General features: G+C 29.7%; 46 protein-coding genes and 1 other annotated feature (1 of these 47 cut by a window edge). Of the genes, 39 read left to right on the forward strand and 7 right to left on the reverse strand.

Annotated features, from left to right (window positions below):
* On the forward strand, positions 1 to 836 hold an 836-nt coding region (locus OCV55_RS05340; RefSeq protein WP_267309825.1), incomplete at its 5' end, for a tyrosine-type recombinase/integrase.
* 73 nt (positions 837 to 909) lie between these two features.
* On the opposite strand, the gene OCV55_RS05345 is transcribed toward OCV55_RS05340, so the two are convergent.
* Complete coding sequence (locus tag OCV55_RS05345; protein ID WP_147580021.1) at positions 910 to 1794, reverse strand: MurR/RpiR family transcriptional regulator; 885 nt, start codon at positions 1792 to 1794, stop codon at positions 910 to 912.
* 159 nt (positions 1795 to 1953) lie between these two features.
* Here OCV55_RS05345 and OCV55_RS05350 point away from each other — a divergent pair, with 159 nt between their 5' ends.
* The 8 genes from OCV55_RS05350 to OCV55_RS05385 all read left to right on the forward strand — a co-directional run bounded on the left by OCV55_RS05350 (position 1954) and on the right by OCV55_RS05385 (position 9280).
* Positions 1954 to 3366 (forward strand): glycoside hydrolase family 1 protein, encoded by a 1413-nt coding sequence (locus OCV55_RS05350; protein ID WP_032091338.1) that lies wholly within the window; start codon positions 1954 to 1956, stop codon positions 3364 to 3366.
* 230 nt (positions 3367 to 3596) lie between these two features.
* On the forward strand, positions 3597 to 4358 hold the full coding sequence (locus OCV55_RS05355) for an Rpn family recombination-promoting nuclease/putative transposase (protein WP_147580022.1): 762 nt from the start codon (positions 3597 to 3599) through the stop codon (positions 4356 to 4358).
* On the forward strand, positions 4292 to 4504 hold the full coding sequence (locus OCV55_RS05360; protein ID WP_267309826.1) for a DUF4351 domain-containing protein: 213 nt from the start codon (positions 4292 to 4294) through the stop codon (positions 4502 to 4504). The genes OCV55_RS05355 and OCV55_RS05360 overlap by 67 nt, the downstream gene beginning before the upstream one ends.
* 372 nt (positions 4505 to 4876) lie before the next feature.
* Positions 4877 to 5386, forward strand: coding sequence for a nitroreductase family protein (locus OCV55_RS05365; protein ID WP_032091336.1), 510 nt, complete (start codon positions 4877 to 4879; stop codon positions 5384 to 5386).
* A 555-nt stretch (positions 5387 to 5941) separates the two neighbouring features.
* Positions 5942 to 6415, forward strand: a complete 474-nt coding sequence (locus OCV55_RS05370) for an LURP-one-related/scramblase family protein (protein WP_032091335.1) — start codon at positions 5942 to 5944, stop codon at positions 6413 to 6415.
* Positions 6416 to 6534: 119 nt separating this feature from the next.
* The gene (htpG, locus tag OCV55_RS05375; RefSeq protein ID WP_022001736.1) at positions 6535 to 8424 is read left to right on the forward strand and encodes a molecular chaperone HtpG; all 1890 of its coding nucleotides are present in this window, start codon (positions 6535 to 6537) and stop codon (positions 8422 to 8424) included.
* A gap of 53 nt (positions 8425 to 8477) precedes the next feature.
* The gene (locus OCV55_RS05380) at positions 8478 to 9014 is read left to right on the forward strand and encodes a nitroreductase family protein (protein WP_147580024.1); all 537 of its coding nucleotides are present in this window, start codon (positions 8478 to 8480) and stop codon (positions 9012 to 9014) included.
* Positions 9014 to 9280, forward strand: a complete 267-nt coding sequence (locus OCV55_RS05385; protein ID WP_032091332.1) for a hypothetical protein — start codon at positions 9014 to 9016, stop codon at positions 9278 to 9280. The genes OCV55_RS05380 and OCV55_RS05385 overlap by 1 nt, the downstream gene beginning before the upstream one ends.
* Positions 9281 to 9308: 28 nt before the next feature.
* On the opposite strand, the gene OCV55_RS05390 is transcribed toward OCV55_RS05385, so the two are convergent.
* The 3 genes from OCV55_RS05390 to OCV55_RS05400 all read right to left on the reverse strand — a co-directional run bounded on the left by OCV55_RS05390 (position 9309) and on the right by OCV55_RS05400 (position 13068).
* The gene (locus tag OCV55_RS05390; RefSeq protein WP_147580025.1) at positions 9309 to 10313 is read right to left on the reverse strand and encodes a DUF2812 domain-containing protein; all 1005 of its coding nucleotides are present in this window, start codon (positions 10311 to 10313) and stop codon (positions 9309 to 9311) included.
* Positions 10314 to 10367: 54 nt separating this feature from the next.
* A complete protein-coding gene (locus tag OCV55_RS05395) occupies positions 10368 to 12041 on the reverse strand; it encodes a Na/Pi cotransporter family protein (protein ID WP_147580026.1) in 1674 nt (557 codons plus the stop codon).
* Between the two features lie 79 nt (positions 12042 to 12120).
* The gene (locus OCV55_RS05400; RefSeq protein WP_147580027.1) at positions 12121 to 13068 is read right to left on the reverse strand and encodes a Na/Pi cotransporter family protein; all 948 of its coding nucleotides are present in this window, start codon (positions 13066 to 13068) and stop codon (positions 12121 to 12123) included.
* Positions 13069 to 13162: 94 nt separating this feature from the next.
* On the opposite strand from OCV55_RS05400, the gene OCV55_RS05405 reads away from it, so the two are divergent.
* From OCV55_RS05405 to OCV55_RS05435, 7 genes are all read left to right on the forward strand, one after another.
* A complete protein-coding gene (locus OCV55_RS05405; RefSeq protein ID WP_032091329.1) occupies positions 13163 to 14902 on the forward strand; it encodes an ABC transporter ATP-binding protein in 1740 nt (579 codons plus the stop codon).
* A 1-nt stretch (position 14903) separates the two neighbouring features.
* Positions 14904 to 15668, forward strand: a complete 765-nt coding sequence (locus OCV55_RS05410) for an HAD-IIB family hydrolase (RefSeq protein WP_147580028.1) — start codon at positions 14904 to 14906, stop codon at positions 15666 to 15668.
* Between the two features lie 33 nt (positions 15669 to 15701).
* Positions 15702 to 15956 (forward strand): hypothetical protein, encoded by a 255-nt coding sequence (locus OCV55_RS05415; protein ID WP_032091327.1) that lies wholly within the window; start codon positions 15702 to 15704, stop codon positions 15954 to 15956.
* Positions 15957 to 16006: 50 nt separating this feature from the next.
* Positions 16007 to 16211: a binding site (T-box leader), on the forward strand.
* Positions 16212 to 16258: 47 nt separating this feature from the next.
* Positions 16259 to 17023, forward strand: a complete 765-nt coding sequence (locus OCV55_RS05420; protein WP_119364331.1) for a transporter substrate-binding domain-containing protein — start codon at positions 16259 to 16261, stop codon at positions 17021 to 17023.
* Between the two features lie 25 nt (positions 17024 to 17048).
* Positions 17049 to 17732: an amino acid ABC transporter permease gene (locus OCV55_RS05425; protein WP_147580029.1), complete on the forward strand. Its 684-nt coding sequence runs from the start codon at positions 17049 to 17051 to the stop codon at positions 17730 to 17732.
* Positions 17725 to 18450, forward strand: coding sequence for an amino acid ABC transporter ATP-binding protein (locus OCV55_RS05430; protein WP_022001747.1), 726 nt, complete (start codon positions 17725 to 17727; stop codon positions 18448 to 18450). The genes OCV55_RS05425 and OCV55_RS05430 overlap by 8 nt, the downstream gene beginning before the upstream one ends.
* On the forward strand, positions 18450 to 19562 hold the full coding sequence (locus OCV55_RS05435; protein WP_147580030.1) for an aminotransferase class I/II-fold pyridoxal phosphate-dependent enzyme: 1113 nt from the start codon (positions 18450 to 18452) through the stop codon (positions 19560 to 19562). The genes OCV55_RS05430 and OCV55_RS05435 overlap by 1 nt, the downstream gene beginning before the upstream one ends.
* On the opposite strand, the gene OCV55_RS05440 is transcribed toward OCV55_RS05435, so the two are convergent.
* Positions 19554 to 20855 (reverse strand): oligosaccharide flippase family protein, encoded by a 1302-nt coding sequence (locus OCV55_RS05440; RefSeq protein ID WP_119363236.1) that lies wholly within the window; start codon positions 20853 to 20855, stop codon positions 19554 to 19556. The genes OCV55_RS05435 and OCV55_RS05440 overlap by 9 nt on opposite strands.
* Before the next feature lie 60 nt (positions 20856 to 20915).
* On the opposite strand from OCV55_RS05440, the gene OCV55_RS05445 reads away from it, so the two are divergent.
* The 4 genes from OCV55_RS05445 to OCV55_RS05460 are packed head-to-tail and all read left to right on the forward strand — an operon-like array spanning position 20916 to position 25713.
* Entirely contained in the window at positions 20916 to 21206 is a 291-nt protein-coding gene (locus tag OCV55_RS05445; RefSeq protein WP_117347017.1) for a post-transcriptional regulator, read from the forward strand.
* Positions 21207 to 21240: 34 nt separating this feature from the next.
* The gene (recJ, locus tag OCV55_RS05450) at positions 21241 to 22869 is read left to right on the forward strand and encodes a single-stranded-DNA-specific exonuclease RecJ (RefSeq protein ID WP_147580031.1); all 1629 of its coding nucleotides are present in this window, start codon (positions 21241 to 21243) and stop codon (positions 22867 to 22869) included.
* A 51-nt stretch (positions 22870 to 22920) separates the two neighbouring features.
* Complete coding sequence (locus OCV55_RS05455; protein ID WP_022001752.1) at positions 22921 to 23439, forward strand: adenine phosphoribosyltransferase; 519 nt, start codon at positions 22921 to 22923, stop codon at positions 23437 to 23439.
* A 45-nt stretch (positions 23440 to 23484) separates the two neighbouring features.
* Positions 23485 to 25713: a RelA/SpoT family protein gene (locus OCV55_RS05460; RefSeq protein ID WP_032091321.1), complete on the forward strand. Its 2229-nt coding sequence runs from the start codon at positions 23485 to 23487 to the stop codon at positions 25711 to 25713.
* A gap of 330 nt (positions 25714 to 26043) precedes the next feature.
* On the opposite strand, the gene asnA is transcribed toward OCV55_RS05460, so the two are convergent.
* Positions 26044 to 27051, reverse strand: coding sequence for an aspartate--ammonia ligase (gene asnA, locus OCV55_RS05465; protein WP_147580032.1), 1008 nt, complete (start codon positions 27049 to 27051; stop codon positions 26044 to 26046).
* A 167-nt stretch (positions 27052 to 27218) separates the two neighbouring features.
* On the opposite strand from asnA, the gene proB reads away from it, so the two are divergent.
* From proB to OCV55_RS05505, 8 genes are all read left to right on the forward strand, one after another.
* The gene (gene proB / locus OCV55_RS05470; RefSeq protein ID WP_032091319.1) at positions 27219 to 28340 is read left to right on the forward strand and encodes a glutamate 5-kinase; all 1122 of its coding nucleotides are present in this window, start codon (positions 27219 to 27221) and stop codon (positions 28338 to 28340) included.
* Positions 28341 to 28344: 4 nt separating this feature from the next.
* The gene (locus OCV55_RS05475) at positions 28345 to 29574 is read left to right on the forward strand and encodes a glutamate-5-semialdehyde dehydrogenase (protein WP_147580033.1); all 1230 of its coding nucleotides are present in this window, start codon (positions 28345 to 28347) and stop codon (positions 29572 to 29574) included.
* A 107-nt stretch (positions 29575 to 29681) separates the two neighbouring features.
* The gene (locus OCV55_RS05480) at positions 29682 to 30146 is read left to right on the forward strand and encodes a MarR family winged helix-turn-helix transcriptional regulator (protein WP_032091317.1); all 465 of its coding nucleotides are present in this window, start codon (positions 29682 to 29684) and stop codon (positions 30144 to 30146) included.
* Positions 30133 to 32355, forward strand: coding sequence for an ABC transporter ATP-binding protein (locus OCV55_RS05485; protein ID WP_147580034.1), 2223 nt, complete (start codon positions 30133 to 30135; stop codon positions 32353 to 32355). Before OCV55_RS05480 ends, OCV55_RS05485 begins: the two co-directional genes overlap by 14 nt.
* Positions 32348 to 34198 carry an ABC transporter ATP-binding protein gene (locus OCV55_RS05490; RefSeq protein ID WP_147580035.1) on the forward strand — a complete coding sequence of 617 codons (1851 nt, stop codon included), beginning with the start codon at positions 32348 to 32350 and terminating at the stop codon, positions 34196 to 34198. Before OCV55_RS05485 ends, OCV55_RS05490 begins: the two co-directional genes overlap by 8 nt.
* 76 nt (positions 34199 to 34274) lie before the next feature.
* Complete coding sequence (locus OCV55_RS05495) at positions 34275 to 34991, forward strand: GntR family transcriptional regulator (protein WP_227391855.1); 717 nt, start codon at positions 34275 to 34277, stop codon at positions 34989 to 34991.
* 60 nt (positions 34992 to 35051) lie between these two features.
* Entirely contained in the window at positions 35052 to 35510 is a 459-nt protein-coding gene (locus OCV55_RS05500; RefSeq protein WP_022001761.1) for a COG2426 family protein, read from the forward strand.
* A gap of 39 nt (positions 35511 to 35549) precedes the next feature.
* Complete coding sequence (locus OCV55_RS05505) at positions 35550 to 36590, forward strand: molybdopterin-binding protein (protein ID WP_119363246.1); 1041 nt, start codon at positions 35550 to 35552, stop codon at positions 36588 to 36590.
* On the opposite strand, the gene OCV55_RS05510 is transcribed toward OCV55_RS05505, so the two are convergent.
* Positions 36553 to 37434 carry a LysR family transcriptional regulator gene (locus OCV55_RS05510; RefSeq protein WP_032091312.1) on the reverse strand — a complete coding sequence of 294 codons (882 nt, stop codon included), beginning with the start codon at positions 37432 to 37434 and terminating at the stop codon, positions 36553 to 36555. The genes OCV55_RS05505 and OCV55_RS05510 overlap by 38 nt on opposite strands.
* A 110-nt stretch (positions 37435 to 37544) precedes the next feature.
* On the opposite strand from OCV55_RS05510, the gene OCV55_RS05515 reads away from it, so the two are divergent.
* The 11 genes from OCV55_RS05515 to OCV55_RS05565 all read left to right on the forward strand — a co-directional run.
* A complete protein-coding gene (locus OCV55_RS05515) occupies positions 37545 to 38822 on the forward strand; it encodes an adenylosuccinate synthase (protein WP_032091311.1) in 1278 nt (425 codons plus the stop codon).
* Positions 38823 to 38837: 15 nt separating this feature from the next.
* Positions 38838 to 40385, forward strand: a complete 1548-nt coding sequence (guaA, locus tag OCV55_RS05520; RefSeq protein WP_147580037.1) for a glutamine-hydrolyzing GMP synthase — start codon at positions 38838 to 38840, stop codon at positions 40383 to 40385.
* A gap of 72 nt (positions 40386 to 40457) precedes the next feature.
* Complete coding sequence (locus tag OCV55_RS05525; protein ID WP_147580038.1) at positions 40458 to 41471, forward strand: LacI family DNA-binding transcriptional regulator; 1014 nt, start codon at positions 40458 to 40460, stop codon at positions 41469 to 41471.
* Between the two features lie 441 nt (positions 41472 to 41912).
* The gene (locus tag OCV55_RS05530; protein WP_147580039.1) at positions 41913 to 43559 is read left to right on the forward strand and encodes a helix-turn-helix domain-containing protein; all 1647 of its coding nucleotides are present in this window, start codon (positions 41913 to 41915) and stop codon (positions 43557 to 43559) included.
* A 174-nt stretch (positions 43560 to 43733) separates the two neighbouring features.
* Complete coding sequence (gene lepB, locus OCV55_RS05535; protein WP_147580040.1) at positions 43734 to 44282, forward strand: signal peptidase I; 549 nt, start codon at positions 43734 to 43736, stop codon at positions 44280 to 44282.
* 46 nt (positions 44283 to 44328) lie between these two features.
* Complete coding sequence (locus OCV55_RS05540; RefSeq protein WP_147580041.1) at positions 44329 to 45471, forward strand: DUF7601 domain-containing protein; 1143 nt, start codon at positions 44329 to 44331, stop codon at positions 45469 to 45471.
* 76 nt (positions 45472 to 45547) lie between these two features.
* Positions 45548 to 46420 (forward strand): class B sortase, encoded by an 873-nt coding sequence (gene srtB, locus OCV55_RS05545; protein ID WP_147580042.1) that lies wholly within the window; start codon positions 45548 to 45550, stop codon positions 46418 to 46420.
* A 13-nt stretch (positions 46421 to 46433) separates the two neighbouring features.
* On the forward strand, positions 46434 to 47096 hold the full coding sequence (locus tag OCV55_RS05550) for an FctA domain-containing protein (protein ID WP_147580043.1): 663 nt from the start codon (positions 46434 to 46436) through the stop codon (positions 47094 to 47096).
* The gene (locus tag OCV55_RS05555) at positions 47096 to 49849 is read left to right on the forward strand and encodes a DUF7601 domain-containing protein (RefSeq protein ID WP_147580044.1); all 2754 of its coding nucleotides are present in this window, start codon (positions 47096 to 47098) and stop codon (positions 49847 to 49849) included. The genes OCV55_RS05550 and OCV55_RS05555 overlap by 1 nt, the downstream gene beginning before the upstream one ends.
* Before the next feature lie 35 nt (positions 49850 to 49884).
* Positions 49885 to 51288, forward strand: coding sequence for an Rrf2 family transcriptional regulator (locus tag OCV55_RS05560; RefSeq protein ID WP_147580045.1), 1404 nt, complete (start codon positions 49885 to 49887; stop codon positions 51286 to 51288).
* 303 nt (positions 51289 to 51591) lie between these two features.
* Positions 51592 to 57671: the 5' portion of a Cna B-type domain-containing protein gene (locus OCV55_RS05565; protein WP_147580046.1), read on the forward strand. The gene runs 1663 nt beyond the window's last position; the window shows 6080 of its 7743 coding nt (coding positions 1–6080); the start codon lies at positions 51592 to 51594; its stop codon lies beyond the right edge, outside the window.

Raw genomic sequence — 57671 nt, forward strand, 5'->3', positions numbered from 1 at the left:
ATTTCTTCTTTCCAATGTTCAAGCGTCACCGCAACACTTATACTTTCTTCCACATGTGTATGTTTGAATTAGAACAATTAAATATAGAAATAATCAAACAATACTTGATGAAACTCATTAATAAAGGATTGTCATCAAGTATTGTACAAAGTATTAAGAATGTCTTAAAAGCAATCTATATCACCTATGAAGATCAATATGGTTTAAACCATATTGATTTTTCATTAGTTAAAATAGAACAAGATAAAAAAGAAAATGAATATCTAACAGATAAACAATTTAATCAATTACATCAATACTGTATGAAAGAAAAGAATGATATATGTTTAAGTATCTTACTTGCTATGGATACAGGTATGATGATAGGAGAAATGTGTGCTTTAAAAGTAAGTGATATAGATTTAGATAAACAATTGATTCATATAAGTAAAAGAACACAAAGGATTAAAAATGATGAAGAGGGATCTAAAACTGTTTATGATATTTATGAAGTTGAATGGCCTATTTTAAGAGATATTACAATTCCAAAGGAGTTGTTTTTTTATTTACAAGAATATTTAGATTGTGTTGATAAAGATTGCTATTTAACTTCTTGTCAAGATGTAGTGAGTGATTTTACTAAGTTACAAAGAGGTTTAGATCGTATAGGACATATTTTAGGTTTTAAGACGACTTTTAAGGATTTAAGGAATATGTATAAGGAAAGATGTTTAAGAAGTTGTATGGATATACATATTGTTATGGAGTTATTAGGTGTTCAATCTATGAAACTATCTCTTCCAGAAAATTATAAAAGTTCTGATGAAGAAAAGAAAAAACAAATAAACAAATTATAGCCAATGGAAAGACCATTGGCTATTTTTGTATTTTAATTTTATGTTAATTATAGAGAATTAAAGATAGTGTGCTTTAATCGATAATATCATTAACTGGGCTATGAAGAGGATGACGAACGTCATTTTCTTTATCATAGCTTATTTTATTTTGGATGTTTGTTTGATAATCTTTTTTGAATAAACAAGAAAAGATCACATTTAAAATATATTCAATTGATGTTTGTGATGCAAAAGGGGCAATCTTGGTAAAAATCTTTTCACGTGATCCAATATTTAAAATATAGTTAGCATAATGAGAAAGACGATTGTCACCAATTGAAGTTAAAATAATGATAGGTGTTTTCTTTTCTTTTAATATTTTTGCTATTTTAATAAGTTCATTGGTTTCACCTGAATAAGAAATAATCATTGCTATTTTGTTTTCATTGGAATTATAAGACATAAAGACTTGTTCTCCAGCAAGCATTTTGAGATTAACGTTTCTTTGTATTCGCATCATTTTATGTTGGAAAGACATAGCTGCAAGTAATGAATTTCCTGTTCCATAAATATCAATATCTTTGTTTTGATCAAGTAGTTCAACTATTTGATGAAGTTGTTCAAAATCAATCAATTGGATGGTTTCCGCGATGACTTCTTGATTTAAACTAGCTAGTTTATAAGCAATCATGGAATCATTATCTTCTTCATTAAAGGGAAAATTAACATCTATACGATCTGTATGAGCTAAATCAAATTGTAATTCAGCAGAATATTTGATTTTAAAATCACCATAGCCTTCTAATCCTAATTTATGGCAAAGTCTTACAATCGTGGCTGGAGAAGTATAGGTTTTTTTAGCAAGTTCTTTAATTGAAAGATTTAAAACTTTTTCTCCCTCGTTTAATATATAATGGGCGATTTCTTTTTCTGAATGGGAGAAATCAAGCTCAAATTCTAGTTGTGTCATTATACTCATTTTATATCACCATTTATAGTATAACATGAAACAAAGTTTCATGAAATGGCTTTTATTTAAATTAAATATGAAACATTATAAAAAGGAAAGTTGAAGATATTTACTTTCGAGATGAGATGATTAAAATGTTATGTGGATATAAAAGAAGGAGAACATTTTATGGAAAGAAAATTACCAAAAGATTTTTATTGGGGTGGATCAGTTTCATCATTCCAAACAGAAGGACATAGAAATGAAGGAGGAAAAGGTTTATGTGTTTATGATGTAAGACCTATGAATCCTGAATTTTCTGATTGGAACGATGCTATTGATGAATATACTCGTTATGATGAAGATATTGCATTAATGAAAGGTATGGGATTCAACTTTTATCGTTTCTCTATTTGTTGGTCTCGTATTATTCCTAATGGAACATTAGATGAACCAGTTAATGAAGAAGGAGTTAAATTCTATAGTGATTTAATTGATAAGTTATTAGCTGCTGGTATCGAACCAATGATTACATTAGTTCATTTTGATATGCCTTATCATTTAGTAAAAGAATATAATGGGTTTGCATCTCGTTATGTTGTAGATTGTTTTGAAAGATATGCTAAAGTTTGTATTGAAAGATTTGGAGATCGTGTTAAACATTGGATGTCATTCAATGAACAAAACTTACACAGTATGATGTTACGTGTATCTAATGCTGAAGTTATTCCTGAAGGCGTTAGTTATCCAAAACACTTATATCAAGTAAACCACAATGTTATGATGGCTCACTGTAAAGCTGTTCGTGCTTTAAGACAAATGCAACCAGATGCTAAATTCTGTGGAATGGGTGCTATTACTAATATTTATGCTTATGAAAATAGTCCAGAAAATAATTTCTTTGCTACTAAAGGATATAATTTATTAAATGGTTTCTTAGTTGATACATTTGCTCAAGGTAAATATCCTGATTATTGGAATGCTTATCTTGAAAACAGAGGATGGATGCCTACTTTTGAAGAAGGTGACGAAGAATTATTAAAATATACTGTTGATTATATTGCTTTCTCTTATTATCGTTCAAACACTGTTAAAACAGGTGAATTTGATTATGAAAGACCAGCTCATGAATGTGTAAATGAAAAACAAATTAAAAATCCTCATTGTGAAGCAAATGAATGGGATTGGGAAATCGATCCAGTTGGATTTAGATGGACATTAAATGATTTACATCATAGAACAGGTCTTCCAGTATTCGTTCTTGAAAATGGTATTGGTTGGCGTGAAGATATGAGTCAAGAAGAAGTAGATCAAATGTTAGCTGAAGGTCGTACAATTGAAGATGATTATCGTATTAATTATCATAGAGATCATATCAAAGAAATGGAAAATGCAATCTTTGAAGATGGTGTAGATTGTTTAGGATATATTACTTGGGGACCAATTGATATTCTAGCAAGTATGTGTAACATGGATAAACGTTATGGATTTGTTTATGTAAATAGAACAAATAAAGATTTAAGAGATATGAAACGTATTCCTAAAAAATCATATCAATGGATCAAAAAAGCATTCGAATCAAACGGTGCTGATTTAGACTAATAATATGTATTTTAGCCTGTTGACAAAATAATTTGTTGACAGGCTTTTATTGTATAAGAAACAATTATTTTTTGGATAATCCGTCCATTAAAAGAAGAAAAAAGGAAAGATAAAATAATAAAAAAGGGAATATTTTTGAATTAAATTTGAGACAAAATAGAGAAGGATATATGATACAATTTATTTGTAACAAATCTAGATAAGTTACCTCAAATCAATAAGAAAGCAGGTTGATCCTAACAAATAACTTAACACCTGCTAGTGCCTGTCGTTCCTTCTTCAGTAATGATACCTATTTTGCTTCTTTTTCTAATGCCACCTTGTTTGATGGAAAACAGGTCATTCATCCTGAAAGACGTGTTCGTTATGAAAATAATATGTCACTTATTATTGATGATACAAAGAGTACAGAAGATAAAAAAAGAAGAAGAGATATTGTCGTAAAAACGGATATTAATGGTGTCTATTGTCTTCTTAGTATTGAACGTCAAAGTACGATTGATAAGAATATGGTGATGCGATATGGCAATTATGAAATGATGGAATATTTAAAACAGTTAAAGAACAAAAAGAATAAAAGACTGGGTCCACAGTTTACGATTGTCTTTTATACAGAGCCAAAGAAATGGAATACCCTTTTAAAATTAAGTGATTACTTTGATATACCAGAAGAATTAAAGAAATACTTCAATGACTGGAAAATTATTTTAGTAGATGTCAAAGAAATAGATACAAGTAAAATCAAAGATGAACAAACAAGATATTTTCTAGAAGCTATCCAAGAGATGTATAAAGGAAACTTTGAAGGATTACATCGAAGAATAAAGATGAATAGAGATAACTTTATTTATGCAGCCATCATTACAGGAAGCCTAGATTTAATTAGAGACTTACCAGAAGGAATATGTGTGAGGGAATGGAAAGAATGGCAGAAGGATTTAGAAATGAAGGTAGAAATGAAGGAAAACTTGAAGAAAAGAGAAGTACGCTAAAAAAGCAATTAGAAATCAAACTAGGAACTATTTCAAATAATCTAGAATTACAACTAACAAGTGCAACATTAGAAAAACTGAATATATTAACACGTAATATATTTAATATTACAAATGAAGAGGACGTTTTAAGAATTATTAATTAATAAGTTAATATCTAAGCAAGAAAAAGCAAGTCAAATAAAATGGCTTGCTTTGACTGTTGAAAAAATAAAAATCAACAGTTTTTTCTTTTGTTAAGTTGAAATATATACTATTATATATGTCGTGGATGACTTCGTTCCAATTACGTAAAATTTGAAGCTCCACGGCTTTTTATATAGAAATTAAATCAATAAAAAGTAAGAACATGATAAGAAGTCAAAGAATAGGGTATGAAAGAGGAAAAATTTCTTAAAGTTATTTAATAAACTTTTTTCTATAGAAAACATCAAGTATTTGAGAATTTTTCTTTACAACATTATGCTCAAATATTTAATATATTTATTAGAAAAGAAAAAAAGATAGGAGATAATATTATGGAATTTAAAGATGTTATTCAAAACCGATATTCATGTAAAGACTTTTCTACACAACAAATAGAAAAAGAAAAATTAACGGAAATATTAGAAGCAGGAAGAGTTGCTCCAACGGCTAAAAACTTGCAAGAACAAAAAATCTATGTTGTTCAATCAAAAGAATATTTAGATAAAATAGATGCATGTACACCTTGTCGTTATCATGCACCTACTGTTTTAGTTGTAGCTTATGATAAAAACAATGTTTTTGATTATCCAGGTAATGAAAGAAATTCAGGAATTGAAGATGCTACCATTGTAGCCACCCATTTAATGTTGGCTGCTTATAATGCAGGAATTGATAGTTGTTGGATCAATTTCTTTAATCCTCAAGAAATGAAAAAAGCTTTAGATTTACCTGAAAATGAAGAAGTTGTTATGATGTTGGATTTAGGATATGGAAATCAAAAAGAACCACTTCCTAATCATCATTTAAAAAAAGAATTGGCTGAAACAGTTAAATACTTATAATTTTTATAACAAAATAATCTTTGCTTGTTTTGTTATTTTTTTGTTACAATTAGGGTAAGAGGTGAGCTAGATGAAGCTGTTATTTAAACAACAACCATCTTTTATTTTTCGCTTTTATGTAACAAATCAAAATAATGAATGGTTATATATTATAAAAAAATGGCAATTATGTATCAACTTTATATATATGATGCTCATGAAAATATTGTTGCTAAGATTGAAGAAGATCCTAAATCAGCTGTTTTTTTATTTATAAAAATGAGGAATATATTTGTGCTGTAGAAAAAGGGTTTTCTTATTTTATTCCTTATTTTTTAGTGGATTATCGAAAATGGAATGTTGGTGGAGAATATGTTGAATATAATTATGAAATAAAAGATGAAAATGATTATCTTATTGGAAGAATTGAAAAAAGATCATAAAATATTTTAGATACATATGATATTTCAGTTGATTTAAAGGAAGATATTTTAGATTTCGTCATTTTAACAACCGTAATAGATATTGAAAAATCAAGAAGAAATAGACATTATTAAAATAATTGGAGGGAATCTTATGAAACTATTATTTAAACAGCGTATTTTTTCATGGCTAGACAGTTATGATATATATGATGAAAAGGGGGAAACTGTCTATACAGTGAAAGGACAACTCAGTTTTGGACATAAACTTTTTATTTATAATAAGTATGGTGAACATATTGGTACGATCAAAGAAGAAATATTAACGTTTTTACCACGTTTTGCTTTATATGAAAATGATGAATATATTGGTAAAATTACCAAAGAGTTTACTTTCTTTAAACCTAAATTTATTTTAGATTATAAAGATTGGCAAATAGAAGGAAATTTTTGGGAATGGGATTATCAGATCGTGGATTATTCAGGAAATATTATTGGTTTAATTAATAAAGAAATCTTTCATATGAGTGATACATATTCTTTAACAATAGAACATGACGAAGATGCCTTTTATGTTTTGATGATTGTTCTTGCGATAGATGCTCAAAAATGTAGTCAAAATAAATGATTGTAAGTCAATCATTTTATTTTCTTAAAAAATTAGCACTCTGTGCTTGACTATGCTAAAACAAAGTAATATACTATCTTTAGCATTTAAATAACGGGAGTGCTAAAGGAGGATATATTATGGCAGAAAAAAAACAATTTAAAGCAGAATCGAAAAGATTATTAGACTTAATGATTAATTCTATATATACACATAAGGAAATCTTTTTAAGAGAATTGATTTCTAATGCAAGTGATGCAACAGATAAACTTTATTATAAAGCATTAACAGAAAATATTTCTGAAATCAATAAAAGTGATCTTACAATTGATTTAGCTTTTGATAAAGAAAATAGAACATTGACTGTTACTGATCATGGTATTGGAATGAATAAAGAAGAACTAGAAGAACATTTAGGTACGATTGCTAATAGTGGTTCTTTCAAATTTAAAAATGAAACTGAAAGTGATGATATTGATATCATCGGACAATTTGGAGTTGGTTTCTATTCAGCATTTATGGTTGCTAAAAAAGTAGAAGTTTCTTCAAGAGCTTATGGTAGTGATCAAGGATATACATGGGTATCTGAAGCAAGTGATGGTTATGAAATCTTTGAAACAGATAACTTACCAACAGGAACAACAATTAAACTTTATTTAAAAGATAATACAGAAGAAGAAAATTATGATGATTATTTAGATCAATATCATATCGAATCTTTAGTTAAAAAATATTCTGATTATGTACATTATCCAATTAAAATGGATGTGACAACATCTAAGAAAAAAGAAGATAGTGATGAATATGAAGATGTTGTTGAAAATAAAACATTAAATTCAATGGTTCCTTTATGGAAAAGAAATAAAAAAGATATTAAAGATGAAGAATATAATGAATTCTATAAAGATAAATTCAATGATTTCTCTGATCCAATGAAAGTCATTCATACATCTGTAGAAGGAAATGTTTCTTATGATGCATTATTGTTTATTCCAAGTCAACCACCAATGAATTTCTATTCAAATGATTATGAAAAAGGATTACAACTTTATAGTCGAGGTGTCTTTATCATGGATAAAGCAAGTGATTTAATTCCAGAACACTTTAGATTTGTTAAAGGGTTAGTTGATTCACAAGATTTATCATTAAATATTTCAAGAGAAATGTTACAACATGACCGTCAATTAAAAGTCATCGCTGATCGTATTGAAAAGAAAATCCAAAGTGAACTTACAAATATGTTGAAAAAAGATCGTGAAACATATGAAAAATTCTTTAAAAACTTTGGTTTACAATTAAAATTTGGTATTTATCAAAGCTATGGAATGTTAAAAGATAAATTACAAGATTTACTTTTATTCTACTCTGGTAAAGAAGAAAAAATGATTACTTTAAAAGAATATGTTGAAAACATGAAAGAAGGACAAACAGAAATTTACTTTGCAAGTGGTGAAACAAAAGAAAAGATTTCTCATTTACCACAAGTAGAAGCTGTTAGAGATCGTGACTTTGATGTTTTATACATGATGGATAATGTTGATGAATTCATGATTCAAATGATGAGAGATTATGATTCTAAAGCTTTCAAAAACGTTGCTCAAGGTGATTTAAACTTAGATAGTGAAGAAGAAAAGAAAGAATTAGAAAAAATCAATGAAGATAATAAATCATTATTAGAATCATTAAAAGAAGCTTTAAAAGATAAAGTAGTGGATGTTAAAGTATCAAATAGATTAAAATCTCATCCAGTATGTTTAGTATCTGATCAAGGTGTATCTTTTGAAATGGAAAAAGTATTAAATGCAATGCCTGATGGTCAAGATGTTAAAGCAGGTAGAATTCTTGAAATCAATCCAAATCATGATATTTTCAAGGCAATTCAAAATGTTTATCAAAATAATGCAGATAAGATCAATGATTATGCTTCATTGTTATTCGATCAAGCATTATTGATTGAAGGATTATCTATTGAAGATCCAGTGGCTTTTTCAAATAAGATTTGTGAGCTTATGATTGAATTAAATAAGTAAGGCTATCATTCGATAGCCTTTTCTTTTATAATAAAAGCAGGAGAGTGAAAATTATGGAGTTACAAAATGTTTTACAACAAAGAAGAAGTATTCGTAAATATAAACAACAACCTGTAGAAAAAGAAAAAATTGAAGAAATGATTCAAGCAGCTATCTATTCAGAAAGTTGGAAAAATAGTCAAACCTCACGATATCATGTTATTCAATCAAAAGAAATGTTGGAACAATTTAAGAAAAAATGTTTACCTGAATTTAATCAAAAAAATATAGCTGATGCACCTGTTTTAATTGTGACAACATTTGTTAAAGATCGTGCAGGTTTTCAAAGAAACGGAAGTCCTGACAACGAATTACAAAATGGTTGGGGTGTTTATGATTGTGGACTAGCTAATCAAAACTTAATTCTTAAAGCAACTGAACTTGGTTTAGGAACACTTGTTATGGGAATCAGAGATGAAAGAGCGATTCGTGAACTTTTAGAAATACCTGTACAAGAAACGATTGTTTCTGTCATAGGTGTGGGTTATCCAAATATTGAACCAAGTATGCCAAAAAGAAAAACAATAGAAGAAGTGAGTACGTTTTATTAATGAAGAAATTACTGTATAAAATTTGCAAACCACATCATAAATATAAAATCAATTTGGTTGATGTTTTATTGCTTATTGAACCGGTGGTGATGAATACATCTTATTTTATGGTTGGAAGAATCTTTTTGCTTATGGCGTTAGTTCTTAACTATTTAGCACACTATCTTTGTCATGATGATTATAGCGAATTTGAAAGACGTGTCCTTGTTTCAACAATGATTATTATTGCTTTACTTCTTATCTATCTTATTATTACAGGTAAATAAAAAATCCACTTTGGGGTGGATTTTTTGTTTATTTATAAAACTCAATAATATTTTGATAATCATTTTTTAAACTAAAGTTTGCAGAAACAAAATAGAAATGATTTTCTTTTTTATACAGTAAAGTATCATACGATGTATCAAGTTTAAAGAGATAAGTGTTTTTATCGATTTTAATAACAGGAACATCATCATACGTTTTTAAATAACGTTTAAAGAAAGTGTTTGTTTTGTCAGTTGATTTAAAACAATAATCTTTACTATACATGAGATCACCTTGGTTGTTTTCTTCAAAATAAGAAGTAGATTCAACAATAAAACTTTTAGTATATTTGTAGTTTGGATATTTTTTTAAATTTGTTTCTTTATCAAATGTTTGCAAGGTTAAAATATTTTGATTTAAAGGAATATCTTTTCTATCAGTAACATCTAAAATACATCCAAGTATAGCCACTACACAAGTAACTATAGTCATAGCGTAGAAGATATGTTTAATAATCTTTCCAAAGCTTTTTTGACAGGCTAAAACAATTTTATAAAGGCAACGAATAAGAATTGTCGCAAATAGAAGAAGAGGTAAGTAATGAATTAAAATACTTCCATTTGTAAGAAATTCTTGAATCTGATTTTTTTGTAAAACAAGCTGTGCGACAAAAAAAGAAAAGAAAATCCATAAAACAAAATAAGTGGTTGCAGAGATTTTACGAGTACTTAAGTATTCATCAATTGCTTTTTGTCTTTCTTTAGGTAAAGCACGTTTATTATCTGTTGTAAAAATAATAAATTTTCCTATTTTACCATAATAATCAAACATTTGTTTTTCATATTCATTAATAAAATCATGTAATGCTTTTCTTTTAGGGGTTGCTGGTTTTTTGATTAGTAAATCTACATGGAAGTAGTAGTGTTTCTCATTTTTTTCAAAACGGCTGATTTTACCTAAAGAAGTAGGATTGTAACCTTGTTTAGATAACTCATTCAAGGTGTTTTCTAATTGTTTATATTCAGTTATATCATAATCTAATAATTTATACATATGTGACTCCTTTGACTGTTACATCATAACAAAAATAGTCATGGAAATCCATGACTATTGATTAAATGCAGAATCAACTTCATAATCAGGTTTGAAGTTTTCTTCTTCTAACATATAAGATTCAGCAATGTTTTGGCAATGATCACCAATACGCTCTAAGTTGGATAAGATATCAACGTATGTAGAATTGACAATAACTGATTTTTCAGTTTTATTAGTAACACGTTGAATATGTCTTTGTTTTGCTTTTTTATTATAATAATCTAAATTACTTTCATGATCATCAACATAAATAATATCATCTAAATCATGTTTATCAAAAGCCATCATTGCATGATTCAACATTTCAATATCCATATTGATCATGGCGATAATGTCATCTTTAGCTTCTGATGAAAAATCATCTTTTTCATCATAAACAGCTTCAAAGAATTGAGTTAAGTTAATACATAAATCACCGACACGTTCTAGATCTTTAATTGATTTCATATCAGCAAAATATTCTTTTGAATCATGATCGTTTAATTGTTCATGTGAAATAAGTAATAAATATTCAGCAATCTTTTTATCTAATAAGTTGATTGCATTTTCTAATTCTTCGACTGCTTCTTTAGCAGTAGAACTTTTAGAAATAAAATATTCTCTAACATTTTCACAAGCTTCAACAGTAATAGTTCCCATTTCTAAAATCTTGTTTTTAGCGATAGCTAAAGCATGAGAAGGGAACAATTGAACCACATGAGGATCTAATTCTGATAAATCCATTTGTAATTCTTTTGAATGATTTGGAATAATTTTTTTAATAATAACAACAATCTTATTAATAAATGGAAAGAACAAGATGGTTGTTACTATGTTAAAGATACCATGAGCTACTGCAAGTTGTAATTCAGGAGACATTGTACTTACTGAATTAATATATTGAATCAACATGGTAAATGGTGATAAAACAATCATAAATAGAACAGAACCAATGACGTTAAATAAAACGTGGAAGAATGCTGCTCTTTTAGCGGGAATAGATCCACCAATAGAGGCAAGAACAGCTGTAATTGTCGTTCCAATATTTGATCCAAATAAAAATGGTAAAGCAATATTTAAACCAATAGCACCGGCACCATACATTTGTTGAACAATTGCAATCGTTGCAGCTGATGATTGAATTGCACATGTAAGAATTGTTCCACCAAGTAAACCAAGCCAAGGGCTCTTCATTAAAAATTCGGTAATTTGTGTAAATTCTGGAACTTCAGAAATCATTGATAAATTGTTTCCCATTAAATCAAGTCCATAGAATAAACAACCAAATCCAAAAATAATTTGTGATAAATATTTTGTTTTTTTGTTTTTAGAAAACATTGAAACAAACGCACCAATAATAATGAAATAAACCGCATATTTAGAAATCTTTAAACCAACTAAAACAGAAGTAATAACTGTTCCAATATTGGCCCCCATAATAATTCCTACTGCTTGATTTAAATTCATCAAACCAGAACGAATCAATCCAATTGTAAGGGCTGTTGTTCCTGAACTTGATTGAATTAAACACGTAACTAAAGCCCCAATTAAAATTCCTTTTACAGGACTTGAGGTGTATTTATCAATAATGTCCTTTAATTTATCTCCGGCATAACTTTTTAAACCATCACCCATATAATCGATACCAAATAAAAATAAACCAAGCCCTGCCAGAATTAAAGGCCAGTTGATATCTGCTAATGTCATAAAATCACACTCCTATACATCTCATTTTAAAGGAATGTTAATTTTGTGTAAAGATTATGTTAAGTTTCTTTACAAAACCTTAACAATTCTTTTTGAAACAACTTTCAATCAATGCAATTATATGCTTATAAAAAGGAAAAATAAGGAGTGTAGTAACAATATTGAAGAAGCCATGAATAAAAGCGAGTTGCAGACGAGGTGAAATAGGAATATAAAAGTGAAATGTTAAAAAAAGATGATAAAAAGGAGTCAGGAAAATCATGAAAAAAGTTGTTCCAATTACATTAAATAAAAAATGAAAGAAGGCAGCTTTTTTGGCAGAAAAATTGGTTTTAAGGGCAGAAAGAAAAGCGGTAATGGTTGTACCGATATTACAACCTAAGATATAAGGAATAGAAACATAAAGGGAAATGGCTTTTAAATGATACATTTGTTGGACAATAGCAATTATCGCACTTGATGATTGAATAAGAGCAGTGGTGATGGCTCCACCAAGCATGGCTAAAATAGGATGATTTGTAAAAAGTGTTACTAATTTCATAAATTCAGGAAGTTTAGTAATAGCTTCAAGATGCATTGACATAAGTTCTAATCCATAAAATAAACAGCCAAGCCCAAAAAGAATTTGTGCAAGGCCTTTTATTTTAGGATGATTAGAAAATAATAAACAAAAAGCACCAATAATTAAAAAGAAAGAAGCATATTGAAAAAGATCAAAACCTACAATAAAAGCGGTTATGGTTGTGCCAATATTGGCTCCCATAATAATCCCAATACTTTGTGAAAAGGTCATGAGATTTGCATTAATTAAACTGACGGTTAAAGCAGTTGTGGCAGAACTTGATTGAATAATACAAGTTATAAAACAACCAATTAGAATAGCCTTAAAAGTAGAAGAAGTACATTTAGCAAGAAGATTTTTTAAACGGGTTGGTGAAAGTTCTTGTAAAGAAAGAGAAAGATAGTCGATACCAAATAAAAAAAGTGCCAGACCGATTAGAATAGAAGTCCAAGAAACGTGGTTCATGAAAAAGCCTCCTTTTTCATATTTTAAAAATAATCATTTTTAACTAGAAAAAATAATCATTCTTTGTAAAAATATATGAAGGAGGTGTTTTAATATGAAAGGAAGATGGAAGAAATTTTTATCTTATTATACAAACTATAAGGTTTTGTTTTTTAAAGATATGTTTTGTGCGATGATTTCAGCAGCCATTACACTCGTTTATCCTATGCTAACACGCTATATTACAGGGACGATTTTAAATCAACCAAAGATTGATTATTCTAAGATTTATTTATTAGGACTTTTTATGCTTTGTTTGATTGTTGTTGAATATTTTTGTAATTATTTTATAGGTTATCTAGGACATGTCATGGGTGTCTATATGGAAAGAGATTTACGTAATGAGTTATTTAGTCATTATCAAAAATTATCTTTTCGCTTTTATGATGAACAAAACACAGGACAATTGATGTCACGTCTAACGAATGATTTATTTTCTTTAACTGAACTTTATCATCATGGACCAGAAGATATTGTCATTTCAATTATTAAGTTTATAGGGGCCTTTATTTTACTTTCCTATATTAATGTCAAACTGACTTTAATTTTATTTGCAATCTTACCATTTATGTTTTTATTTGCTTGGTATTATAATAAAAAGATGAAAAAAGCTTTTAAAAGAAATAAAGAGAGAATTGGTGATATCAATGAACGTATTGAAGACAATTTATCAGGAATTCGTGTTGTTAAAAGTTTTGCGAATGAAGATCAAGAGTTAGAACGTTTTGATAAACAAAATGGACATTATGTAAGTGCTAAGAAAAATAGTTATTATTATATGGGAAGATACAATGCAGGACTTACTTCTTTTACAAGTTTAATTACAGTATCGGTTATCTTTTTTGGAACCTTATTTATTTCTTATGGAAGTATTAATGTTGCAGATTTAATTGCCTTTTTACTTTATGTCACGAACTTAATAGATCCTGTAAAAAAACTTTTAAACTTTACTGAACAATTTCAAGAAGGTGTTACTGGTTTTGAACGTTTTATGGAAATATTAGAAATTGAACCAGATATTCAAGATACAAAAAATGCAGTTGTATTACAACATGTTGAAGGGAATGTCATGTTTGATCATGTTTCATTTCGCTATAATGAACAAACACCTTATGTGTTAAATAATATTAACTTGGATGTAAAACCAGGAGAGTATATTGCTTTTGTTGGTTCATCAGGAGTTGGTAAAACAACGATTTGTTCTTTGATTCCTCGTTTTTACGAAGCAACGAAAGGAAATGTCTTGATTGATGGAATTAATGTCAAAGAGATAAAACAACAATCTTTAAGAGAAAATATTGGCATTGTTCAACAAGATGTTTATTTATTTACTGGAACGATTATGGATAATATTCGTTATGGAAATTTAGAAGCGAGTGATGAAGAAGTCATTGAAGCCGCTAAAAAAGCTAATGCTCATGATTTTATTATGGAATTAGAAGAAGGTTACGATACGGATTGTGGACAACGTGGGGTCAAACTTTCAGGTGGACAAAAACAACGTATCTCGATTGCACGTGTTTTCTTAAAGAATCCACCAATTCTTATTTTTGATGAAGCAACAAGTGCATTAGATAATGAAAGTGAAAGTATTGTACAAGAATCTTTAGAAAAATTATCTCAAGATCGTACAACTTTCGTTATTGCGCATCGTTTATCAACGATTAAAAATGCTAAACATATTTGTGTTTTAACAGAAAATGGCATCGAAGAACAAGGAAACCATGAAGAGTTGATGAAATTAAATGGAAATTATGCAAGATTGTATAATATGCAATTTAAAGGAGAAAAGTAACATGGAAAGAAAATATATTTTTTTTGATATTGATGGAACACTTTTAGATGATAATCCGGGAGGAAAGATTTTAGAAAGCACATATCGTACGTTAGATAAGTTAAAAGAAAATGGGCATTTTGTTGCTATTGCGACAGGAAGAGCACAATATATGGCGATGGATGCGGCTAAAGAAGCCCATATTGATTGTTTAGTAACAGATGGGGGAAATGGTATTACTTTACATAATGAACTTCAATATATTAAACCGATAGATTTTGTTCAAGCCAATCGTGTCATTGATCAATGTATTGAACATCATTTACCATTTGCAGTTGCTTTAGGAAATGAAGCTGTTTTGTATACGAATCAAAGTGATCAAAAAGATCAAAAACTTCCGGTAAAATTAGTTGTTGATGAAAGTATAGACTTTCATCAAGTAAAGGAAATTTATAAAGTATTTATTGAATGTGGTGAACAAGAAGAAAAATTATTGGATTTAGGAACTTTGGAATATATGCGTTATTTTAAAGGACAAATCATCATCGAACCAGCAGATAAATATAAAGGTATTTTAGAAATGGTTCATTTATTAAAGGGAAATGAAAAGGATATTGTGGTCTTTGGGGATGGCTTAAATGATATTTCTATGATTGACCAAGCTCCTTTAGGTATTGCTATGGGTAACGCAATCGATGAAGTCAAAGCAGTCGCAAATTTTATAACCAAAAGAAATGATGATGACGGTATTGAATATGCTTGTCGTTATTTTGGCTGGATTGATTAAACAAAATAGGCTATACTAAAGATGGGTGAGATTATGGAACTAATTAAAGATTTTTTAATCATTATTGGTATTTTTGTATGTATGTCTTTAGGTATTTTCTTTTTACTTCATAGTGGTGATGCCAAAAAGAAAACCAAACAAACAATTCAAGATACAAGAGACAGTATTCAAGAAGCAAATCAACAACTCGATGATGTTTTAGAACAATTACAAGAAATGAATGCTCCTTTAGAAAAAGCGATGAAGGCAGTACGTTCTTTCAATGATAAAGTTTTATCAAAAAAATAATCGAGGAATGTTGACAAAGCTTAAATATTATCTATAATACAGGTATATAAATAAACTCAATGAAAAAGAGAGTAGTTTTATTGGATATGTTAGAGAGCCTATGTTGGTGGAAATTAGGTATTGAAAATAAAATGAAGCGCACTTTGGAGAGGGTTATCTGAATACATAGGATAACAAGCTAACCAGCTTTAACGGTGAGGTGGATATGTTTATCATATCAACAAGAGTGGTACCGCGGAATCTTTCGTCTCTTAGCAATCGCTAGGAGACGTTTTTTATTGGGTAGAAAAGGGGAAAAGAATATGAAAAAAGTATTAAAATTAATGTTAGCACTTGTGATGACTTGTGCTATTGCTGGATGTTCATCAAGCAGTAAAAATGATGCCGATGTGACAATTACAATTGGGACATCACCTGATTATGCACCTTATGAATCATTAAACAAAAAAGGTGAAATCGTTGGTTTTGACGTAGATATGGCCAAATTATTTGAAGGTTATTTATCTGATATGGAAGGTAAAACTTATTCTTTAGAATTCAAACAAATGGATTTTGATAACATTGTTACTCAAATTCAAGGGGATCAAATTGATTTAGGTATTTCTGGTTTTACTTATAGTGAAGATAGAGTTGTTGAATGGTCTGATCCATATTTAGGAACTCAACAAGTTGCTGTTGTACCAAATGGTTCTTCAATTACTTCAAATGATCAATTAGTTGGTAAAAAATTAGCTGCTCAAACTGGAGCTACTGGTGAACAAGCTGCCAAAGAAGTTGAAAATGCTGATGTTGTTTCAATGAAAAACGTACAAGATATTTTCAATGGTTTAGCAAGCAATCAATATGATGCAGCAATCGTTGACTTAGGTGTTGCTAAACAATATGTATCTAGTGGAAACTTTACACAATTAAATGGTTCATTAATGGATGAAAAGAACTATGTTATCGCTAAAAAAGGTAATACAAAAATGATCAAATTAATGAATAAATGTATTAAAAAATTCGTAGCTTCAAAAGATTACGATAAATTATGTAAAAAATATGATTTATCACCATTAGAAAAATAAAAAATTATAGAAAAGGGGTATAGAAATGTTTGTAGCTTTTTCAAAAGTGTTTACTCCTGAAAACTTACTTTACTTTGCTAAGGGTGCAGTAGTATCACTTTTACTCGCTGCTGTATCCCTTTTATTTGGTATTGTTTTTGGGATTTTAGGATCTTCAGCAAAAAGATCTAAATATAAAATTTTTAGAATTATTGGAAATGTGTATGTTGAAGTCATTCGTGGAACACCAATGTTACTTCAAATCTTGATTTTATTCTCAGTTATTCCATCTATTTATACAGCGTTTACAGGAAATGTTTTAAGAATTAATGTCTTTTTAATTGGTGCTGTTGCTATGTCTATTAACAGTGGGGCTTATTCGACAGAACTTATTCGTAGTGGAATCAACGGGGTTGATAAAGGACAATGGGAAGCTTGTGAAACTTTAGGGCTTTCTTATAAACAAACAATGAGACTTGTTATTTTACCACAAGCCTTCAAAAGAATTATTCCACCAATGATCAGTGAATTTATTACATTGATTAAAGATTCTTCATTGATCAGTTGTATTGGTGCCGTTGAATTATTAAAATCAGCTCAAGTAGTGGGGGCACAATATTATGATGTTATGTCACCTTATTGTATTGTTGCAGTTTATTATTTAATTATGACAATTAGTATTTCTTATTTAGGTAGATATGTAGAAAAGAGGTTAGCTGAAAGTGATTAAAGTTGAACATATATCAAAACAATTTAAAAAAGTAAAAGCAGTTGATGATGTTTCTCTTGAAGTAAAAAAAGGAGAAATTGTGTGTTTAATTGGACCTTCTGGTTCAGGTAAGAGTACAGTTTTAAGATGTATTCATGGTTTAGAAGTACCAGAAACAGGACATGTATACCTTAATGGGGAAGTTTTAGATCCAAAGAAATCTAATTATCAAGAATTAAGAAATAAAATGGGATTTGTTTTCCAACATTTCAATTTATTTCCACATATGACAGTCTTAGAAAACTTAACACTTTCACTTACAAAAGTACGTCACATGGAGGAAGAAAAAGCCAATGAAATAGCTTGTAACTATCTTACAAGAGTTGGCTTATTAGATAAAAAAGACGAATATCCAAATAAACTTTCAGGTGGACAAAAACAAAGGGTAGCGATTGCGAGAAGCTTATGTACAAGCCCTGAAATCATGCTTTTTGATGAACCAACAAGTGCCTTAGATCCAGAAATGGTTATTGAAGTATTAGAAGTTATGCAACAACTTGCTAAAGAAGGAATGACAATGATTGTTGTTACTCATGAAATGGGCTTTGCTAAAACAGTTGCTGATCGTGTTATTTTCTTAGAAAATGGTAAAATCGTTGAAGAAAATGATGCAAAAGCTTTCTATGAAAATCCTAAAACTGAACGTGCTCAAGATTTCTTAAAGAAGGTTATGCACTAGTGAAACTACAACGTTTTGAAGTAGAGTCTTATATGACTTTGCATGAAAATAACTGTCGCTATAACTTGGCAGATACAGTTGCTAAATCTTTAACTTTAAAGGAATTATTAGCGTATGATAAAAAAGATTCATTAGAGGATTTAATGAATCTTTCTTTAGATTATGGTGCTATTGAAGGTTCTCATGAATTAAAAAAAGGTATTTTAAGTTTATATCAAAGTGGTGATGATGAAGAAATTGCTATTTGTCATGGTGGTGTCAATGCCAATGAACTTGTTTTAATGACATTACTTTCAACAAATGATCATATTTTATCATTTTTACCAACGTATCAACAACTTTATAGTTTTCCTGAATCTTTAGGGGTAGAAGTTGATTTTATTCATTTAAAAGAAGAAAATGAATGGAAAATTAATTTTGAAGAATTAGAAAAAAATATTAGAGAAAATACAAAAATGATTTGTTTGAATTTACCAAACAATCCTACAGGAACAACTTTAGATCATGAAGAAATGCATCAACTGATTCAAATATGTAAAAAACATGATCTCTATGTTCTTGTTGATGAAATCTATCGAGGACTTTATCAAGAAGAATCCATTAGTGATCTTTATGAAAAAGGAATAGCAACCTCAGGACTTTCTAAAGTTTTATCAACTCCTGGACTTCGTATTGGTTGGATCAAAACAAAAGATAAAGAACTTATTCGTTTAATCAATGAAAGACGTGATTATTCAATTATTAGTAGTGGACCAATCAATGATTATTTAGGGGCACTTACTTTAAAATATAGTAAAGAGATTTTAAAAAGAAATCGTGAGATTTTAGAAGAAAATAAGTGTTACTTGAAAGAATGGTTAAAAGCTCATCCTCATCTTTCTTGTGTTATTCCAAAATATGGAACAGTTTGTTTCCTAAAATATGATTACAAAATAGATTCAAATACTTTCTGTGAAAAGTTACAAGAAGAAACAGGGGTCTTCTTTGTACCGGGATGTTGTTTTGATGTGGAAAATCACCTACGTTTTGGACTTGCAAATGATTCACAAATTGTCAAAGAAGGATTAGAAGTATTTTCAAATTGGTTAAAAAAATTAGACACTTCAAGATAAAGAAGTGTCTTTTATTATTTTAAAACAATAAATTGCACTTAAAGTTAAGGTTGTAATCAATCCTGTAAATAAACTAATCAAAATAGCGTTAACATAAAGATAATGAGATAAAGTATAAGTTAAGATAATTTCTAAAGTACATTCAATCATAGAGATGATAAACATCACTTTATTTTTATTTTTAGCTTGTAAAATTGTAGAAAGGGGTGTTTGTAAATAAAATAGTAAAAAAGGAAAAGACATGTATTTTAATTGTTGATAGCCACTTGTTGTATTGTAAAGAATCATAAGGGATCGTTTTGGAAAAAAATAGAAAATTAAAGTAAAAGGAAGACCAATAAGAAAACAAATAAGTAAAGCATAAAGAAGATGTAAAAAAGTATTACTTTTATGATAATAAAGATCATCTGTAGCAATAGGCAAATAGAGGCGATAGATGATCGTACAAAAAAAAGTAGGCGTGACAAGCATCGAGACGACATAGCCAGAAAGGATGGCATATTGGTCTTGGATAAAGTTTTGAGTTAAACCAAGTCGAGTTAAAACATGAATTAAAAGAATGGGCTCTAAAAAATTCATAAAACAATGGTAAAGTCGTGAACCTGTTAAAGGCAAAGAAATGTTTAAAAGATCTTTCATAATCAAGTTTTGCTTATTTATGTTTTTTAAAGGAGTAAAAGAATATCTTTTACGACTTAAAAGAAGTAGATAGATAATTGACATCAATTCACCAAAACTCATTGATAAATAAGCGATTGTTACTAAAAAAGGTAAGGATGAACTTAAAGGAGTTTTTAAAAATAAATAGGTAAATAATAAACGTGAAGTTTCTTCGACAATTTGGCTTTTAGCAATGACATAGACATGCCCTTTGGCTAAATAATAGTTTTTAATAATACCACTGATAGCAATCAATGGAATAAAAATTAAAAAGGATAAAATGGGATAAAGAGTATAATCGTTTTTTAATAAAGAATGAGCAATGAAAGGACTTAAAATAAAAAGGGTTCCACAAATAACAATGACAGAAAAAAAGGATAGAATAATTGCTGTAATAATGACTTTGTAGTTTTTATATTTTGGATGTAATATAAGACGAAAAACAGCAGAAGGAATCCCAACCTGTCCAAGTGTTAAACACAAAGAAAGTGTTGGCATAATGACAAGATATAATGACATGGCTTCTAAAGGAAGAAGCCTGGAAAGCAACATTCTATTTAAAATACTAAATATTTTAGAGATAGTTGAACTAGCAGAAAGAATAATGAATGAATTGATAAGTTTTCTTTTCATAAAAGACTTCCTTTATGTCGAATTTTCATCTATAATAGACGAAGTGGGAGTTGGTTTATCGTGAATGAAAAACTGGATTATAAATTTGGTAAATATGATTTAGATTTTCTAATCAAATTAAAAGCTCATGAGTTTCGTAAGCAAAAAATAGATAATATATCCGAAAAAGAAATAAGAAATTATTTATTCAATATTAAATGGAAATCTCAAAAGAGTCTACCAATGTGTGATATTATTGATGATGTAATGAATTTACAATTTTCGGAAATTTTTGATTATTTAAGTATACAAGCAGTTAAAGAAGCAAGTACACTCGATTTAGCAGCATTTCAAGAATTCATTTCAAAATAGTTGGTAACAACTATTTTTTATTTAAGGAGATTTTATGAACTGGGATATAAAAGAAATACATAACTATAATGAATATATGCAAAAGTATTCAATACATTCTTTACTTGCAAAGATTTTTGCACAAAGAGAATATAATGAACAAGATGTTCAAGGACATACTTCAAAAAGATTGATTTATCATGATTTTTCATTGTTTTTAGATGCGGATTTAGTTTTAGATCGTATACAAGAAGCTTTGGAAAATGATGAAAAAATATGTATTTATGGAGATTATGATTGTGATGGAATCTTGTCAACAGCCATTCTTGTTCAAGCTTTTTTAGAATTAGGGAAAAAAGTAGGGTATCATATTCCTAATCGTTTTGAAGATGGTTATGGACTAAATAAAGAAAGAGTTCAACAAATGTATGAAAAAGGATATTCTTTGTTAATTACAGTAGATAATGGTATTAAAGCGTATGAAGCTATTAATTTAGCTAATGAACTTGGTATTGATGTTATTGTTATTGATCATCATGATTATGACGAATTGCCGGATGCATGTGCAATCATTCATACAAAAATGTCACCGGATTATCCATTTAAAGAAATATGTGGAGGTTTTTTAGCGTATAAACTTGCCAGTAGTTTGCTTGGAAAACATGATAAATATTTATTTTCTTTAGCAGCTATTACGACGATTTCAGATATGATGCCTTTAGTTGATGAGAATAAATCGCTTGTTTCGCGAGGTCTGCAATTTATGAATGAAGGAAAATATCTTCAATTAGAACTTTTAATTGGTGAAAATCAAAAATATAATACAACAACTTTAGGTTTTAATATTGCACCTAAAATCAATTCCTTTGGAAGACTACCAGAACTTGTTAATCCAAATCATTTAGTACGTTATTTTTTAAAGGATGTCAATCAAAAATTTGCAATCCAAATTTCTCAATACGCTAAAAAAATCAATAGTAAAAGACAATCTCTTACAAATGAACAATATAAAAATATTTTAGAAAATAGTCAAAAAGATGAATTTTTATATAGCTATAATCAAGAAGTTCATGAAGGAATTGTAGGCTTAATTGCTGGTAAGTATACTCATGAATTTCAAAAGCCAAGTTTTGTTATGAAATATGATGAAAAAAATGAAGTGTATCGAGGAAGTGCCAGAAGTATTGAAAGTATTCCTTTAAATCAAATCTTTGATGATTTAAAAGATTATTTTGTACAATATGGTGGACATGCTTTAGCGGGTGGTTTTCAAGTAGCAAAAGATGAAGTGTTAACTTTAAAAGAAGCATTGCATACCTACTTAACAACACATACTTTTTCTAATGAAAAAGTTCTTGAAGGAATTCAAATTGAATTAAATGAGCTTACTTTACCAGCTGTTAAAGAATTAGAATTGTTAGAGCCGTATGGTCAATATAATGAAGAAATGAAATTTGTTTTAAAAGATATTACGAATTTTACCAGTCGTGTATTATCTGATGGGAAACATTTACGTTTCGATATTCCTTTAAATAAAGGGAATTTACAAGCACTTTATTTTAATTGTTCGAAAGAAATTGAGCAATTACAACAAAAAAAGACAATTTCTTTAATAGGGACTTTAAAAATTAATAAATATTTAAATACAGAATCAATAAATATGATTATAGAGGATATGAAATAGTTTCCTTGATAATAAAAGTTTGTTATAATAGAAATAGGAGGAGTACATAAAATGGACTTTAAAAAATATATTGAAGATATTAAAGATTTTCCTGAAGAAGGAATTATCTTTAGAGATGTAACACCTTTATTAAAAGATAAAGAAGCTTATAAAGAATCAATTGATACATTCGCTAAATGGATCGATGGACTTGGAGTTCAAGTAGATGTTGTTGCTGGTCCTGAAGCAAGAGGCTTTTTATTTGGATGTCCTGTTGCTTACAAAGTAAATGCAGGTTTTGTACCTGTTAGAAAACCAGGAAAATTACCAAGAGAAACAGTTTCAGCAAGTTATGATTTAGAATATGGAAAAAATGAAGTTCATATTCATGCTGATAGTATCAAACCTGGTGAAAATGTTGTTATTATTGATGATTTACTTGCTACAGGTGGAACAGTTGAAGCAACTATTCAACTTGTTGAACAACTTGGTGGTAAAGTTGTAGGAATTGCCTTTTTAATTGAACTCGAAGCTCTAAAAGGTAGAGAAAAATTAAAAGACTATAATGTCTATTCAGTATTAACTTATTAAATAAAAGAGAGGAAACTCTCTTTTATCATATGAGGGGGTTATAATATGAAAGAGTTTAAAAAAGCTGGAGATAAAGTCACTATAGAAGATGTCTATGAATCATGTAGACGCTATATTACCAATGAAGATGATATGAAGCTTATTAAAAAAGCTTATGATTATATCATGGTTAAACACGAAGGACAAAAACGTAAAAGTGGAGAACCTTATACAATTCATTTGATTTGGGTTGCTTATATTTTATCAACATTACAAACAGGACCACTTACCATTACAGCGGGTCTTTTACACGATGTCATGGAAGATTGTGATGTATCACGTGAAGAAATGGTGAAAGAATTTGGAGAAGAAGTAACGACCCTTGTTGAAGGTGTTACGAAGATTTCTAAAATGCCATTTAAAGATGAAGCAGATGTATATGCTGAAAATCATCGTAAAATCTATATTGCGATGGCTAAAGATATACGTGTTATCTTGATCAAATTTGCCGATCGTTTACACAATATGCGTACATTACAATTCATGCCCCCAGAAAAACAAAAACGTATTTCTCGAGAAACTTTAGAAGTCTACACACCGATTGCTCATCGTTTAGGGTTGAGCGATATTAAAACAGAATTGGAAGATCTTTCTTTATCTTATTTAGATCCAATTGCTTATCATGATATTGCGCGACTTCTTCAAACAAAACAAGATGAGCGAAAAGAATCTGTGGCGAAGATGATGGAAGAAGTTGAAAACTTATTAAAGGAAAATCATTATCAATATCGTATTTTAGGTCGTGCGAAATCTATCTATAGTATTTATAAGAAGATGTTTAAAAAACATAAACGTTTTGATGAGCTTTATGATCTTTATGCACTCCGTATTATTTTACAAAATAAACTTGATTGTTATAGTGTTTTAGGATTGATTCATGATCATTATCGTCCAATTCCAGGACGTTTTAAAGATTACATTGCTATGCCTAAACCAAATATGTATCAATCACTTCATACTTCTGTTATTGGCGAAGATGGTAATACTTTTGAAATCCAAATTCGTACTGAAGAAATGGATGAGCTTGCTGAACTTGGGGTTGCTGCTCATTGGCGTTATAAAGAAGGCAAAGGTTATTCTGCCAAAGCAGAACAAAAAGAAATTGGAGAAAAACTTCAATGGTTACGAGAATTTATTTCTTTGTCAGATGATATCAAAGATGGCGATGCCAAAGAATATTATGACTCCATTTCTCGTGATATTTTTGAAGCCAATGTTTATGTCTTAACGCCACAAGGAAAAATTGTTGAACTTCCTAACGGTTCAACACCAGTTGATTTTGCTTATCGTATTCATACAGAAGTAGGACATCATACAGTTGGTGCGATTGTCAATAATGTCATGGTGCCTATTGATACAAAATTAAATACAGGAGATGTTTGTGAAATCAAAACCAACAAACAATCCGCTGGACCAAGTGAAGATTGGTTGAAATTTGTAAGAACCGCAGGAGCTCGTAATAAAATTCGTACTTTCCTCGCTAAAAAAGAAGCTGAAACTAAGAAAGATACGATTGAAGATGGTAAGAAAATCTTAAAAGATGAAATCAAAAAACGTGGACTTGATGAAAAGAAATTCTTGGATCCAGAAACTTATAAAACATATTTAGGTGCTTTTGGAGCAAGAAGTTTAGATGATATTTTCTATTTTATTGGAAAGAAAAATCTTTCAGTAGCAACGCTTTTAGAAAAAGTAAATCCAAAGAAAACAGGTTTCTTTGATAACTTATCTAAAATCTTACAAAGAAATAATGAACAAAGAGAAAAATTAGAAAAAACGACATCTAATAATGGAGTTGTTGTTAAAGGTGTTTCAGGATTAAAGATTCAACTTTCTAAATGTTGTAATCCAATTCCTGGAGATCAAATTACTGGTTATGTTTCTCAAGGACAAGGAATCAAAGTTCATCGTGTGGATTGTCCAAATATTAAACAAAAAGAAATTCAAAGCCGTTTAATTGATGTTTATTGGGATTTTGCATCACTTTCTAATTTGAAATTTGATGCTGATTTACAAATTGATGGCTTAGATCGTACAAATTTATTAAATGATATTATTACGGTTTTAGGACAAATGAAAATCAATATTTTAAATATTCATGCGGATGCATCAGATGATGGTAGAGCTTTAATTAAATTAAAGATTGGTGTTGATGATGCTGAACATTTAAATCGTGCAATTGCTAATCTAGAACGTATTCAAGGAATCTATGAAATTAAAAGAGTTATTCATTAGAATTATAGTTTGAAACTATAATTCTTTTTTTGAAGAAAAACTACGAAAGACGAAAAAAATTTAAGAATCCGTAATACAATAAACAAGTTGTTGATGGTTTTAAACAAGAAATAAAAGAAGAAACAAAGAGTATATTTTTTAAAGAAAATGGTAAGAAATTTAAAAAATATTTCTTTTGGTTTATACTGTTACTGTTTTGTTGCTGACATTATTACTAAAATAGTTATTTGCTTTCTTTGTTTTAGGGTTGCTTATTTTTGTAGAAACCCTTTATTATGTATCAATTATCTATTTATACATTAAAAAAATCTATCTAAGCGATAGATTTTTTTATAATAAATGAATATTATTCTTTTCACATTCATCAATCATTTCTTGTGGCCAAATACTTGCTTGAACTTCACCGATATGAGCACGGTTTAAAAGTAACATACAAAGTCTTGATTGACCAATACCGCCACCAATTGTGTAAGGTAATTCTTTATTGATGATAGCTCGATGATATGGAAGATTTAAACGATCTTCACAGTTTTCTTTTTTGAGTTGTTCTACTAAAGAATCTTCATCCACACGGATACCCATTGATGAGATTTCTAAGGCACATTGTAATGGTTCGTACCAGAATAACAAGTCACCATTTAGTTTCCAATCATCATAGTCTGGTGCACGTCCATCATGTTTTTGCCCGCTTTGTAAAACATTACCGATTTGCATAACAAAGACACATCCAAATTCTTTACAAATTTTATTTTCTCTTTCTTTAGCTGCTAAATCAGGATATTGATTTTCTAATTCTTGTGCAGTAATGAAATGGACACGATCTGGTAAACGATTAACAACATGAGGGTATTTATACCAAACTTCATGTTCCATATGTTTAATGACTTTAAAAATCTTTTTAACATGATTTTTTAATGTTGTAATATTGCGATCTTCTTTTTCGATGACACGTTCCCAATCCCATTGATCAACATAGTAAGAATGTAGGTTATCAACTTCTTCATCTTTTCTAATAGCGTTCATATTTGTATAAAGTCCTTCACGAACACCAAAACCATATTTTTTAAGTGCCATTCTTTTCCATTTAGCAAGAGAATGAACGATTTCGATATCATCATTTTCAAAACAATTAATTTGAAAAGAAACAGGTTTTTCAACACCGTTTAAGTTGTCATTTAAACCACTGCTTTTTTGCACAAAAAGAGGTGCTGAAATTCTTTCTAACATTAAAGCTCTTCCAAATTCTTTTTGAAATGTATCTCTTATGTATTTAATTGCTTCTTGTGTTTGTCTTAAAGATAACACAGGATCATAGTTTTCTGGAATAATGAGATTCATTTTAATTTTCCCCCTTAATAATATGTTCTATTTTATCATTTATCTAGATATATGAAAGATAATAATAAAAAATTATTATAGCTATAAAAGCGTTTCAAATGTATTCATTTGTTGTCAATTGCCTTTCTTTTCTGTATAATAAGAAAAAATGAAAAGTAGGTGTAAACATGAGAAATTTAGAACATGTCAAACATGTTATTATAAAAATTGGTTCGACTTCTTTGTGTAATGAAGATGGACAACTAGATAAAGAAAGAATTTTAAAACTCATCCAACAAATAGCTATTTTAAAACGTAAAGGGTTAAAAGTAACACTTGTTTCATCAGGAGCGATTTCTTCAGGAATGGGTGTTTTAAATTTAAGTGAAAAACCTAAAGAAATTTCTAAAAAACAAGCACTTGCGGCTATTGGACAAGCACATTTGATGCAAATTTATGAAGATTTATTTTCATTGTTCCATTTAAAATGTGCACAGATTTTATTAAATCATGATGATTTTGATCATCGTAAACGTTTGATGAATTTAAGCTATGCTTTATCTTCTATTTTAGATTATGATGTGATTCCTATTATTAATGAAAATGATACATTAGCGGTAGATGAAATCAAAGTAGGAGATAATGATACATTATCTGCCTTACTATTACCTATTGTGGATGCACAATTACTTGTTTTAGTTTCAGATATTGATGGACTTTATAATGATAATCCTCATACCAATTCCAATGCAAAATTATTAAGTGATATTGAACTTGTGGATGATAAAATTATGAACTTTGCGAAAGATTCAAGTAGTCAATTTGGTACAGGTGGGATGGTGACAAAATTACGTGCTGCAAAAATCGTTAATGATTATGGAGGAGATATGGCCATCGTTAATGGCAACAATGAAACAGCTCTTATTGATTTATTAGAAGGAAAACAAATTGGCACATATTTTAGTGGAAAAGCGGGGCGTACTTTAAGTGCTAGAGATCATTGGATCATGTATCGTAGTTCTCCTAAGGGAAAAGTCATTGTTGATGATGGTGCATGTGAGGCTTTAAAAACACATACAAGTTTACTACCTAAAGGAATCAAAGAAGTTGAAGGTTCATTTATGCAAGGTAGTGTCATTGATGTTCTTTCTTTTAAAGGACACTTAATAGCAAGAGGTATTACGAATTATTCAAGTGATGAGTTAAAATTGATTAAAGATCATCATAGTAATGAAATAGAAAGTATTTTACATTATAAAGATTATGATGAAGTGATTCATGCGGATAATCTAGTCATTAATAAGGGGTGAAATTATGATTAGGGAACAACTTAAAGAAGCTAAAAAAGCATGTCGTTTTATGCAAAATGTTAAACCAGAAGTAAAAAATAAAGCTTTAAAAAATATTTCTGAGGCATTAATTCAAAAAAGTGAATTGATTATTCAAGAAAATCAAAAAGATATTGCAGAAGCTAAAAATAATGGTATTAAAGAATCAATGGTTGATCGTTTATTATTAAATAAAGAACGTATTGAAGCGATGGCAAAAGATATTTTAAAAGTAATTGATCTACAAGATCCTATTGGAACTCTTGTAAGAGAAATTAAAAGACCCAATGGTTTAGTGATTCAACAAATCAAAATTCCGTTAGGAGTGATTGGGGTAATTTATGAATCAAGACCTAACGTAACAGTAGATATTGCCAGTTTATGTATTAAAACAAACAATGTTTGTGTTTTAAAAGGTGGTAAAGAAGCCATTCATTCAAATCGCATCTTAGTTCAAATTATAAATGAGGCTATTCAAGATGTTTTACCAGCACATACGGTTACTCTTATTGAAACAAAAAAACGTGAAGAAACTTTAGATTTAATTCAAGCCCATGATTATGTAGATGTCATTATTCCTCGTGGAAGTGCAGGGCTTATTCAATATGTTGTTAAAAATGCAACTGTTCCAGTAATTGAAACAGGAGCAGGAATTTGTCATCTTTATGTTGATCAAGAAGCCAATCTTGATATGGCTTTAGAAATTGCAAAAAATGCAAAGATCCAAAGACCATCTGTATGTAATGCAATTGAAACGATTCTTGTTCATCAAAAAGTAGCACCAGAATTCTTACCAAAACTTCAAGAAATATTTAAAAATGTACAAATCTATGGTGATGAAAAAACAAGAAAAATCATAGATTGTCTAGAAGCTACTGAAAAAAATTATGCTACAGAATATGATGATTATATTTGTAATATAAAAGTTGTAGATGATATTGAAGAAGCGATTGAACATATTTATAACTATTCAACAAAACATTCAGAATCGATTATTACCGAAAATAAAGAAACAGCAAAATATTTCATGGAGTCTTTAGATTCGGCTTGTGTTTATCATAATGCTTCTACACGTTTTAGTGATGGTGGAGAGTTTGGTTTTGGGGCAGAAGTTGGTATTTCTACACAAAAACTTCATGCTAGAGGCCCACTTGGTTTACAGGAAATTACTTCTACAAAATATATGATTTATGGAAATGGTCAAGTAAGGAGCTAAGCTCCTTCTTTTTTTATAGAAAATTAATTAGTGTACTAATTATATTGACATTAGTTAGTGCACTAATTATAATATTTAGTATACTAACTAATAAAAGGAGGCATCTTATGGATCCATTGGAATTTGAGGATATTAAAGAGATCTTTCTACAATTTAAATCTCTCCATAAAAATATTCATGAGTTCACAAGTAAAAAAAGTAATATACAAAGCTTATCAGCTGATCAATGTTATTTGTTAGGTCTGATTGATCATTTTGGTCATCCTAATCAAAAAATTCTTGCAGAACGTTTAAAAATTACACCAGCTACATTATCAGTAAGATTACAACGTTTAGAAAAGGCGGGTTTTATTGAAAAAATTGTAAGTAAGCAAGATAAAAGAAATATTACTTTGCATATTACAGAAAAAGGAAATAAAGAAATTGAAAGTTGTAAAGATGGTATTAAAATGTTTACAACACGTTTGTTTGATGGAATAAATAAAGAAGATTTAGATAGAATGAAAACGTATTGTCAAATCTTTGAAAAGAATATTCGTTTAATGAAGGAGGAGTTAGATGTTCAAGATTAAAGGATATTTAAAGAAATTCTGGTATTTAATTCTTGCTTGTATTTGTTTATTGTTTGTACAAGCACAAACAGAATTAACTTTACCAGATTATATGAGTGATATTGTTTCAGTGGGAATTCAAGCAGGGGGATTTGCTTCACCTGTTTCAGATGTTTTAACGGAAGAAACTTATCAACATTTATTATTGTTTGTTGATCAAAAGGATCAAAAAACAGTAAAAAAAGATTATAAAAAAGTTAGTAAAGTCAATCAAGATATCATTGATACATTTCCTAAGGCTAAAGGGAAAACAGTTTATCAATTGAAAGATTTATCAAGTGATGAAGAAAGTGAATTAGAAGATATTTTAATGAAACCGATGTTAATTATTACTTCGCTTGATAGTATGGATACTTCTAGTAAAGAGTATCAAGAAAAATTTGGACAATTACCTCCAAATATGAGTGTTTATGATGCGATTTCTTTTATGGATGAAAGTCAAAAATCAAAGATGTTTGAAGACATGGATACAAGAATAGATACAATGGGTGAAAGTACTTTAAAAATTGCAGCCGGTAATGGTGTTAAAGCTGAATATAAAAAATTAGGTGCTGACATTGACAAAGTACAAACCGATTATATTTTTAAAACAGGTTTAAAGATGTTAGGAATTGCTTTACTTGGAACAGTGGCTGCAATTTCAGTTGCTTTCTTTGCAACAAAAGTTGGTGCTGGTGTAGCGCGTGCTTTAAGAAAAGATGTTTTTGAAAAAGTAGAAAGCTTTTCTAACGAAGAATTTAATCATTTTTCAACAGCGTCACTTATTACACGTACAACAAATGATATTACTCAAGTACAAATGGTGACAATGATGCTTTTACGTATTGTATGTTTTGCACCAATTATTGGTATTGGAGCTTTAATTAAAGTTTTAAAAGAATCACCATCAATGACATGGATCATTGCAGTTGTTATTCTTGTTATTTTTGGTGTGATGGCGGTTGCGTTTGCAGTTGTTATGCCAAAATTCAAAATTATTCAAAATTTAATTGACTGTTTAAATCTCACAATGCGTGAAAATTTATCAGGAATGCTTGTTATTCGTGCTTTTGGTAATGAAAAACATAGTGAAGATCGTTTTGATAAAGCCAACAAAGATGTTACAAATTTAAACTTATTTGTTAATAGATCAATGGCTTCTATTATGCCAATTATGATGTTTATCTTTAATGTCGTTACTTTAGTAATTGTCTATTATGGTTCTAAACAAATCGATTTAGGTAATTTAGCAATTGGACAAATGATGGCCTTTATGCAATATGCAATGCAAATTATTATGGCCTTTTTAATGATTGCAATGATTGCTATTATGTTACCTCGAGCTAGTGTTGCTGCTAATCGTGTTTATGAAATCATTGAAACTAAGCCAACGATTCAAGATCCAACAAATCCAGTTGCTTTAGATGAAAGTAAAAAAGGACTTGTTGAATTTAATCATGTTTCATTTGCTTATCCAGGGGCAAGTGAACCGGTTTTAAAAGATATTGATTTTGTTGCTAAACCTGGACAAACAACAGCCTTTATTGGCTCTACTGGTTCAGGAAAATCAACACTTATTAATTTAGTACCTCGTTTTTATGAAGTCAGTGAAGGAAGTATTAAGGTTGCAGGGGTTGATGTTCGTGAGATGACACAACATGAATTACGTGATCGTATTGGACTTGTTCCTCAAAAAGGAAACTTATTTTCTGGAACAATTCGTTCTAATTTAAAATATGGTGCACCAGAGGCAACAGATGAAGAATTAGAAGAAGTGATTCGAGTTGCTCAAGCAAAAGAATTTATTGATCAAAAAGAAGAACGTTTTGATATGGAAATTTCACAAGGTGGAACAAACGTTTCTGGTGGTCAAAAACAAAGACTTGCGATTGCTCGTGCTATTGCAAAAAATCCAGATATTTATATTTTTGATGATAGTTTTTCAGCACTTGATTTCAAAACAGATGCTAAACTTCGTCAAGAATTAAATCAACTTGTTAAAAAGACAAAAAGTACAGTTTTACTAGTAGGACAACGTATTGCTTCTATTATGGATGCAGACCAAATCATTGTCCTTGATGAAGGAAGAATTGTTGGTAAAGGAACACATGGTGAACTAATGAAATCATGTCAGGTTTATCAAGAAATTGCCTATTCTCAATTATCTAAGGAGGAACTAAGTCATGAGTAATGAAAGAAGAAGACAAGGGCCTCGTGGACCAATGGGTCGAGGAATGAGAGGTAATGGTGAAAAAGCCAAGAATTTTAAAGGAACATTAAAGAAATTATTTGTTTATTTAAAACCTTATTATTTTAAATTAGCTGTTGTTATTATTTTTGCAGTTGGGTCAACAGTATTTACGATTGTAGGACCAAAGATCCTAGCAAAAGCAACAGATAAATTATCTGAAGGAATTATGGCCAAGGTAACAAATACCGGTGGAATTGATTTTGATTATATTGGTATGATCTGTTTGATTCTTGTTGGTTTCTATCTTGTCAGTGCACTCTTTAGTTTTATTCAAGGATTTATTACATCTTCGATTTCACAAAAAGTTGCTTATGATTTAAGAAGCTCTTTATCTAAGAAGATGTCAAGAATGCCTTTAAGTTATTTTGATAAACATTCTAGTGGAGATACTTTAAGTAGGGTAACCAATGATATTGATACAATTGCACAATCACTCAATCAAAGTTTATCGCAAGTGATTACATCTTCTGTTACAGTTGTAGGAATCTTTATTATGATGCTTACCATCTCTGTAAAGATGACATTGATTGCTGTACTTGTTTTACCACTTTCCATGTTACTTATTATGTTTGTTATGAAACATTCTCAAAAGTATTTTAGCAGACAACAAAAAAGCTTAGGAGATGTTAATGGTCATATTGAAGAAATGTATGGTGCTCATGATGTTGTCAAAGCATTTAATGGGGAAGAAGATTCTGTTAAAACTTTTAATGAATATAATGATGCGCTTTATGATTCAGCATGGAAATCTCAATTTTTATCAGGTTTAATGCAACCATTAAGTAACTTTGTAGGAAACTTAGGATATGTAAGTGTTTGTTTATTAGGTGGTTTTTTAGCAGGGGGTAATACGATTACGATTGGTGATATTCAAGCCTTTATCCAATATGTACGCCAATTCAATCAGCCAATTGCCCAACTTGCTCAAACAATGAATATGTTACAAAGTACAGCTGCCGCTGCGGAACGTGTTTTTGAATTCTTAGAGGAAGAAGAATTAGAACCTGAAACAGTTAAAATTGAAACAGATGAAGTTGAAAAATTACATGGTTCAGTTACTTTCAATCAAGTAAACTTCGGTTATCTTCCAGAAAAAACAATTATTCATGATTTCAATATGCATGTTCATGCTGGACAAACAGTCGCTATTGTTGGTCCAACAGGAGCAGGAAAAACAACGATTGTTAAATTGTTGATGCGCTTTTATGAATTAAATAAAGGTTCAATTATGATCGATGGTCATGATATTAAAGATTTTTCAAGACATGATTTAAGAAGTTTGTTTGGAATGGTTTTACAAGATACATGGCTTTTTAATGGAACAATTAAGGAAAACTTGATGTATGGTAAATTAGATGCCAGTGATGAAGAAGTAAAAAATGCCTGTGAAATGGCGTATGTAGATCATTTTGTCAATACCTTAGAAGATGGTTATGATACGGTTCTTGATGAAGAAACATCAAATATTTCACAAGGACAAAAACAATTATTAACGATTGCTAGAGCGTTTCTAAAAGATCCTAAAATTCTTATTTTAGATGAAGCAACTTCTTCAGTTGATACACGTACAGAAGTGCTTATTCAAAAAGGTATGGAAAAATTAATGGAAGGACGTACAAGTTTTGTTATTGCACACCGTCTATCAACGATTCGTGATGCTAATACAATCATTGTCATGAAGGATGGCGACATTGTAGAAATTGGTAATCATGATGAATTGTTAGAAAAAGGTGGATTCTATGCCTCACTTTATCAATCACAATTTGAAGGTAGCGAAATTTAGAAGCAAAGAAATTTGCTTCTTTTTCTTTTCAAAACATGTTTATATATGGTATAGTACAAGCCGAGGGGATGATGTTATGGTGAAAAGAAAACCACAATATGTCAAAATTAAAGAATATATTATTCAAAATATTGAAGATGAAAAATATAATGAAAATGAACAAATTGAAAGTGAACATGCTTTGTGTGAACTTTTTGGTGTTACCCGAATGACAGTGCGCCAAGCTTTAACAGAGTTAATCAATGAAAACATAATCTATTCTGTTCCTAAAGTTGGCTCATTTGTTTGTAAAAAATCCAGATTTAAAAGTTTTGATGGATTAAACAGTGTTACAGAAGACTGTGCTAAGAAAAAAGAAGATTGTACAAGTCATGTTGTTTTAAATGAACTTGAAGAAGCTACAGATTTAATGAAAAAAGAAATGGCTTTAGAAGATAATAAAGTATGGCACGTTAAACGTGTAAGACTTGTAAACGGAGAGCCTTTATGTTTTGAAGATGATTACTGTAATTATGATTTAACAGGAGATATTCCTTTAGAAGTATCCAGTACATCTTTATTTAATCATTTTGAAAATGATCTCAATTTACATATTGCTTTTTCCGATCAACAAATTGATGCGGTTTTAGCGGGTGAAGAACTAGGAAAATATTTACAAGTTGATCCGGTGACACCTTTGCTTAGAGTTTTATCGATTACATGCTTACATAATGGTAAATGTATTGAATATGGGTATACTTATTATCGTGTAGACAAGTATACTTTTAACCAAGTTGCATATCGTAGAAAATAAAAGGATGTTGTCAAATCCGTTTGGTTTGTTATAATGAGAATGTTAAAAAGGAGATTTTAGATGAATTATTTATATATTGCATTAATATCAATGGTACCTTTAATTGAACTTAGAGGAGCAATTCCTGTTTCTCAAGGATTAGGATTACCAATTATTCCATCTTATATTGTTTGTATTCTTGCTAATATGGTACCTGTACCTTTTATTTATTTATTTGCTAGAAAGGTTTTAGTATGGGGTTGTGATAAACCAGTTATTGGTAAATTTTTCACTTGGTGTTTAGACAAAGGTGAAAGAGGTGGAAAGAAACTTCAAGAAAAAGTAGGAAGAAGTACTTTTGTTGCTTTATTATTATTTGTAGGAATTCCACTTCCAGGGACAGGTGCATGGACAGGAACACTTGCAGCTAGTATTTTAGATATGGATTTTAAATCAACAACGATTGCCGTTATGCTAGGAGTTTTACTTGCTGGTGTAATTATGATGGTGGTTAGCTTTTTAGGATTTTCATTAATTTAGAAGTATCTTTATACTTCTTTTTTTGTAAGGAGGACGTGTATGAACGTAGAAATTATTAATGTTGGAACAGAATTGTTACTTGGAGAAATTGTCAATACCAATGCAACCTATTTACAAAAAATGTGTAAAGAATTAGGTTTTAATGTTTTCTTTCAAACAGTGGTGGGAGATAATCCCCAAAGATTTTTAGATTGTTTAGATATCGCTTTTAATAGAGGGTGCGATTGTGTTATTACCACAGGAGGATTAGGACCTACTGAAGATGATCTTACGAAAGAATTATCAGCAAAATATTTAGGATTAGAAATGATTTTTGATGAAGATGAAGCGAAGAAAGTCAATGATAAATGTTGCTTTGTAACACAACTTGATAAAGTTAGTGATAATAACTTTAAACAAGCTTACTTTCCTAAAAATTGTTATGTGTTAGATAATCCTATTGGAACAGCCAATGGTTGTGTGATGTCTAAAGATAAAAAAATGATTGTTAATCTTCCTGGACCCCCTAAAGAGATGACTTATGTAGTTGATCATCAACTAAAACCTTATTTAGAAAAATATCGTCAAGCGAAAATTTATACGTACGATTTAGTAACACAAGGCATTGGTGAATCAGCAGCGGCTACTTTGATTGATGATATTGTTCAAAGTCAAAAAGATATTTCTATTGCTTTGTATGCTTCTGAAGAGTATGTAAGGGTAAGACTAGGGGTTAAAGCAAAACATCAAAGTGAAGCCGATGAATTTGTTAAACAAACAAAGAAAATGATTGAAGAAAAATTAAAGGGTTATCTTGTAGAAAATCCTAATTTGTTTGAAGAAGTGATGAAAAAGGTCAATGGTTTTACGATTTTAAATGAATGTGATTTTTTATTAAGTGATTATTTTGTTAATAATGGAGGGCCAGTCTTTATTCATTTAACTTTGAAGGAACATCCATTAGGTGAAATTGTTCATGTGTTATTAAAATATAAAGAAAAAGAAATATCTTTCGATATTCCTTTACTTGTCAAAGCGAGTCTTTCTTTATCTAAATTAGAATCTAAATTGATTTATCAAATTGATCAATTAATTCGATAAACTTTAAAGTTGCTTGTGATAAGCTTCTTCTTTTAAGATAAGCATAGCCAATGCTTCTTGAAGGAAGGGGCTTTTTTAATTGTATTTCATAAACTTTATTTTTATCTAAAAAATCATGGGAGAATTCTTTAACAACACACGCATTTCCTAAATTGGCATGAGTAAATTCTAAGAGTAAGTGATGCGCTCCTAATTCCATTTCAGGATTTAATAAAATTCCATGTTTAGCAAAGTATTTATCAATATAATTTCTTGAATTACTTGATTTTTCTAAAAGAATAAGATTCTTTTTCGCAATTTCTTGATAGCTGTAAAGATGATCATCTTTTTCTTTAGAGATAAAGATATCATGAATTGTTAAACATTCTTTCATCGCTAGACTTTCATCATCAAAAGGAAGATTGATAAAGGCAAGATCAATCGTTCCATTTTTTAAATGTTCAACTGTTTCAATAGAAGTTCCATTGACAACATTGATTTTGATTGTTGGATAAAGATGATGAAATTGTTTTAATAAATCAATTAAGTAATTTTCACAAATTGAATCACCAGCACCAATATTTAACTGTCCTGAAAGTAATTCGTTATAATGAGAAAGTTCATTTTCAACGCTGGTAATTAAAGCAAGGGCTTCAGTAATGTTTTTATGAAGGAGCATACCTTCTTTAGTAAGAGTAACGCCTTTGTTTAAACGAATGAAGAGTTGGGTATTGAGTTCTTTTTCTAAAGCGTGGATTGTTTGAGAAACAGCGGATTGTGAAATGAATAAATTCTTTGCTGCTTTTGAAAAAGAAAGGGTAGATGCTGCTTCGTTAAATATCTTATATTGTTCTAGTTTTATCATATTAGTACTCCTTATATCAAATATATTATATATTAATTTTACTTATATTAAAATATAGCATATAATAAAAATGTATGAAAAAGCCAATGATAGAAAGGTGGAAATGAATTATGGCTGGTGTAGTTGTTGTAGGAAGTATGTGGGGAGATGAAGGTAAAGGAAAAATTACCGATTATCTTGCACAAAAAGCAGATGTTGTATGTCGTTATGCTGGAGGAAACAATGCAGGTCATACCATTGTTTATGGTGGTAAGAAATTTGCTTTAAAATTAATACCATCAGGTATTTTCTCTGGGCATGAAGTAATCATGGGAAATGGGATGGTTGTTAATCCTAAAGCATTTTTAGAAGAAGTGAAATATTTAAATGATGGTGGTATTGATACAAGCAAAATTAGAATTTCAGATCGTTGTCATGTGATTTTACCTTATCATCTTGAAATTGATGAATTACAAGAAAAGAGAAAAGGTGATAAAAGTATTGGAACTACAAAAAGAGGTATTGGACCTGCTTATGTAGATAAATATAGTCGTATTGGTATTCGTATGGGAGAATTCGTTGATGAAGAATTATTCTTAGAAAGATTAAAAGAAACTTTCCCAATGAAAGTTGCAGAATACCCTGAATTAAAAGACATGTTTACTGTAGAAGAAATTTTTGAAGAATACAAAGAATACGCTAAAATTATTAAGCCTTTAGTTTGTGATACAGGTATGTTATTAGATCAATATTTAAGAGAAGATAAAAAAGTCTTATTTGAAGGAGCTCAAGGAGCTATGTTAGATATTGATTATGGTACTTATCCATTTGTTACATCATCACATCCAGGAGCTAATGGGGTATCTGAAGGGGCTGGTATTGGACCTTTATATATCAAAGAAGCAATTGGAATTATTAAAGCTTATACAACTCGTGTTGGATCAGGACCATTCCCAACTGAATTAAATGATGCAACAGGTGATTTAATTAGAGAAAGAGGACATGAATATGGGACTGTAACTGAACGTCCAAGAAGAACTGGTTGGTTTGATGCAGTAGTTGTTAATCAATCAAGAAGAATGTCTTCTTTAACAGGTATTTCATTAATGTTATTAGATGTTATGAGTGGATTTGATACAATTAAAATCTGTAAAGCTTATAAATTAGATGGTAAAGAAATTTATGGTTTACCTGCAACTGTTAAAGATATTGAAAGATGTGAACCTGTTTATGAAGAATTACCAGGATGGAAAGAAGATATTACACATGTAAAATCTTTTGAAGAATTACCAGTAAATTGTCAAAATTATATTCGTAAAATCGAAGAACTTGTTCATTGTCCAGTAAGAATGTTCAGTGTTGGACCAGATAGAGAACAAACAGTTGTTTTAAAAGATATTAAATTTTAATAAAGGAGGTCTTTCATGAAAAGAGAATTAGTCATTGTCATGGATTTCGGTGGGCAATATAATCAATTAGTTGCTCGTCGTGTTCGTGAATGCAATGTTTATTGTGAAATCTATTCTTATAAAACACCTTTAGAAAAAATTAAAGAAATGAATCCTAAAGGAATCATTTTAACAGGTGGACCAAATAGTTGTTATTTAGAAGATTCACCAACTTATTCTAAAGAATTATTTGAATTAGGTATTCCTGTATTAGGTTTATGTTATGGTGCTCAATTAATGCAACATGTTTTAGGTGGAAAAGTCGAAAGAGCAGATGTAAGAGAATATGGTAAATCAATTTTATTAGTTGATCAACCACAATCTAAAATTTTAAAAGATGTTCCTGAAACATCTACAGTTTGGATGTCACATTTTGATTATATTTCAAAAATTGCACCTGGTTTTGAAATTACAACACATACAAAAGATTGTCCAGTAGCATCTTGTGAAGATAAAGAAAAAGATTTATACGCAATCCAATTTCATCCGGAAGTTTTACATAGTGAATATGGTAAAACAATGCTTTCTAATTTCGTATTAGATGTATGTAACTGTGCTGGTGATTGGCGCATGGATTCTTTCGTTGAAGAACAAATCAAAGCAATCAAAGAAAAAGTTGGTAATGGTAAAGTATTATGTGCTTTATCAGGTGGTGTTGACTCATCTGTTGCAGCCGTTTTACTTTCTAAAGCCATTGGTAATCAATTAACTTGTGTCTTTGTAGATCATGGTTTACTTCGTAAAAACGAAGGGGATGAAGTAGAAGCTGTCTTTGGACCTGATGGAAATTATGAATTAAATTTCATTAGAGTAAATGCACAAGAAAGATATTATGAAAAGTTAAAAGATGTTACTGAACCGGAAGCTAAACGTAAAATCATTGGTGAAGAATTTATTCGTGTTTTTGAAGAAGAAGCAAAGAAAATTGGAGCAGTTGATTTCTTAGTACAAGGAACAATTTATCCAGATGTTGTTGAAAGTGGTCTTGGTGGAGAATCTGCGGTTATCAAATCACATCATAATGTTGGTGGATTACCAGATCATGTTGATTTTAAAGAAATTATTGAACCATTACGTGATTTATTCAAAGATGAAGTACGTAAAGTTGGTTTAGAATTAGGAATTCCTGAATACTTAGTATTTAGACAACCATTCCCAGGACCAGGTCTTGGTATTCGTATCATTGGTGAAGTCAATGCTGAAAAAGTAAAAATCGTGCAAGATGCAGATGCAATCTATAGAGAAGAAATTGCTAATGCAGGATTAGATCGTTCAATCGGTCAATACTTTGCTGCTCTTACAAACATGCGTTCTGTAGGAGTTATGGGTGATGAGAGAACTTATGATTATGCAATCGCCTTACGTGCGGTTAATACTATTGATTTCATGACAGCAGAAGCTGCAGAAATTCCTTATGAAGTATTAAATAAAGTCATGTCACGTATTATAAACGAAGTTCGTGGGGTAAACAGAGTAATGTATGATATTACAAGTAAACCTCCAGGAACAATTGAGTTTGAATAATTGAAGTGAGATAGTTGGGGTTGTTATTGAAACAATCCCACTATTTTATATTCACTAAAAAGAAAAAATTCTATGAGTATTACAATTACACAAATCGCAAAACTTGCAGGTGTCTCTAGAGGAACCGTTGATCGTGTTATTCATCAACGAGGACGCGTTGCTCCCGAAGTAGAAAAGAGAATACGTGATATTATGGATGAAAATGATTATCATCCAAATATGTTAGGAAGAGCTTTAGCTGTTTCTAAAACACCACTTACAATAGGAATGATTATGATTGAAAAAGGAAATTCATTTTTTCAATTGATTCATTCAGGAATGAAAGAAGCAATCTCTCAATTTAGAGATTATCCAATTTCAGTTGATTTTAGACATATTAATGGTGTAGACGAAGAAGAATATTTAAATGTACTTGATGAATTAGAAAGCAAAGTAAATGCTTTAATTATAGCGGGATTACAAACAAAACGTATTGTAAAAAAAGTAAATCAAATTGCAAAAAAAATTCCTGTTATGACTTTAAATATTGATTTAGAAGATTCTTATAGAATAGGTTTTATTGGAATTGATGATTATAACGCAGGAACTTGTCTTGCAGGACTTGCGCATAATCTAACAAGGTCAGGAGAAAATATTTTAATTCTTTCTGGTTCAAAAACAATTCATTCACAATCACAAAGAGTCAATGGATTTCTTGATACAATGAAACAATATCCAGAAATTCTATTAAGTAATGTAATTTATACAGAAGATAAGCTTGAAATATCAAATAAGCTTTTAAAAGAAATTCTTTCAAAGAAATACTATAAGACAATTGTCATGGTAGATTCATGGCTTGCAAATGCGGGAGAAGTTGTAGCACAAACAGGTTATAATGATATCAATATTTTAGGATTTGACTTAATGCCACAAAATAAGGAAGCATTAAAACAGGGGAAAGTTACTTATATCATTGATCAAAGTGCTTATATGCAAAGCTATGAATGTGTACATAAAGTATGCGAACATTTGATTTATGGAACAGAACTTCCAAAAGGAAAAAACTATCTTCCTATTCATATTTATAATAAATATAATCTAGACTGATTCTTTAGGTTTTACAAAAGATGAAATTGGATTTTTATTCTTAAGAATTATTTGGACTTTTGACTTTATTAATTAGTAATTTTATTTTAAAAGTTTATAATGAGAAACATCATATTAAGTAAGTAATCTGAAAAAGATTGCTTATTTTTTTAATATCAACAAAAATCTATTTTTTGAACACAGTAGTTGTTTATGAGAAATTTTTTTGCAGTTATTGAAAATAATTATAGTTATTTTTAATAATATGTTATATATATTACTATATTGTGAATTTAATTTGTCTGTTATAGAGTATCATGTTATTAATGAAAAAATGCATTTTTTATATAAATCATAAAAAATTATTTACATTATGCATGGTCTATAAATACAATTATTAAATAACGCAATATTAATGATGAAAAGAATATCATAAAATTCGTGGGGGGGGGGAGAGAATAGATGGTATTATTGGTACAAGAAATGAAAGATTTACAAAGAAAATTCCATTTAAAACTGTTAAGTGAACAAAAAGGATTGGATAATGAAATAAAAGGTATTAAAATCATAGAAGTTGAAAATATGGAAAAGTACATAGAAGGAGGAGAAATACTTCTTACAAGTTTTTTCATATATGAAAGTTGTACAATTTCTCAGTATGAAACACATATACAAAATTTGATAGATAAAGGTGTATCTGGATTTATTATAAAAAATAGTGGAAACATAAAAAATTTTAATATCAAACTAGATATACTTAAAAGATTATGTATTGAAAATGAGGTTGCCCTGTTTGAATTACTTCGACAAAATTATTATTGGGATATTATTAGATATATATTAGATAATGTTTTTGATCAAGAAATGGCATTATTAAAGTATCACAAAGTTACAAATGATAACCTTAAAGAATATATTTTCCATAAGGAGGCAACACCTAAAAATATTATAGAGCTTCTTTATACAATAATTGATAATCCAATTTCAATGTATTATGAAAATTTGAGTTGTCTTGCTACAACATATGAAGAAAAAAGTAGTTTTGATTTATTAGATAACATTAAAGAATATAGTCCAGAGATAAGATTGAGGTATAATTATTTAAAACAAGATGTTGGAAAATATAATCAATATATTATACCTATTACTTTTATAGGAAATATACCTATTAAAATTGTGATTGATGAAAAAAATAGAAAGTTAACAAATTTTGATTTTGTTGCGATTGAAAATGCGATTGATGCATTAAGGTATTCATTCACATTTGACTTTGCAAAAAACGAAATCCATAAAAAGTATCATCGAGATATTTTCTTTAATTTAGTAAATAGTCAATTAAATTATGATGATACTACTGAAGCTGCTAATATGTTAAATCTTAAAGAAGATGCCTATTATCGTGTTGTATCATTTCATTCTATTCCAGAAGATCAAAAGGAAAAGTATTCATTAGAGCAATTAGATGAAGTTGACATTATTGCTGATCAAATATCAATGTTTTATCCTAAAGATCACATCTATAAAAATGTATCTCAAATCGTTATGTTACAAAAAATGGATTCTGATAAAGAAGATGATGATAGTAGGAAACGATTAAATGAGCTGATAGATATTGTAAAGAAAAGTATCAGCAAAAGAGATCAAAACACAAATTTTAATGTTGGTGTAGGAGAAATCGTTAAAGGATATAGAAATTTAAAAAACTCATATAAACAATCAAGAATAGCAATGAAATTTATAAAAATAGCTAGAAGGATTACTGGAGAGATAAATAAATCAATTGTTTATTATTCAAAATTAGGAATATTCCAATCCTTTATTGAATTGGATGACATAAATAAATTAAAAAAATATGTACCATGCACAATTACTAAACTTGATAATTATGATAGAAAACATAATACAGAGTTATTACATACTTTAAATTCATACATAAGAAATAATTTAAGTGTCAAAAAGACATCTCTAGATTTAATGATTCAATATCGATCAGCTTCTTATCGCATTAAAAAGATAAAAGAGATTACAAATATTAATTTTGATGACAACATAGAATTACTTTCATTATGGAATGGATTAATCATTTTTGATATAATACATAACATGTAAAAAAAACAATGGACAAAAATATTGTTCGTTGTTTTTTATTACACTAAATTGACAAAATAGCAGTAAAAGGTTTGCCTATTTAGTGCATTACTTTTTTTCTTGTATGGACATACAATAATAGTGTCAAAGAAATAAAACCTTACATATCCAAGTTTATTAGAAAGAAAGGTTGCTATGAATGAAACAAAACAAGAAATGAATAAGATTCAAGAAATAAAAAAGGTAAATAAATATTCATTCAAAAAAGATTTAATTTTTTTACTCCTTAAAATTTTATTAATAATTTGTGTAATGTTTTTGATATTTTCATTTGTTTATGGCATTGCTAGAACGAATGATATATCGATGAAACCAGCAATTAAAGATAGTGATTTAGTTTTATACTATCGACTTGATAAAAACTTTGTTTCTGGAGATGTGGTCGTTTTTAAAAAGAATGATCGAATAATGATGTCAAGGGTAGTTGCAGTTGCAGGTGATCAGGTTGATATCACTAAAGATGGTCTGCTGATTAATGGAGCTGTTCAAATATCTCAAGATATTTATTCTGATACTACTCAGTTTAAAGATGGAACTGATTTTCCTCTTACAGTAGGACAAGGACAGGTTTTTGTATTAGGTGACAACAGGACTGTTGCTTCGGACAGTCGAATCTATGGGTGCCTTAACATCAATGATATTAAAGGCAAAGCCATAGCGGTTATTAGAACTAGAGGTATATAAATAAAAGTTCTTTAATCATTAATCGAAAAACAGGGAGGACAAAAAAATGAATATCAAACAATCGATTAAGAAAATACTTGCCTGTGCAACGGCAAGTGCAATGACATTATGCTTAACGATGCCAACTGCTTTCGCAGATAATACTACAAATAATGCTAAAGAAGCGTATATCAGTAAAACTTATAATACTGAAGTAGGAAAAGCTGAAACATTTAGTTTTACAGCAACACAAGTAACTGGGGAAGGACTTGTAAGTGATTCACTAAATCCTACAATGCCAAGTATTTCATTTACTGTTGATGAAACTGGAACAAAAACAAAGAGAGATAAAATTACATTTCCTGCTTTTAGTCAAGAAGGTAAATATGAATATACAGTGACTGAATCACAAACTGCTAATCCAGCTGTAACAAATAATGAACATGAAAAAATGATCATGTCACAAGCTGAGTATAAGATGGACGTTTATGTTTCAAATATTAATAATAAATATGAAATTACAAAAATAATTGTAAACAAAACAAAAGACGATAAGGGTGTTATTGATAATGAAACTGGTAAAGTTGATATAGGTAATAGTGATACAAATGGATTTAGTTTTACTAATACTTATGTTCAAGAAGCAGGTACTGGTACTGATCCTACTAATCCAGGTGAAGACTATGAAAATTATGGTTCTTTAAAAGTAACAAAAACAGTAAATCCTAATGGAGGTACTATTAACACAAGTGCATCATTTAGATTCACCGCAAAATTTGATTTTCCTAAAGGAACTGACGCTAATACTTTAGGTAACGTCAAAGGTAATGATATTGCAATTGAATTAGAAAATGGGAAATATGGATTTAATTTGAAACATGGTGAAAGCATGAAGTTTACTGGATTACCTGTTGGAACTACTATGACAGTATCAGAATCTAATACTCCAAATTACAAAGGAAGTGCCAGCTACGTTATTAATGGTGGTGAGTCCCAAAGTAAAACAGCTTCAAAATATAATGAATCTGTTGAGGTAGAAAATGAAAAATTAGGACAAAAGAAAAATACTGTAGATGTAACAAATACATATAATAATGTACCAACTACAGGTATCATCATGAATACTTTACCATATGTGATGATGATTGCTTTAGGCGGAGTTGCATTAGTAGGATATATTTATTTAAAAAATAAAAAATATAGCGATTAAATAAAATGAAGGGATGACAGTTTATTTAACTGCATCCCTCTTTTCAATATTTACAATTAGGAAAGGAAGATAAGCAATGGATAAATTAAAAAAAATGATTAAAAATTTTATCCAAATAACTGATCATCTCGTAGATCTTATCGCTTTGATTCTTATTCTTTCAATGATGTCTTTATCTGGGTACATGTTATGGGACTCAAATCAGGTATATGAAAAAGCTGATGCAAAAGTTTATGAACCTTACATGCCAACAAGAAATCATAGTAAATCTTTTAAAGAACTACAACAAATTAATAGTGATGTCATTGGGTGGCTAAAGGTAAATAATACGCATATTAATTATCCATTCGTTCAATATGAAAATGATGATAAATATATGAATACGGATGCAGAAGGCAATTATTCATTAAGTGGATCTATTTTTTTACATGCAGAAAACAATCCGCATTTTACAGATTTCAATAATATTATTTATGGACACCATATGGAAAAACATATGATGTTTGGAGACATTGGAGAATTTACTAATCAAAATTTTTTTAATAAACATCATTACGGAAATCTTTATTATGATGGCATAAATCATGGTATTGAATTTATTACGATTATGCAGTTGGATGCATATAACGAAAGAGCATTTAATGTCTGTATAAGTGAAGAAGCAAAACAGGAATATATCAAATTGATTGATAGTAATTCACTTTACAAAAGAAATGTACAAATAAGTCCAAATGATCATCTTGTTATTTTGACAACTTGTACTTCTGATATGACAAATGGACGAAATGTTTTGGTAGGAAAGATAACAAATAAGACATATCCAGAAAAAATAAAAAAGAACAAAGGAATTGGAATTGATATTTTAAATAATAATACTTATTTAGAATTGATATTAATACTAATTGCTTTGATAATTGCTGTTTTTGTTAAAAAAAGAAAAAATAATTGAAAGGAAGGATAGTATGAAAAAAATAATGTGTTCAACTCATTATAAAAAAGTAATTTTACTATTTTTCGCAATTTTTGGATTTATGATTATGATATTAAATAATCAAAATCCTATATATGCTTTGCAAAATGACCATACTGTTTTAATACCCATAAAACAAGTACTTGATACAAATGACAAAGATAATAGTGTGGAGTTTACATATGTTCTGAAGGCGGAAAAAAGTGGAAGTCCTATGCCAGCAAATAGTGAAGGTAAGGAATATAAATGGATAATGAGAAATGATTCTCATGTTAATCTAACCATAAATGTCAATCAAGAGGGATCATTCAACTATAAAATATATCAAGAAACAAAAGACATAAATAGTTATGTTATTGATCATCATATTTATTCATTATGTATTAAAGCAAATAATGATAAGAATGATTTGATTACGATTACAACCGTAACAAATGAAAATGGTGAGAAAGTGGAAAATGTTACTTTTAAAAATCAATTTAAATCATTTGATACAGATACACAAAATAAAGAATTATATATGTTAAAAAATAAAATAAAAACAGGAGATTCTTATTTGACAGGAAGTTATATGTGTATGTTTCTTGTTTCAAGTGTTATTTTGATTCTATTTATAATAAAGTTTTCAAATAAGAAGAAAGGAGATGTTAAATAATGTTGAATAAGATACAACAAAAACATTTAAAAGTGATTTGCATCTTCTTTTTGACTTTTACACTCGTTTTTTCTATGTTTAAAACAGTTTATGCAGATAATGTTGATGTTTTGAATGCTCCAGAGACTGTCAGTGTTCAAACTTTAGAAAATGAACTTAAAACAGCAACAAACGAAACAAATACAGATCGAGTAGAATATGTCGATGTAAAAGGAAATCCTATTGAAAATGCACCATCAAAAATAGATTTTGGGTATATTGACGAACATAAGGAATTATCAATTTCTGGAAAGAATTATGAATTTATAAGCGCTCAAGTAAAAGGTAAAAATTGCGTTTATATAGGAAAATATGAGAACACAATCTATTACAGTACAGATGGAAAAATAGGTATAAAATTGGAAGATGAACAAAATCTAATCATGAAATACCAAGAATACTATAATATTACAGTTAAAGAAAATATCCCAGAAGGTGGAGTTGCTGGAACGATTACTACAAAAGAAGGAACATTGGATACTTCAAAAACCGTACGTGTAAATGCTGGAGATGATTTGAATATTACGGTTACACCGGCAGTAGTAAATAAAATAAGATATAAAATTTCTTCGGTTGAATCCCAAAATAATTCAACAATAAATAGAAGTTCTGGAGATGAATATGGAGCAGCATATACAATTCAATTTCAAAAAGATGATGTAATAACAATTGCTTATAGTAGTGAAGGAGTCTATCGTGTAACGATAAATAAAACAGCAAATGATGGAACAGAATATCTAAATGAAGAACATAGCAAGGATGCACTGAATTTTACTTTTACAGAAAAGGATTTGGATGCTGACGGTGCAATTAGAATACCAGTTATTCATACAAAAAGAGGATATCGTTTAATAAATATGGCGATAAATGGTACAACTTTAGCAGAAACAACAGACAACCATAGAGAAATTCCAACTGAAGAAGGGATTGGTCATGGGATAACAATGGATGCAAATTGTGGTAACACGTCTTATCTTGTAACCGTGGTGATGGAGGATAGTTATACTACGAAATTTGGTGATGAAAAAAATTGTTCTTACGCATACTCTATTAAAGTGAAACCTAGAAGAGGAAGCTGGCAGGATATAAATTTAAATCTGGTTCCGTATGCAATAGGGGAACAAGTATTAACTGCGAAACTATATACAGATGGACATAGAAGTGGTGATGGACTAGATGTGGCAATGTGGAATCCTGACACTAAAAAACTGGATCCGATTCAAGACAGTGACACAGTAAATATGGATTCTGTTGGAAGTGGCGCTGAAACACTTCATAAAAGACAAGTAAGAATTTTTTTTGCGAAAAGTAAAAACGGATATTCATCTCCTAGTGGAGCTTCTAAGGCATTTGCGAATGAGGGCTCAACAGGTGGAAAAGTAATTGCGGAAACAGGAAAGGTTGCTCAGTTATCAGCTACCACAATGGGGAAAACAGGTACTCTTGAAATTTATGATAAGATATGGCAAGAGGCAAAAAATGCTGCACAGGCTGCAGGATATACGGAATATGTAGCATTTGCAGGAGAAAAGACACTCAATACGGATTGGGAAATGTATGTAGTGAGTTTTACAACGGCTGGAATAGATTATTATGTACATTATAAATCAGGACTGGAAGATAATTTAGCGGTTAGTAATATTCCGGATAACCAGGAATTATACAATAATAGACCAATGCATTCTTACGGTAATAATCCGTCAACAGCCAAAGGAGGAAGAAAAATAGGTGTATCTTTTACAGTTGGAGAAGGCAATGAGGAACCGATTTGTAGTGGATATGAGTTTTTAGGATGGAAATTACAGAAAAAAGATGGAACGCTAAGTAATGAAACTTATCAAAATAAAGATGTATTTACGGTTTCGTTGGATAATATTGAATTTGCCGATAATATGAATCTTCCTTTTTGTTCAAGCAATAATAGGCAAGGTTATCAATTCGTTGCACAATGGAAGAAAATAGGAAGCAGGAATGTTATTGTTAATCATTATTTGAAGATACCTGATGGAAATGAAAAACTCAAAAAGACAACAGAGGGGTCAATTACATTTGCTGAAGATAATGAAACAGTAACGGCAATTTCTATTCCTGAAAATGATGGAACTTTTCCAGGCTATGTCTTTGATAAGGATGATACACGAAATGAATTAGAAAAAGAAGTTACTAATGATGACTCAACTGAAACGATTAAATTGAATCTTTATTATAAGCCTACTACATTGACGATAAAAAAATCAGTTGAAGGATATATTTTAGATGAAAATAAATCCTACAACTTTATTATAAAAGCTACTCCTCCCTCAAATGATTCAGGAAAAAGCTTAGATTCTGCAGATATTTATATAGGTCAAGATAAAAAAATTACTTTTACAAACAATCAAGCAACATTTGCTTTGAAAAAAGATGAATCAATTAATTTAAACTGTTTACCAATAAAGTGGACTTATACAATTACTGAATCAGATCCTGGCTCTAATTTTAAAGTTTATTATAAGCTTAATGATATTTCAAAATCCGAAGGAAAAACTGTAGATTGCATTATGGACAATACAGGTAAGATGACGGTTGAGTTTATTAATACTTCAACAATCGCACCACCAGAAACAGGAATTTCATCTAATGAAAAAGAATATTTAGCTATGATGATTGTAGGTTTAGTTTTATGTTTTGTTATGTTGTTCTATTTAAAAAATGTAAAAAGAAAGAAAATGTAATTAAGAAAATAAATTCTTAATTTAAGGTAAAAATTATGCAATTAACAAGTACAACAGATTATGCTATTCGAATTATAAGTTATCTTACTGAAAAAAACGGAAGTGCTTCAGCTAATGAATTATCGGATGAACTTAATATACCAAATAGTTATATTCCAAAAATAATAAAAAATTTAAAAAATAATCATTTGATTAATGCAACAGAAGGCATGAAGGGAGGTTATTCATTAGCAAAATCTTCCGATGAAATCAGTTTATATGATGTCATATCTTCGACAGAGGTGACAATGGCAATAAATAAATGTTTAGAAACCAATGGTGTGTGTTCAAGAAATTGTATTGGTACATGTCGAATAAGAAAAATACTATTTAATTTACAAACATCATTTAATTATAAACTTCAAAGTATAACATTTAGAAATATATTAAATGATGAAAGTAAACAAAATCAGTATCTTTTGTTAAAAATTGACTTAAATACAGAAAAAATAGAAATTATTAATAGAAATAACATCGATTATGATTTTCTTGACGATATTAAAATATATACAGAGTTCGTGACTGAATTTCTTAAGCAATGTGTTTGTAGAGAAGATAAATTTTTAGTTAAAGATTTTTTACTAAAATCAATGAACGATAATTTTGATTATCAAGATATTGATATCAGATTTAAAACAAATAATAATTCATGTATGAATATCAATAAACACATCAATCAAAATATTATGTTTCTTACGTTTAAAACAGCAAATATTTTTACAACAATTGATACTAGAATTAATAAGTCTTCTTCAGAACAAAATGATATGATTGAAAATGAGTTTTGGAATATGATTTCATTGTTGGAACTAGTGTTGGCTCATAATAAACTGGAAGAACCTCAAAGTATTCATAATATTTCTTATTTCACTGAACAGATTTATAAAGAGGTGCAATTAAATTATCCCAAATTAAATATATCAGATGAAGAAATAGAAAATGTTTCTAAACTAGCAACTATTCATGATATTGGTAAACTTTTCACACCATATGAAATTCTTAATAAAAAAGGTAAACTAACAAAAGATGAAATGGATATTATAAAAAAGCATCCTTTAAACGGTGCAAACATGGCATTAAAACTTCCTAAATGCGGAAAAGCAAGTAAACTTGTCCAATATGCATATAATATTTGTTTGTATCATCATGAAAGATATGACGGCCAAGGATATCCTAAAGGACTTATTGGTGATGAAATTCCTCTTTGTGCACAAGTAGTTGGACTAGCTGATGCCTATGATGCATTAATCAGTGAACGTCCATATAAAAGAAAAATTAATCATGGTGAGGCTGTAAGGATGATTGTTAATGGTGAGTGTGGAAGTTTTTCACCAAAAGTTATTATTTCGTTTATTATTGCTTCTATGAATAAAACGTGGATTGAAAAAGTAAGTAAATAATTTAAATATTAAAGAGTAATCTAATTTTGTAAATTATGATTGCTTTTTTTATTACATTGCTTTTTACACATAGTTTACAAAAAATGCATGAATTCTTTTCCTATTCTGTGCATTATAGAAAGATTGTGAATATATTAGAATAATATTCAGAAATAATTATTATTTAAGATAAATTTTGCAATTTTATAAAAAAGCCGATATAAGAGGTAGCGTATAACTAAATCATCAATCACTTTATTGTAGAAAAACGAAGATATCTAAAATTTTAAAAATTTTCTAGTTTCAGGAAGTAAGGTGATTTGTTTGTTAAACAAAATTAAAAAAATAATTTGTATAGACATAATGGTTTGGGTATGTGTTATCTCTTTGTTTTTACAAACTGTTGTTGTCTATGCGTTAAATTCATCTGATGATTCAATTTCAAAGGAAACTATTGTTGAAAATAACACAAGCTCACAATCAGATGATTCAATAGATATCAGTGATATTTATGAAAATAATGTAATAAAAATTTATAATACAAAACAGCTTCAAGCAATTGGCTCAAATTCAATTGTTACATCTACAGATAATGATGAAAGTAATTACGGTACTGGTCAACAAATTTCAGTAAATGATGAATATATAACATATTCTCTTTCTTCCAAGTATCAACTTATGAAAGATATTTCATTAAATGGAAATGACATATGGACTTTACCAAGCGACTTTACAGGCACATTTAATCATGGAACTGTAGATGAAAATTCAACATTGTATGATTCATCAACAGATACAATCTTTATTTATAATGATTATCAATTAAAAATTATTCAATCGGATAATTCTGAAAATGAACCTGTCATGTCTCAAGATATGTTACCAGAGTGTGTTGGGATGGGACAACCTGTTTATTCAGATAATAGTTCTAATTATCTAACTTATAGCAAATCACATAACTATGTGTTATCGAAAAACTTTACAGGTGAGATGCCAGAAACTAAAGCAAATCAAATATCAAATATAAGTACTGAAAATTGTGAAGGACGAGATTTTAATGGTCAAGTTGTTAAAACGATTGGTGACAAAACTTATATTCTTATTGGTAATGAAGAACAGTTAAGAAAAATAGGATCTGGTGTAACTGTTTATGGTGCTGTTTATCAAGTTTATTTACATGCTGCCAATTGGTATGTAGATGAAGATGAAAATGGTAATCCGATAATGCTATACGGTGGAGATGCCGATTTAGAAAAATCTCAAAATGGTAATGAAGATTTTGGATTTGGAGAAAAGAATATACATAAAGAGGATAAAAAATTAAGTAAATATAGTTCACATTTATATGCATGGGGAAGATGTGGAGTCAATCAATCTACTGGTGAAATTGATCCAACATTGGATATAGATAAAGCTACCAATCAAAAATATTCAACAAATGCTAATTACATTATCTTTAGAAATATTGATTTATCTAGTGATAATTGGACACCGTTGATGTTCCAAGGAACAATGATTGGTGCAAAAGCCGATGGGCAATCAACACTATGGAATAATGATACTAGCGTTACGGATTATAGCAAAGCAACTGATTTAAATATAGGAGACAAACCAGTTATTTCTAATGTGAATGTTAGTCAAACATCTGAATTGGATGTTGGAGAACAAATGGGAGTTGGTTTCTTTGCCACATTATCAAATGAAGCAAGTGACAGTGATTTAGGATTGAGCAAAGGAACTGTAACAGTAAAAAACCTTAAATTCAATAAAATAAATGTTGATAATGAAACAACAAAAACAAAATTTGATCAAACGTTAATAAGTGGATTAACTTCAACTTTAGGATTAACATTAGGAGCACTATTAGATGGATTAACATGGTTACTTACTTTTGGAACTGTTGATGCTGGATTAAGAGACACACTCAGCAGTATATTAAATGCTCGTAAGGATGACCCAACAGCTTTAGCTACGGGATGTTTTGCAGGTCGTGTAGTGGGGGATGTAGCAATATCTGACTGTGAACTGGATGATGTGAAAGTAACAAATATCAATAGTAATACAGGTGGATTTATTGGATACATATCTGGAAAGACGGAATATGATGGCTTATCAAAAGGATTAGGTGGAACGGCTACTCTATTGGCAAAAATTTTAAATGTGATTCCTGGTCTTGGCTTAGGTGATTTGATTACCATTCTTTTAGGAAACGCTATTCCAGTAGATAAATTGATTCCTACAAAGTATATCAATGCTTATGTTGAAAATTGTTCAATCAATAATTTAACAGGAAATATAGGAACAAATAATGATAAGATTGAAAATTCTGGTGGATTTATCGGTCAACAAAAAGGAACTGTCGTAAAAGATTGCCAAATTACAAACAGCAACTTCAATGTCAAAGCTAATAATTATAGTGGCGGATTTGTAGGATTAGCTAGAGATGATGTCATAGAAGGTACTTTATCGGGTGCTTTAGATATAGAAACTCAATTGCCTAAAATATTGCCTAAAATGAATCCTGAAAGTTTGTTTTTAAATTGTTCAGTATCTGCGAGTGATTTGACAATTTCGGGCAATGGATATCAAGGTGGTTTTGCTGGAGCAATGGCCAACACGTCGGCTATAAATTGTAATGTTAATATTAGTGATAAATTAACGGTATCTTCCGGTGGAGATAATTCTGGTGGCTTTGCTGGAATCGCAACAATTGGATGGGCTGCTGATTTAGGAAAAGGTGATACGAAAGATAACTTATTAGGTGGGGTTGTTGACTTAGTTGTGAAACTTTTAAGCAGTAATCAAAATGCAACATCATCATTACTTTCTCTTGCTGGTGTGAGTCCTTCTCATATATTAGGATGTCAAATAAATGCGCCATGCAGTGTTGAAGGAAAAAATTACACAGGTGGATTGATAGGCAGAGGTGATGGTGTTTATCTTACAAAATCTAATACCGATAATTTAAGTAAGGTTTCATATTTTAAAAATAATATCTTTTCAATGGATGGAATCGAAGAAAAAAATATCATTATTAATGGTTTGAAATCCGTGGATGGTGAAAATTGTGTTGGTGGTATTTCTGGCTCAGTGGGAACAGCAAGTGTAGCAGGACTTTTAAATACAACTTTAGGTGTTGCAGAATATTTAGGATTTAATGCTAATTCTATTTCACTTACTGGTTCTACAGAAGGTATAACTATTGGTGGTAAAGGAAAAAGAGTTGGTGGTGCTTTTGGTGAAGCAATCGGTGGTTCTATTAGTTCGGTTACAGTAACAAATTTAAATAATATTTCAGGAGAAAATATTGTAGGTGGATTTATAGGTGTATCTGGTCCAGGTGATCTTGCAGGAACTGATAATGGTTTGACAGTAAATCTTTTAGGATTAAATTATATTTTAAAATTAAGCAATCTTCTTTCTTTAGGACAAGCTGTTGAAGTCAATATAGATTCTTCGTCTGTAAGTGGTATTAATTCTGGATTTACTGTAGAAGCTACGGGATCAAGAGAAGATAATTCAACAACTGATTATGTAGCAGCTGGATTTGTTGCTAAAAGTAATAGTACAAAAATAAATGATGCAAAGGTTAATAATTTGAAAACAGTAACTTCTACAGATGATGGAGGTTACTCTGGTGGGTTTATTGGTATTTCAAAAACAGGTGGTTTAGCGGAAGTTGGAGATGATACAGAAATAAAAAAATTGATTTCAGCTAATGGATTATTAAATGCGGTAGGATATTTAATTCCGTCATATCAACAATGCTATGTAACTTATGTCGACAATGGGGGCATACAAGGAGACATTGCAGGAGGATTTGTTGCTGATTTTCAAAGTGGTACAGTAGAAAATGATGAAAATAATGCTTATGCAGTACAAAACATTTCATATGTTCAAGGGAAAACATACGCTGGAGGCTTTGGTGGAAAGGTTTATTCTGGAGCTTTAGCGGATTCAACAAAAGGAATAAGTATTTTAGGCGGGTTAGCAGATTTGAATATTCAAATCTCTGATTTATTGAGTTTAATACAGGTTTATATTCCTATTATTAAAAATGCTGGTGTTCAATCTAATGGATTGGTCGTTAGCTGTGATACATATAAGTCAACGGATTTAAATTCTGGCAGTGCAGGTGGATATATTGGCTATGGTAGTGCTGTAAGAGTTTCTAACAGTAGTGTCAATAAGTTAAAACACACTACAGTGAAGACACCTTTTAAAAATATTAATGATACAGACAGTTCTTTTTATTTTGGAGAATCTTCAAGCTATGCCATCTCAGCACCTAAAAACGCTGGAGGCTATGTAGGAAAATTAGATATAGGTTCTACAGCATCTGTTGGTGGTGGATTGAAGGCATTGGGAACAAATATAAATTTGGCAAATATTTTATCTGCGTTAGATGTAACAGCTTCTAAAATTGAAAATTCAGATGTAACTGGTGCGGTTGGTGGTTTTTCTGTTAAAGCAAATGGTTTGGCTGAAAATAAAACAATTGGAAACGCTGGCGGATTTGTTGGAACTGATTATGGTTCACAAATTCAAAATAGTAATGTCAATAATTTCTCTTACATCATAGGTCAAGAAACTGCTGGTGGTTATGCAGGAAATATTCAACCAGGAAGTGTTGCAGATGTATTAGGTAAAACGGAAATCTTAAAAGGATTAATTTCAGTAGATAGTTTAACAAGTGTTCTACAATCATTTATTCCTATGATTTATAACTCTCAAACTACTTGTATTCCTTGTGGTGGAGCAGTTCGTGCAGATGCCATAAGTAATGAATCATTAAAAGGATGTGCAGGTGGTTATGTAGGATATAACCTTGGTGGGCGTATTGAAGGTAATTCTACAAGGGAATGGAATGGTGAAATACCTACAGTTCAAAAAGAATGTGCAGTCTATAGATTAAGAGCTGTTTATGGATATGAATATGCTGGAGGATTTAGTGGCAGAACGGATTGTGCCAATACAGTTGATACGGGAAATATCAGTGTTCTTTATGGACTCATTAATTTAGATAATCCATTATCAGCCTTGAGTGCTGTTTATCCAACTGAAACGAATACAGCAACTTATGGACCACTTCGAGGTTTAACAACTGAAGTATGGAATTCTTGGGTAAAAGCAGTAGGAGTCAATGGCGCTTATGGTAAAAAATTCCAAGAACTTGGAGAAGTTGATAATCAAGACGAGTTAGATAAAATTATTGATCAATATGCCTATGGCTATGAAGTAAAAGCTGGGAGAACAAATGCTGGTTCAAACGATTATCAAGGCGGTATTGCTGGTGGTTATGTTGGTCAAATGAATGGAGGAGAAGTAACTTTTGCTAATGCTAGAGATTTAAAAGATGTTACAGCTTTAAAAAGCAGTGGAGGTTTTGCTGGTGAAATGATTTCAGCCGGAGTTGCGAATGTTGGAGATGTAAACTTAGAAAAGAAATTAAATGTGGTAGGCTCACTTCCAATATTGCAAAGTTTCATTCCTGTGGTAAAAACTTCGTCTGTTATAGGTTATCAATCAGGAGCAACAATATCTACTACTGGAACTGATTTTGATAATGATGAAGGAAACAGTGGTGGATTTGTTGGAAAAGTTGTTGGTGGAAAAATAGAAGGAACACAAGATCAATATTGTTTGGCTGATCAATTAAAAGTAATCAACGGTAGTCAAAATGTTGGAGGTTTTGCAGGTAATATCCAACCAGGAAGTGCTGTAACTTTAAATACTTCATCCAATACAGGATTATTATCAAATCTACTTAAGAATTTATTAGGAAATGCAGGAGATCTTGCCAAAGTATTGAATGCAACTCTTTCAATAGTTGACTATGCTAAGGTGGATGCATGGAATGATTATGGATTAAGTGTTAACGGTTCATATACATTAGAAAATGATGAAAATACAAAATATGCAAATCAAGCAGGTGGTTTTGTAGGTACTGCAGGAGGAGCAATTTTTGGTGATAAAGATGCAAATTCAGTAAGAGTTGAGGCAAATAATATTAGAAATGTTGTTGGTGGAAGACATGTTGGTGGGTTCTTTGGATTAGCTGATGTTTCTTCTGTTGCTCAAGTTGGAAATGATGATTCTGATCAAATTCTAAATTTGATTAAATTAGGAAATATTGATGTATTAGATGCCTTTAGAACTTATGTTTATCAAGCAAAAGTAACTGGATCAAATGATAATGGACTTTCAGTATGTGCAAATGATGAAAGTCAGGAAGGAACATTGGACAGTAAAGTACAGACAGGAAATGCAGGTGGATTTGGTGGAAGCTTGCTAGATGGTTCGGTAAAAAATTCGAGTGTTACTAGATTAAATAAAGTCAAAGCTAAAAACTATGCCGGTGGTTTTGTTGGTCACATGGGAAAGAGTGGTGTGGTTGATCTAGA

The sequence above is a fragment of the [Clostridium] ammoniilyticum genome, from assembly GCF_025566905.1.
Classification (GTDB): domain Bacteria; phylum Bacillota_I; class Bacilli_A; order Erysipelotrichales; family Coprobacillaceae; genus Faecalibacillus; species Faecalibacillus intestinalis.

What these genes read in the sequence shown, in the direction of transcription:
- OCV55_RS05385 (WP_032091332.1), top strand. Translation starts at nt 9,014, where the DNA reads ATGAAGAAATTACTGTATAAAATTTGCAAACCACATCATAAATATAAA.
- OCV55_RS05365 (WP_032091336.1), top strand. Translation starts at nt 4,877, where the DNA reads ATGGAATTTAAAGATGTTATTCAAAACCGATATTCATGTAAAGACTTT.
- OCV55_RS05410 (WP_147580028.1), top strand. Translation starts at nt 14,904, where the DNA reads ATGGAAAGAAAATATATTTTTTTTGATATTGATGGAACACTTTTAGAT.
- asnA (WP_147580032.1), bottom strand. Translation starts at nt 27,051, where the DNA reads ATGAATCTCATTATTCCAGAAAACTATGATCCTGTGTTATCTTTAAGA.
- OCV55_RS05495 (WP_227391855.1), top strand. Translation starts at nt 34,275, where the DNA reads ATGGTGAAAAGAAAACCACAATATGTCAAAATTAAAGAATATATTATT.
- OCV55_RS05525 (WP_147580038.1), top strand. Translation starts at nt 40,458, where the DNA reads ATGAGTATTACAATTACACAAATCGCAAAACTTGCAGGTGTCTCTAGA.
- OCV55_RS05500 (WP_022001761.1), top strand. Translation starts at nt 35,052, where the DNA reads ATGAATTATTTATATATTGCATTAATATCAATGGTACCTTTAATTGAA.
- OCV55_RS05370 (WP_032091335.1), top strand. Translation starts at nt 5,942, where the DNA reads ATGAAACTATTATTTAAACAGCGTATTTTTTCATGGCTAGACAGTTAT.
- htpG (WP_022001736.1), top strand. Translation starts at nt 6,535, where the DNA reads ATGGCAGAAAAAAAACAATTTAAAGCAGAATCGAAAAGATTATTAGAC.
- recJ (WP_147580031.1), top strand. Translation starts at nt 21,241, where the DNA reads ATGAACTGGGATATAAAAGAAATACATAACTATAATGAATATATGCAA.
- OCV55_RS05395 (WP_147580026.1), bottom strand. Translation starts at nt 12,041, where the DNA reads ATGACATTAGCAGATATCAACTGGCCTTTAATTCTGGCAGGGCTTGGT.
- OCV55_RS05405 (WP_032091329.1), top strand. Translation starts at nt 13,163, where the DNA reads ATGAAAGGAAGATGGAAGAAATTTTTATCTTATTATACAAACTATAAG.
- OCV55_RS05475 (WP_147580033.1), top strand. Translation starts at nt 28,345, where the DNA reads ATGATTAGGGAACAACTTAAAGAAGCTAAAAAAGCATGTCGTTTTATG.
- OCV55_RS05415 (WP_032091327.1), top strand. Translation starts at nt 15,702, where the DNA reads ATGGAACTAATTAAAGATTTTTTAATCATTATTGGTATTTTTGTATGT.
- OCV55_RS05510 (WP_032091312.1), bottom strand. Translation starts at nt 37,434, where the DNA reads ATGATAAAACTAGAACAATATAAGATATTTAACGAAGCAGCATCTACC.
- guaA (WP_147580037.1), top strand. Translation starts at nt 38,838, where the DNA reads ATGAAAAGAGAATTAGTCATTGTCATGGATTTCGGTGGGCAATATAAT.
- OCV55_RS05550 (WP_147580043.1), top strand. Translation starts at nt 46,434, where the DNA reads ATGAAAAAAATAATGTGTTCAACTCATTATAAAAAAGTAATTTTACTA.
- OCV55_RS05480 (WP_032091317.1), top strand. Translation starts at nt 29,682, where the DNA reads ATGGATCCATTGGAATTTGAGGATATTAAAGAGATCTTTCTACAATTT.
- proB (WP_032091319.1), top strand. Translation starts at nt 27,219, where the DNA reads ATGAGAAATTTAGAACATGTCAAACATGTTATTATAAAAATTGGTTCG.
- OCV55_RS05440 (WP_119363236.1), bottom strand. Translation starts at nt 20,855, where the DNA reads ATGAAAAGAAAACTTATCAATTCATTCATTATTCTTTCTGCTAGTTCA.
- OCV55_RS05555 (WP_147580044.1), top strand. Translation starts at nt 47,096, where the DNA reads ATGTTGAATAAGATACAACAAAAACATTTAAAAGTGATTTGCATCTTC.
- OCV55_RS05420 (WP_119364331.1), top strand. Translation starts at nt 16,259, where the DNA reads ATGAAAAAAGTATTAAAATTAATGTTAGCACTTGTGATGACTTGTGCT.
- OCV55_RS05455 (WP_022001752.1), top strand. Translation starts at nt 22,921, where the DNA reads ATGGACTTTAAAAAATATATTGAAGATATTAAAGATTTTCCTGAAGAA.
- OCV55_RS05540 (WP_147580041.1), top strand. Translation starts at nt 44,329, where the DNA reads ATGAATATCAAACAATCGATTAAGAAAATACTTGCCTGTGCAACGGCA.
- OCV55_RS05505 (WP_119363246.1), top strand. Translation starts at nt 35,550, where the DNA reads ATGAACGTAGAAATTATTAATGTTGGAACAGAATTGTTACTTGGAGAA.
- OCV55_RS05425 (WP_147580029.1), top strand. Translation starts at nt 17,049, where the DNA reads ATGTTTGTAGCTTTTTCAAAAGTGTTTACTCCTGAAAACTTACTTTAC.
- OCV55_RS05360 (WP_267309826.1), top strand. Translation starts at nt 4,292, where the DNA reads ATGGCAGAAGGATTTAGAAATGAAGGTAGAAATGAAGGAAAACTTGAA.
- OCV55_RS05350 (WP_032091338.1), top strand. Translation starts at nt 1,954, where the DNA reads ATGGAAAGAAAATTACCAAAAGATTTTTATTGGGGTGGATCAGTTTCA.
- lepB (WP_147580040.1), top strand. Translation starts at nt 43,734, where the DNA reads ATGAATGAAACAAAACAAGAAATGAATAAGATTCAAGAAATAAAAAAG.
- OCV55_RS05490 (WP_147580035.1), top strand. Translation starts at nt 32,348, where the DNA reads ATGAGTAATGAAAGAAGAAGACAAGGGCCTCGTGGACCAATGGGTCGA.
- OCV55_RS05485 (WP_147580034.1), top strand. Translation starts at nt 30,133, where the DNA reads ATGTTCAAGATTAAAGGATATTTAAAGAAATTCTGGTATTTAATTCTT.
- OCV55_RS05560 (WP_147580045.1), top strand. Translation starts at nt 49,885, where the DNA reads ATGCAATTAACAAGTACAACAGATTATGCTATTCGAATTATAAGTTAT.
- OCV55_RS05530 (WP_147580039.1), top strand. Translation starts at nt 41,913, where the DNA reads ATGGTATTATTGGTACAAGAAATGAAAGATTTACAAAGAAAATTCCAT.
- OCV55_RS05390 (WP_147580025.1), bottom strand. Translation starts at nt 10,313, where the DNA reads ATGTATAAATTATTAGATTATGATATAACTGAATATAAACAATTAGAA.
- OCV55_RS05515 (WP_032091311.1), top strand. Translation starts at nt 37,545, where the DNA reads ATGGCTGGTGTAGTTGTTGTAGGAAGTATGTGGGGAGATGAAGGTAAA.
- srtB (WP_147580042.1), top strand. Translation starts at nt 45,548, where the DNA reads ATGGATAAATTAAAAAAAATGATTAAAAATTTTATCCAAATAACTGAT.
- OCV55_RS05345 (WP_147580021.1), bottom strand. Translation starts at nt 1,794, where the DNA reads ATGAGTATAATGACACAACTAGAATTTGAGCTTGATTTCTCCCATTCA.
- OCV55_RS05460 (WP_032091321.1), top strand. Translation starts at nt 23,485, where the DNA reads ATGAAAGAGTTTAAAAAAGCTGGAGATAAAGTCACTATAGAAGATGTC.
- OCV55_RS05380 (WP_147580024.1), top strand. Translation starts at nt 8,478, where the DNA reads ATGGAGTTACAAAATGTTTTACAACAAAGAAGAAGTATTCGTAAATAT.
- OCV55_RS05400 (WP_147580027.1), bottom strand. Translation starts at nt 13,068, where the DNA reads ATGAACCACGTTTCTTGGACTTCTATTCTAATCGGTCTGGCACTTTTT.